At 43.8% G+C, this 57,671-nt stretch carries 39 protein-coding genes and 1 other RNA gene (1 of these 40 running past the window's edge); 34 read left to right on the top strand and 6 right to left on the bottom strand.

What is annotated here, in order from left to right:
- The 10 genes from ACJV45_RS06320 to ACJV45_RS06275 form a co-directional block, all read left to right on the top strand.
- A protein-coding gene (locus ACJV45_RS06320; RefSeq protein WP_419397907.1) for a peptidase crosses the window boundary here: on the top strand, window positions 1-3,584 show its 3' end. The gene continues 3,832 nt to the left of window position 1, outside the view; the window shows 3,584 of its 7,416 coding nt (coding positions 3,833-7,416); its start codon lies beyond the left edge, outside the window; the stop codon is at window positions 3,582-3,584.
- Window positions 3,585-4,023: 439 nt separating this feature from the next.
- Complete coding sequence (gene thiO, locus ACJV45_RS06315; protein ID WP_004118154.1) at window positions 4,024-5,094, top strand: glycine oxidase ThiO; 1,071 nt, start codon at window positions 4,024-4,026, stop codon at window positions 5,092-5,094.
- 54 nt (window positions 5,095-5,148) lie between these two features.
- The gene (gene thiS / locus ACJV45_RS06310; protein WP_004118156.1) at window positions 5,149-5,355 is read left to right on the top strand and encodes a sulfur carrier protein ThiS; all 207 of its coding nucleotides are present in this window, start codon (window positions 5,149-5,151) and stop codon (window positions 5,353-5,355) included.
- A 68-nt stretch (window positions 5,356-5,423) separates the two neighbouring features.
- Window positions 5,424-6,242 (top strand): thiazole synthase, encoded by an 819-nt coding sequence (locus ACJV45_RS06305; RefSeq protein ID WP_174143113.1) that lies wholly within the window; start codon window positions 5,424-5,426, stop codon window positions 6,240-6,242.
- A gap of 33 nt (window positions 6,243-6,275) precedes the next feature.
- A complete protein-coding gene (locus ACJV45_RS06300) occupies window positions 6,276-7,004 on the top strand; it encodes a HesA/MoeB/ThiF family protein (RefSeq protein ID WP_020760070.1) in 729 nt (242 codons plus the stop codon).
- A 200-nt stretch (window positions 7,005-7,204) separates the two neighbouring features.
- Window positions 7,205-9,106, top strand: a complete 1,902-nt coding sequence (dnaK, locus tag ACJV45_RS06295; protein WP_419397906.1) for a molecular chaperone DnaK — start codon at window positions 7,205-7,207, stop codon at window positions 9,104-9,106.
- On the top strand, window positions 9,106-9,876 hold the full coding sequence (gene grpE, locus ACJV45_RS06290) for a nucleotide exchange factor GrpE (RefSeq protein ID WP_419397905.1): 771 nt from the start codon (window positions 9,106-9,108) through the stop codon (window positions 9,874-9,876). Before dnaK ends, grpE begins: the two co-directional genes overlap by 1 nt.
- Window positions 9,877-10,087: 211 nt before the next feature.
- Window positions 10,088-11,131 carry a DnaJ C-terminal domain-containing protein gene (locus ACJV45_RS06285; protein WP_419397904.1) on the top strand — a complete coding sequence of 348 codons (1,044 nt, stop codon included), beginning with the start codon at window positions 10,088-10,090 and terminating at the stop codon, window positions 11,129-11,131.
- Window positions 11,132-11,171: 40 nt separating this feature from the next.
- Window positions 11,172-11,786, top strand: a complete 615-nt coding sequence (locus ACJV45_RS06280) for a heat shock protein transcriptional repressor HspR (RefSeq protein WP_016827605.1) — start codon at window positions 11,172-11,174, stop codon at window positions 11,784-11,786.
- A 120-nt stretch (window positions 11,787-11,906) separates the two neighbouring features.
- Window positions 11,907-12,659, top strand: coding sequence for an HAD family hydrolase (locus ACJV45_RS06275; RefSeq protein WP_419397903.1), 753 nt, complete (start codon window positions 11,907-11,909; stop codon window positions 12,657-12,659).
- 173 nt (window positions 12,660-12,832) lie between these two features.
- Here ACJV45_RS06275 and ACJV45_RS06270 read toward each other — a convergent pair whose 3' ends face one another.
- Window positions 12,833-15,184, bottom strand: coding sequence for a transglycosylase domain-containing protein (locus ACJV45_RS06270; protein WP_419397902.1), 2,352 nt, complete (start codon window positions 15,182-15,184; stop codon window positions 12,833-12,835).
- A gap of 134 nt (window positions 15,185-15,318) precedes the next feature.
- Between ACJV45_RS06270 and ACJV45_RS06265 the strand changes: the two genes are divergently transcribed.
- From ACJV45_RS06265 to ACJV45_RS06220, 10 genes are all read left to right on the top strand, one after another.
- A complete protein-coding gene (locus ACJV45_RS06265; protein WP_419397901.1) occupies window positions 15,319-16,461 on the top strand; it encodes an inositol-3-phosphate synthase in 1,143 nt (380 codons plus the stop codon).
- A 67-nt stretch (window positions 16,462-16,528) separates the two neighbouring features.
- An RNA gene (gene ffs, locus ACJV45_RS06260) (signal recognition particle sRNA small type) lies at window positions 16,529-16,625 on the top strand.
- A gap of 261 nt (window positions 16,626-16,886) precedes the next feature.
- Entirely contained in the window at window positions 16,887-18,008 is a 1,122-nt protein-coding gene (locus tag ACJV45_RS06255; RefSeq protein ID WP_419397908.1) for a phosphatase PAP2 family protein, read from the top strand.
- Window positions 18,009-18,178: 170 nt separating this feature from the next.
- Window positions 18,179-21,031 (top strand): type I DNA topoisomerase, encoded by a 2,853-nt coding sequence (gene topA / locus ACJV45_RS06250; protein WP_419397900.1) that lies wholly within the window; start codon window positions 18,179-18,181, stop codon window positions 21,029-21,031.
- A 21-nt stretch (window positions 21,032-21,052) separates the two neighbouring features.
- On the top strand, window positions 21,053-21,754 hold the full coding sequence (tmk, locus tag ACJV45_RS06245; protein ID WP_410312742.1) for a dTMP kinase: 702 nt from the start codon (window positions 21,053-21,055) through the stop codon (window positions 21,752-21,754).
- Window positions 21,755-21,780: 26 nt separating this feature from the next.
- Window positions 21,781-22,968 (top strand): DNA polymerase III subunit delta', encoded by a 1,188-nt coding sequence (locus ACJV45_RS06240; RefSeq protein ID WP_410310864.1) that lies wholly within the window; start codon window positions 21,781-21,783, stop codon window positions 22,966-22,968.
- A 501-nt stretch (window positions 22,969-23,469) separates the two neighbouring features.
- Window positions 23,470-24,021, top strand: a complete 552-nt coding sequence (locus ACJV45_RS06235; protein WP_004113843.1) for a YbhB/YbcL family Raf kinase inhibitor-like protein — start codon at window positions 23,470-23,472, stop codon at window positions 24,019-24,021.
- 183 nt (window positions 24,022-24,204) lie between these two features.
- Entirely contained in the window at window positions 24,205-25,812 is a 1,608-nt protein-coding gene (locus ACJV45_RS06230; protein ID WP_419397899.1) for a C69 family dipeptidase, read from the top strand.
- Between the two features lie 212 nt (window positions 25,813-26,024).
- Window positions 26,025-27,542 carry a formate--tetrahydrofolate ligase gene (locus ACJV45_RS06225; RefSeq protein ID WP_419397898.1) on the top strand — a complete coding sequence of 506 codons (1,518 nt, stop codon included), beginning with the start codon at window positions 26,025-26,027 and terminating at the stop codon, window positions 27,540-27,542.
- A 497-nt stretch (window positions 27,543-28,039) separates the two neighbouring features.
- Window positions 28,040-31,021 carry an SdrD B-like domain-containing protein gene (locus ACJV45_RS06220; protein ID WP_419397897.1) on the top strand — a complete coding sequence of 994 codons (2,982 nt, stop codon included), beginning with the start codon at window positions 28,040-28,042 and terminating at the stop codon, window positions 31,019-31,021.
- A gap of 134 nt (window positions 31,022-31,155) precedes the next feature.
- Here the strand turns inward: ACJV45_RS06220 and ACJV45_RS06215 are convergent, their stop codons facing one another.
- Window positions 31,156-31,998: an alpha/beta hydrolase gene (locus ACJV45_RS06215; RefSeq protein ID WP_353582416.1), complete on the bottom strand. Its 843-nt coding sequence runs from the start codon at window positions 31,996-31,998 to the stop codon at window positions 31,156-31,158.
- Between the two features lie 141 nt (window positions 31,999-32,139).
- Here ACJV45_RS06215 and rsmI point away from each other — a divergent pair, with 141 nt between their 5' ends.
- Entirely contained in the window at window positions 32,140-33,033 is an 894-nt protein-coding gene (gene rsmI, locus ACJV45_RS06210) for a 16S rRNA (cytidine(1402)-2'-O)-methyltransferase (protein ID WP_353582415.1), read from the top strand.
- Here the strand turns inward: rsmI and ACJV45_RS06205 are convergent.
- Together ACJV45_RS06205 and ACJV45_RS06200 are read right to left on the bottom strand one after the other, a co-directional pair.
- Window positions 33,028-33,339: a variant leucine-rich repeat-containing protein gene (locus ACJV45_RS06205; RefSeq protein ID WP_075038713.1), complete on the bottom strand. Its 312-nt coding sequence runs from the start codon at window positions 33,337-33,339 to the stop codon at window positions 33,028-33,030. The genes rsmI and ACJV45_RS06205 overlap by 6 nt on opposite strands.
- Window positions 33,329-34,207, bottom strand: a complete 879-nt coding sequence (locus ACJV45_RS06200; protein ID WP_353582414.1) for a hypothetical protein — start codon at window positions 34,205-34,207, stop codon at window positions 33,329-33,331. Before ACJV45_RS06200 ends, ACJV45_RS06205 begins: the two co-directional genes overlap by 11 nt.
- A 212-nt stretch (window positions 34,208-34,419) precedes the next feature.
- On the opposite strand from ACJV45_RS06200, the gene metG reads away from it, so the two are divergent.
- Complete coding sequence (gene metG, locus ACJV45_RS06195) at window positions 34,420-36,285, top strand: methionine--tRNA ligase (RefSeq protein WP_032838846.1); 1,866 nt, start codon at window positions 34,420-34,422, stop codon at window positions 36,283-36,285.
- A 666-nt stretch (window positions 36,286-36,951) separates the two neighbouring features.
- Here metG and ACJV45_RS06190 read toward each other — a convergent pair.
- Window positions 36,952-38,391, bottom strand: a complete 1,440-nt coding sequence (locus tag ACJV45_RS06190) for a C1 family peptidase (RefSeq protein ID WP_419397896.1) — start codon at window positions 38,389-38,391, stop codon at window positions 36,952-36,954.
- Window positions 38,392-38,877: 486 nt separating this feature from the next.
- Between ACJV45_RS06190 and ACJV45_RS06185 the strand changes: the two genes are divergently transcribed.
- The 9 genes from ACJV45_RS06185 to ACJV45_RS06145 all read left to right on the top strand — a co-directional run bounded on the left by ACJV45_RS06185 (window position 38,878) and on the right by ACJV45_RS06145 (window position 53,445).
- Window positions 38,878-39,861 carry an ABC transporter permease gene (locus ACJV45_RS06185; protein ID WP_004138444.1) on the top strand — a complete coding sequence of 328 codons (984 nt, stop codon included), beginning with the start codon at window positions 38,878-38,880 and terminating at the stop codon, window positions 39,859-39,861.
- 27 nt (window positions 39,862-39,888) lie between these two features.
- A complete protein-coding gene (locus ACJV45_RS06180; RefSeq protein ID WP_004113854.1) occupies window positions 39,889-40,836 on the top strand; it encodes an ABC transporter permease in 948 nt (315 codons plus the stop codon).
- 20 nt (window positions 40,837-40,856) lie between these two features.
- Complete coding sequence (locus ACJV45_RS06175) at window positions 40,857-42,752, top strand: ABC transporter ATP-binding protein (RefSeq protein ID WP_020760736.1); 1,896 nt, start codon at window positions 40,857-40,859, stop codon at window positions 42,750-42,752.
- Between the two features lie 325 nt (window positions 42,753-43,077).
- Window positions 43,078-44,826 (top strand): ABC transporter family substrate-binding protein, encoded by a 1,749-nt coding sequence (locus ACJV45_RS06170; RefSeq protein ID WP_004123171.1) that lies wholly within the window; start codon window positions 43,078-43,080, stop codon window positions 44,824-44,826.
- A gap of 330 nt (window positions 44,827-45,156) precedes the next feature.
- A complete protein-coding gene (locus ACJV45_RS06165; RefSeq protein WP_004123173.1) occupies window positions 45,157-46,983 on the top strand; it encodes an ABC transporter ATP-binding protein in 1,827 nt (608 codons plus the stop codon).
- A 1-nt stretch (window position 46,984) separates the two neighbouring features.
- Entirely contained in the window at window positions 46,985-48,781 is a 1,797-nt protein-coding gene (locus ACJV45_RS06160) for an ABC transporter ATP-binding protein (RefSeq protein WP_019261662.1), read from the top strand.
- 65 nt (window positions 48,782-48,846) lie between these two features.
- Complete coding sequence (locus ACJV45_RS06155) at window positions 48,847-49,827, top strand: TatD family hydrolase (protein WP_116692483.1); 981 nt, start codon at window positions 48,847-48,849, stop codon at window positions 49,825-49,827.
- A 200-nt stretch (window positions 49,828-50,027) separates the two neighbouring features.
- On the top strand, window positions 50,028-52,529 hold the full coding sequence (locus tag ACJV45_RS06150) for a KUP/HAK/KT family potassium transporter (RefSeq protein ID WP_016823665.1): 2,502 nt from the start codon (window positions 50,028-50,030) through the stop codon (window positions 52,527-52,529).
- An 82-nt stretch (window positions 52,530-52,611) separates the two neighbouring features.
- Window positions 52,612-53,445: an HD domain-containing protein gene (locus ACJV45_RS06145; RefSeq protein ID WP_419397895.1), complete on the top strand. Its 834-nt coding sequence runs from the start codon at window positions 52,612-52,614 to the stop codon at window positions 53,443-53,445.
- A gap of 46 nt (window positions 53,446-53,491) precedes the next feature.
- Here the strand turns inward: ACJV45_RS06145 and ACJV45_RS06140 are convergent, their stop codons facing one another.
- Window positions 53,492-54,232: a FadR/GntR family transcriptional regulator gene (locus tag ACJV45_RS06140; RefSeq protein ID WP_419397894.1), complete on the bottom strand. Its 741-nt coding sequence runs from the start codon at window positions 54,230-54,232 to the stop codon at window positions 53,492-53,494.
- A gap of 161 nt (window positions 54,233-54,393) precedes the next feature.
- On the opposite strand from ACJV45_RS06140, the gene ACJV45_RS06135 reads away from it, so the two are divergent.
- From ACJV45_RS06135 to gnd, 3 genes are all read left to right on the top strand, one after another.
- Window positions 54,394-54,921 (top strand): gluconokinase, encoded by a 528-nt coding sequence (locus ACJV45_RS06135; RefSeq protein WP_016823661.1) that lies wholly within the window; start codon window positions 54,394-54,396, stop codon window positions 54,919-54,921.
- A 180-nt stretch (window positions 54,922-55,101) separates the two neighbouring features.
- Window positions 55,102-56,442, top strand: coding sequence for a GntP family permease (locus ACJV45_RS06130; RefSeq protein WP_004124023.1), 1,341 nt, complete (start codon window positions 55,102-55,104; stop codon window positions 56,440-56,442).
- 97 nt (window positions 56,443-56,539) lie between these two features.
- Window positions 56,540-57,415: a phosphogluconate dehydrogenase (NAD(+)-dependent, decarboxylating) gene (gene gnd, locus ACJV45_RS06125; RefSeq protein WP_419397893.1), complete on the top strand. Its 876-nt coding sequence runs from the start codon at window positions 56,540-56,542 to the stop codon at window positions 57,413-57,415.
- The last annotated feature ends 256 nt before the right edge of the window (window positions 57,416-57,671 follow it).

Below are 57,671 nucleotides of genomic sequence, written 5' to 3'. Positions count from 1 at the left end.
AAAATCTAGAAGATGCTAAGACTGCTGGAACTGCTCCAGACCAAAAATTGATTGATGCAGCTAAGACAGCTCTTGAGGAAGCACGTAAAGCCATCGACAAGTATGCAACTAATACCAGCAGGCTTTCGGCAGCTGTGTTTAATGACCTTGCAATACAAAACAGCCCAGCATATAAGAATGTATCCGCAGATGATGCAAGTGCAGATGCAAAGGCTGCTAAGACTAAGTATGACGATGCCGTAAAGAAGCTACAACAGGCGCTTAATAAACAGATGCCTAAGGATAAGCAAGGTAATACAGAAATCCCAACTTCTAATCCTCCTGAAAAGGATATTGATGTTACTAAGGCAGATGCATTGAAGAATATTCAGGCACATGCACAAGGTGAGCCTCTGGATAGGGATATTGATGCAATCCTTAAGGAAATGAACGCCGCGGCTGATGAGTTGAACAAGTTTGCAACCAAGACTGACGAGCTTCTTAAGTCTGTTAACGAGGACGCGGCCACGCATCCAAGTCCTGCGTTTAAGAACGCCTCGCTGCCAAACTACCAAAAAGCTGATGGCTCGGGACCGGATGACACCAAGAATGATGCCGCTAAAAAGGCTGTAGATGAGTATGGTAAAGCTCTTAATGAAGCTAAAGACTTGCTCAAGAATCCTTCTGCAACTCAGAAGCAAGTAAATGACGCTAAGGATAAGCTTGACAAAGCTCGCAAAGAGCTTGAAAAGTACAACACCGACACCACCAAGCTCGATGAAAGCGTGAAGAAGCATGGCGATACAGAGGGTACTGCGCCTACAGAAGGCACGCAAACTTCTGATGCGTACCGCAATGCGTCTGATCCTCACTTCATGAAGGAAGAGGGCGGTAAGCTTGTTCCTGATACGGATAAGAACACTAAGGCTGCGGCAGCTAAGAAGGCGTATGATGAAGCTTTGACAAAAGCTCAGGAGCTTTTGAAGAAGCATGGTGATGCAAATACGCCGCAAGACGCAAAGCCAACTCAAACAGACATCAACAAGGCGCTTGATGATCTTGATAAAGCACGTACTGAGGTTGAGAAGTATAAGACTGACACTTCTAAGCTTGAGGCAGAAACTAGGAAGTCTACTGCGGAGGGTGCTCCTGCTGTTACTGAAGACGACTTTGAGAATACGCCAGAGTTCAAGAACGCTAAAGCTAAGACAAGTAACGGTGCGGAAAACGCAGATGTTACTGCTTACAAGAATGCTCTCAAGAAAGCGCGTGATCTTGCAAAGGCTGCAGCAGATCAAGACAAGAAGAACAGCGAACATCCAACGCAAAAGCAGATTAACGAGGCGCTTGATGCTCTGAAAGCGGCTAAGAAGCAGATTGAAGACAACTACAAGACCAATCTTGAGCCGTTGACTTCTGCTAAAGACTTTGCAGATGGCGACTTCAAGAAGACTCCTGAGTATCAAAATGCTGTTGCTAAGAAGACTGCTGGCGACCAAGGTGCTACAAATGACTTAGGCGAAGCTGGCAAAGAAACTGGTTTCGATAATGTTCTCGATAAAATCAAGCAGAAGCTTAACGATGAAAACTGGAAGAAGACAGCAACCCAGAAGTCTGTAAACAACTTGCTAAAGAAGTTGCAAGAAGCTCAAGACAAGATTGCGAAGACTTATAAGACTGATGCAACTCCGCTTTCTAACGAAGTCGGTGACAAGGATGCACAGGGTAAGGATGTAATACCTCCGTTTGAGGCGTCTGTTCCATACAAGAACGCGCTTGAAAAAGCGAAGACAGAATCTGAAGAGGATGCCAAGAAAGATGATTCCGCAACCAAGAAGCTGGAAGCTTACAACGAGAAGCTCAAAGCTGCGCAGGATCTTATAAACAAGGTGAATCACCCTGATCCAAACGCGAAGCCAGAAGATCGTCCAACTCAAGCGCAGGTAGATCAGGCTCTGACTGATTTGCAAAATGCTAAAAAGGCAATTGACGAAAAGTTCAAGACCAACGTTGATAAGCTCCAAAATGAAGTTGACGACAAAAACGAGGATGGCTCTGCGAAGCAAGACACCGAGAAGTTCGAAAACTCTACTGAGTATAAAAACCTTAAAGGCAAGATTAAAGGTGATAAGAAGCCTGATGACCTTGTAGCGTATGAGCAAGCTTTGGCTAAGGCTAAGGAACTCATCGACAAGAACGATGGTAAGGTCACGAAGGATGGCCAGGAAGTTGACGTTCCAAAGGACCAGCTGCCAACTCAGCAAGAAGTTGACGAGGCTAAGAAGGCTCTTAAGGAAATCAAAGACAAGATTCTTGCTAACTACAAGACCAATCCGACCGAGTTGCAAATGGAAGTCGACAAGTCTAAGGACGGCGACGACGACCAGCGCGATACCACGTTTGAGAACACTCCTGAGTTCAAGAACGCCGATGCTAAGAAGGGTGAAGACGGCAAGGATAATACCGACATGGCGGCCTACAAGAAGGCTCTTGAGAACGCTAAGAAGCTCCTTGATAAGTTTGACCGTACTACTGGCAAGCCAAAGGCTCTCAAAGCAGGCGAAAAGGCTCCAACTCAAAAAGAGCTTGACGACGCTCTCGATGCATTGCAAGCCGCTAAGAAGAAGATCACTGACGGCTACAAGACTGATCCTTCTAAGTTGAAGTCTGAAGCGGATGCTAATGACACCTTTACCAAGACTCCTGAGTATCAGAATGCTCAGGCTAAGGGTGATGATGCGTCTAAGAATGCTCTTGACGCCTACAAGAAGGCTTTGGAAGACGCGAATAAGGTTCTTGGCGATAAGAATGCTACTCAGAAGCAGGTTGATGATGCTTTGAAGAAGCTCCAGGATGCTAAGTCTAAGCTTTCGGATGGTTATAAGACTGATAAGACTGATCTGACTGCTGAATCTGGTAAGGATCCTGATTTCCGTAAGTCTATTCCGTTTATTATTGGTAAGGCTTCTGATTTGGCAGAGTATCAGCAGGCGTTGAATGATGCGGATAGGGTGCTTGAGGATCCTAATGCTACACAAGCTCAGGTTGATCAGGCTCTTCGTAGGCTTCGTGATGCTAAGCAAAAGTTGATTGATTCTTATAACAGGCTTATTAATAGTGGTAGTGGTGTTGGTAGTGGTTCTGACCATGATTTTGGAACCGATACCGATGTTAATACTGGTGTTGGTGTTAACGATGTGAATAATACTAGTGTTAATAATATTGCTGATAAGGGTGCTTTGCAGGCTGAGGTTGATGCGGCTCTTGGTGATGTTTCGGCTAATGCTAATGGCGTAGTGGCTGATTCTAGCTTGGTGAGTGAGTTTAATGCGGCTTTGAATTATGCTCGTTCAGTGTTGGCGGACGCGAACGCTACTCAGGGGCAGGTTGATTCGGCTTTGGCTCGTTTGCGTGCTGCGCGTGCAGCTTTGCGTGCTGGAATGCTCGCAGCGCGTAATTCTGCTGGAATGAATCTCAAGCGTGGTGACGTGAGTGGTGTTAATACTGGCGCTAGCTCTTCGGTGTTTGCTGCTTTCGCTGCGGTGTTTGCTGGGCTCGGAGTGGCTGGTGCTGCGTCTAAGCGTAGGAAGCATTCGGCTCGTTAGTTTAATCTGTAGCAGTGTGTGATGCTGCTACGATTGGAGTAATGTGAATTAATGGCTTGGAGATAATCTCTTCAAGCCATTAATTGTTTTCTTCTTTTCCACATTTTGTTTGGTGTTGTAAAGAAGAAAACGACAAGTAACATCTTGAAGAACATTCCGAAGAACATACCAGTGAATTTAGTAATTTTTCACAAAAGTGTTAAAATTCCTAACTGTGACTTATGCAAAGCAAAATTGCACTATCGCGAATAATCGCCAGTAGTTGTGATTGCAAAAGTCAAAAAGAGAAAATAGTCTAAAAAATAATCTAAAAAACAGTCTAAAAGGTCTAAAATTAACCAAAATAGACGAAACACGGGAGCTTGTTCTATACAGGCTGAGAGGGCGAAAGCCGACCGTAAACCTGATGCGGGTAATGCCGCCGTAGGGAAGGAGTATTATGCGAAATATTCGTATTATTGGTGCAGGTATCATTGGTCTAGCAACAGCTTGGAGACTTACAGAAGCTGGCGTAAAAGTTAGCATAATTGATCCAGATCCAGTCTCTGGCGCTTCTCATCATGCTGCCGGCATGTTAGCTCCTACCGCAGAAATGCAATATCAGCAGGATGCCTTGTATCCACTCATGTTTGAGTCTGCAACTATGTATAAGGAATTGGTTGATTCGGTTGCAAAATACACCGATAAGCCAACTGGCTACTTAGAGTGCGGATCTTACGTAATTGGCGGTGACGCTGCAGATAACGAGCACGTAAACGAGTTGCTAAACTTGCAGCACCGTTACGGACGTAGAGCTGAGCATATTTCTGTGAGTAAGCTTCGCGAAATTGAACCTGCGCTTTCACCGACGATTGCAGGCGCTGTAAGCGTTCCGGATGATCATCAGATTAATCCTCGTCAGTTTACTGCAGCAATGATTGATGCACTTGAAAAGCGTGGTGTTGTTATTGAGCGTCGCGCAAGCACTCCAGACGATTTGGGTCCAGACACGGTTTTGGCATCTGGTTTGGGTGCTAAGGAAATGCTTCCTCAGCTCAAGCTTCGCGCTGTGTGGGGCGACATGATTCGTATGACTATTCCAGAGCCTTTGCGTCCAATTTTGAGCTCTGTAGTTCGTGGATTTGTGCATGACCGCCCAGTGTATTTGGTGCCTCGCGCTAAGGAAACAGGCGAGCTTGTGCTCGGCGCTACTTCTCGCGAAGACGACCGCGATATTCCAAAGGTTGGCGGTGTGCTCGACTTGCTTCGTGATGCTGCAAGCGTACTTCCTGGCATTCAGGAATGCTCGATTACTGAGGTTACCGCTGGTGGTCGCCCTGGAACTCCAGACGATTTACCATTCATTGGCATTGATCCTAAGACGCATACAACGATTTCCACCGGTTACTTCCGCCACGGCATTTTGCTCACAGCTTTGGGTTCGTCTTTGACTACAAAGCTTGTGCTTGAGCAAGAGTTGACTGAGAAGGAAAAGGGCTTCTTGGAGAGCTGCAATCCTGCTCGCTTCTAGTGACGCAAGTTTCTAGAAACGCAAGTTTTAATAGACGTTAATAAAGGTTGAATTATGCAAATCGTCGTCAATGGTGAAACCACTCAAGTGAAAGATAACTTGACTATTGCCCAACTTGTTGCACAACTCTACGGATCTGACTCAGGTTTTGGCATTGCGGTCGCCATTGGCGACGATGTGCTTAAGCGCGCACAATGGGAATCAACCATCATCTGCGATGGGGATAAAATCGAAATTCTCAGCGCGGTTCAGGGCGGCTGATCCACAATAGGCGGATGACGCTAAATAATTTGAGTATAGTTTCAAAAAATTTATATAAAAGGCTTAAAATGACGGAAAATATAGAAAATAATGAAGAAAATGTCGATACTTGGCAGCTTTGCGGTAAGACCTTACACTCAAGGCTTTTGCTTGGCACTGGCGGCATGACAAGCATTGACATTATGGAAAAGTCACTTGTTGCTTCAGGCGCGGAAGTAGCAACTGTTGCTTTGCGCCGTCACGCAAAAACTGGCGTGGATATTTACGGTATGTTGCAACGCCATAACATTAACGTTTTGCCAAATACTGCTGGTTGCAAAACTGCGCATGATGCTGTTCTTACAGCAAAAATGGCTCGTGAATCACTTGGAACTGATTGGATTAAGCTCGAAGTGATTGCAGACGACGATACTTTGCTCCCAGATACTCGCGAAGTTTTACTTGCTGCAGAAAAGCTAGTTGAAGAAGGATTTAGCGTTCTTTGCTACACGAATGACGACCCGATTGTGGCTCGTCGCCTTGTGTCACTTGGCGTGAAAGCTGTTATGCCAGGGGGTGCTCCAATTGGAACTGGACTTGGTATTTTGAATCCTCGAAATATTGAGCTGATTGTTCAAGAAAGCAAGGAAGCTGGCGTTCCTGTGATTTTGGATGCTGGCGTTGGCACTGCTTCCGATGTTGTTAAAGCTTTTGAAATTGGTTGCTCGGGCGTGCTTCTTGCAAGCGCTGTAACTCGCTGCCCAGATCCTGTAAAGATGGGTCGCGCAATGGCTGCTGCTGTTACTGCTGGAAAGCTTGCTCACGATGCTGGTCGTATTCCTAAGCGTGAGCATGCGCTCGCGTCTTCGCCTGTTGAAGGTCGCGCTTGGGCTGACGCAGTACTGTAAATTTTGTACTGTAATTGATTCAGCATATTCAGCATGACGATTAATAAGATTTATGACAACCTGCAGGAGCTTGAGGCGGAACGCACTTGCCGCCACTTGCTCCTGCCAGGCTTTACGCATGAACATCAGCAGTTACTTCGCGATGCGAAAATCTGCATGGTTGGGGCAGGTGGACTTGGTTCGCCGTGCTTGCTTTCGCTTGCTGCTGCAGGAGTTGGTGAAATCACGATTTGTGACGACGATGTTGTAGAGCTTTCTAATTTGCAAAGGCAGACTTTATACACTGTGGACCAGTGTGGCAAGTCGAAAGCGCAGCTTGCAGCTAAGCGCTTGCAGGCATTATCTCCAGGTTTAAAAATCAACCTTGTAAATAGATTTAATGAAGACAACGCAAAACAACTTGTAGAAAATCACGACTTAATAATTGATGGTTGTGATAATTTTGCTACGCGCTTTTTGATTGCGGATGCTGCTTGGAATGCTGGCACGCCAGAAATTTATGGCTCAGTTCTTTATTATGAAGGTCAAGTAAGCGTTTTTGTGCCAGGAAAAGGACCTACTTTGCGTGACTTGTATGCTTGCCCTCCGCCTAAAGAAAAAGTGCCAAAATCGGCTGTATTAGGCGCAACTGCAGCTATTGTTGGCGCAATGATGGCAACGGAAGCAATCAAGATTATAACTGGTATAGGAAAGCCGCTTATTGGGGTTTTGGCGCGATATAACGCCATTGATAACTCGCTTCGACATTTTAGATTTGCGTGAACTTTGCGAAAAGTCACAAAAGTTGAGTGGAGTAGTATTAAGTTTTTGCGAAACGCGCACCAAAATATTTGACTTTAATAACTTGAGTGTGTTAGACTCAAGTTTTGTAAAAAGAAAAAGTGGCTAGTCGCAAGGCTGGCTGCCAAGAATTTGAGTACATAGATTAAAAGGTACATAGATAAAGATAGCTAGGAGATATTATGGGACGCGCAGTAGGTATTGATTTAGGAACAACGAACTCCTGCATTGCAACACTAGAAGGCGGAAGCCCAACAGTTATTGTTAACGCTGAAGGTGCACGTACAACGCCATCCGTGGTGGCATTCAGCAAGTCGGGCGAAATCTTGGTTGGCGAAGTTGCTAAGCGTCAGGCAGTTACAAACGTTGATCGCACGATTAGCTCTGTAAAGCGCCACATGGGCACTGATTGGTCTGTTGAAATCGACGGCAAGAAGTGGACTCCACAAGAGATTTCCGCACAGGTTTTAATGAAGTTGAAGCGCGATGCTGAAGCCTACCTTGGTGAGCCAGTAACCGATGCTGTTATTACATGCCCAGCTTACTTCAACGATGCACAGCGTCAGGCAACTAAGGATGCAGGTAAGATTGCAGGCTTGAACGTGCTGCGTATTATTAACGAACCAACTGCTGCAGCTTTGGCTTACGGTCTTGAAAAGGGCAAGGAAGACGAGCGCATTTTGGTATTCGATTTGGGCGGCGGTACTTTCGATGTGTCCTTGCTTGAGATTGGTAAGGATGATGACGGCTTCTCCACAATTCAGGTGCAGGCGACTAACGGCGATAACCACTTGGGTGGCGATGATTGGGATCAGAAGATTATCGACTGGCTTGTTGGCGAAGTTAAGAACAAGTATGGCGTTGATTTGAGCAAGGATAAGATTGCTTTGCAGCGCTTGAAGGAAGCTGCTGAGCAAGCAAAGAAGGAGCTTAGCTCTTCTACTTCTACCTCAATTTCTATGCAGTACTTGGCAATGACTCAAGACGGAACTCCAGTGCATTTGGATGAGACTTTGACTCGTGCTCACTTTGAGGAAATGACATCCGACTTGCTCGGTCGCTGCCGTACGCCATTTAACAACGTGCTTTCCGACGCTGGCATCTCCGTAAGCCAGATTGATCACGTAGTGCTTGTTGGTGGTTCAACTCGTATGCCAGCCGTCAAGGAGCTTGTAAAGGAGCTTACGGGCGGTAAGGAAGCTAACCAGTCTGTGAACCCAGATGAGGTTGTGGCTGTTGGTGCAGCCGTACAGTCGGGCGTTATTAAGGGAGACCGCAAAGACGTTCTGCTTATTGATGTAACTCCACTTTCCTTGGGTATTGAAACCAAGGGTGGAATTATGACAAAGCTTATTGAGCGTAATACTGCAATCCCAACTAAGCGATCCGAAGTGTTCTCTACTGCAGAAGACAATCAGCCATCCGTGTTGATTCAGGTTTACCAGGGTGAACGTGAGTTTGCTCGCGACAACAAGCCTCTCGGTACTTTTGAGTTGACTGGTATTGCTCCAGCCCCTCGTGGTGTTCCTCAGATTGAAGTTACTTTCGATATTGATGCTAATGGCATTGTGCACGTTTCCGCTAAGGATAAGGGCACTGGTAAGGAACAGTCCATGACGATTACTGGCGGTTCTGGTTTGCCAAAGGACGAGATTGACCGCATGGTTAAGGAAGCTGAAGCTCACGAAGCTGAAGATAAGAAGCGTAAGGAAGAAGCGGATACTCGCAACCAGGCAGAATCCTTCGCTTACCAGACTGAAAAGCTTGTTAACGACAATAAGGATAAGCTTTCCGACGAAATCTCCAAGGAAGTTACCGAAAAGGTGAATGCTTTGAAGGAAGCTTTGAAGGGCGATGATATTGAGAAGATTAAGTCTGCTCAGAGCGAGCTTATGACTTCTGCTCAAAAGATCGGTCAGCAGCTTTACGCTCAGCAGGGTGCTGCTGGCGCACAGGCTGGCGCCGCTGGAACTGCTGGTTCTGCATCTGACGCAAATGCTGGCGCTGGATCTTCTGCAAAAGATGACGACGTGGTTGACGCCGAAGTGGTGGACGACGACAAGGACGATAAGGACAACAAGTAATGTCCGAGTTTAACGCCAACGACTACTTGAGCGGATTGGAAGATGTGCCTTCGGATGCTGGCGATTTGGAAGAATCGTCAAATCCAGCTGATTCTGCTAGTGCAGCCTCGTCTAATGAGCATGTGGATGCATCACAAAACGAAGCACAAGACGCAGCTGCTCATGAGGCAAAGCATGCGGCGACGCAAGATACGTCAACACAAGATGTAGGCGCTAATGCAAGTGCCGATGCGGAAAAGTCGCCAGCAACCGATGATGAAGCCAACGCTAGTAAGTCTCAAGAAAATAATGATTCTTCAGACACGCAAAGCAACGAAGAAGAAGATTCTTTAACGCCTCTTGGCAAAGCCAAAAAAGAGGCGGCGGAGTATTTGGAAGCGTTGCAACGCGAGCGAGCAGAGTTCATAAACTTCCGCAACCGTGCTTCTAAAGAGCAAGATCGATTCCGTCAACATGGAATTATCGATGTTTTAACGGCTTTGCTACCTGCTTTAGATGATATTGATCGTATTCGTGAACATAGCGATATGGACGATTCATTTAAAGCCGTTGCTGCAAAGTTAGACAAAGCATTTGAGAAATTCGGCGTTGAAAAGTTCGGCGAAAAGGGCGAAGAATTTGACCCGACTAAGCACGATGCGATTCTGCATAAGCCAGATCCAGATGCTACAAAAGACACAGTAGATGTTGTTGTAGAAGCAGGATACAGGATTGGAGATCGAGTGATTCGCGCAGCTAGAGTGGTTGTTGCATCGCCAGCAAGCTCGTGAAACACGCTGTGAAACATTCGTATGGTTTGTATGTAACGCAATAAAACGCAGTTACCGACTTGCGAAGAATCCCATAAAAACTTACTCGTGCTGGTTTAAAACGTTTAAAACACTGTTTAAAAACGCAAAACCAACACGAGTAGGTTTGTATTTAAGGTTTATATATATAAATGTTATGCCAATGTGCTCGAAACATAAGAAGGAGGCACAAATGGCTGAAAATGAATGGTTAGCCAAAGATTTCTACAAAGTGCTCGGTGTCTCCAAAGATGCCGACGAAGACACAATCACAAAAGCATACAGAAAACTAGCTAGAAAATATCATCCTGATTTAAACAAAACAAAAGAAGCGGAAGAAAAATTCAAAGACGTGTCCGAAGCGTATGACGTGTTGAAAGATAAGCAAACACGTCAGCGTTACGATGCGATACGCCAATTTGGAGCGGGCGGAGCAAGATTCGCTGGAGGCTCTGGAGCAGGCGGATTCGACGCAAGTGGATTCAGTGATATATTCTCATCGATGTTCGGAGGCGCAAATGGGTCTCGCGTGCGATTCTCCACAAGCGGAGCTGGGCCAGACATGGGAAACATATTCTCCATGTTCACGGGAGGCGCAGGAGCGCAATCTTCACAAGGATTTGGAGGAAGTGGCTTTAATAGTGGTGCAGAATATGGTCAATATGGTCAGTATGGTCAATCTGCTCCACAAAATTCGCCTGAACGCGGTGAAGACATTACAACTTCAATCAAACTAACATTTAAACAAGCATTCAAAGGTGCTACGGTTTCGCTTCGATCGGGCGGAGAGTCGTTCAAAACTCATATTCCAGCAGGAGTAAAAGATGGGCAAAAAATCCGCTTAAAGTCCAAGGGCAAGCCAGGGAAGTTTGGTGGAGAAGCTGGAGATATGTACTTACAAGTGCAGGTAGAAAAAACCGATAATTTTTCTATACGCGGCTGTGATCTAGTGGCAAATCTTCCGCTTACACTAGATGAGGCTGTTCGCGGAGCAAAAGTCACGCTTAAAAACCTAGATGGTAAACCAGTAGTGTTTAAAGTGCCAGCTGGAACATCTAGCGGTAGCGAAGTACGTGTAGAAGGCGAAGGTGTGCCAGGTAAAAATGGAGCCTTTGTAGGAATCGTACAAATACAAATACCAAAGCGATCGGGCATGATGATAAAGCGTGCTGCAAAAGAATTCAACAAGGCATGCGGAGAATCATATGAGCAAGAAGTGCACGATTTGCGCGCATAGCAACAAATCGCTTAGCGCATGCGTGTAGAAAGGAAAAGTCATGGTTAGGTTGGAGCGCCAAACTAAAGCATTGTACGAAATGTGTGCAGTGGCGTTAGTGCGTGGAAGCGCAACTCTTGATGGCGCAGATGAAGTCGGCTTTAAAATCGACATGCCGATTTTTACAGTAAGTCACGTAGCCAACCTAACCGACACTCATCCACAAACACTAAGACAGTACGACAGGCTGCGCTTGATTATGCCACAGCGTACAGAAGGTGGAGCTAGAAGATACTCTCTTAGAGACATAGATAGACTTGTGCAAACGCAAAAACTAAGCCAAGAAGATGGAGTGAATCTTGCTGGAATAATGCGTATTTTGGCTTTGCAAGAAGAAAATCGCCAGCTTAAAAGACAAGTAAGACACTTGATTGAAGAAGCCAATTGCGCTGAACGAAATATTTTTACTGCGACTGTAGATGGGAATATTGTAGAAGTTCAAAGGTCACAAAGCGCAAAGGATTGGCGACGCGATATCCGTGTTCAACAGCGCGCATTGCCATCATCGTATAATAAACATTCTCACTCGCAAGATGATACTCAATACAACAATTGTGATTATGATGATTTAAACGACGATAAGTCTGTTGTTTTGTGGCGAGCATTCAGAATATAGCAATGTAGCAGTCTAACATTAGTTTAGATATTATTAAATACTAATCAAATGTTTAAATATAAAATGTAAATATAAAATATAAATATTGCATATGTAAAGCGACAAAACAAAAGGGTATTGATGGCAATAAACACAACAGCAGCGCAAAACACCACAAATCACAAGCTTTCCGCAGTCTTTTGGGATATGGACGGCACGTTAATTGATTCGGAACCGTATTGGCATGATGCTGAAATCCAAATCGCAAAAGAACATGGTGGCGAATGGAGCGAAGAATTAGCTTGGCAGTATTCTGGTGGATCTTTAAAAGACGTTGCTGAAGCCATGATTGCTCGCGGAACAAAAATGGGCGTTGAAGAAATCGGCAACGCGATGGTGGATTATGTGGCGCAAAAAGAGCAGATAGAGGTTCCATGGGTGCCAGACGTTCTGAATCTCTTACAAAAATTAGCGGATGCAGGAATCCCTTCGATTCTAGTGAGCAATTCGCCAAGGCGCCTTGTTGAAAACATTGTGAACCATGCGCCAAAAGGTGCGTTTGCAGGATATATTTGCGGAGACGATGGATATGCTACAAAGCCAAGCCCCGAGCCATATTTAGCAGCAGGGAAACTGCTTGGTATTAGCGCGCAAAACATGAAGTATTGCATCGCCATTGAGGATTCGTTTGCAGGGTTAAAGTCGGCTGCGGCTTCGGGGGCGACGACTCTTGCACAAACAGCGTACTCGAATCTAGACGTAAGCAACGGACCGCAATTCGCTGATATACATGGATATGAAGACGTTACGCCTCAAACGTTTGAGCGCTACATTATTGCGCGAATCGACGACTTCGAGCTGCATAATGCGCGAGAAGTCACCTCGATTCGCTGAGCCGCTTAAATGTAAAGTCCAGTGGACTTTACATGCGGCGAAGGAGTGAGCGCGGCTAATCCGCGCGAGCGTAGAAACACCCAGCCCTCGCGCAACAGTAAACAGTAAATATGAAATGTCGTTCGCGCGGTCTAAGCGCGCGAACGCACTACGATATTACAGAATCACGTAGATTAATCGCCGCCAGCAGCGCCTTCTTGAGTCTCTGATCCAGTGTATCCATATTGCGACCCTGCCGAGCCAGATACTCCAGACGAATCGCGCTCAGACTGACCAGACTCTCCCGAACCAAGCCCAGATCCATAAGATCCTTCGGACGCGCGTGAAGAGTCGCCAGCAGCCGCGCCTGCAGAATCTGAAGGCTTATTTTCTGTCCTATCTACTTTATCCTTATTTTCCTTATAAGGCTCTTTATCGTCAGAAGCTCTATCCGAGTAGTCGTATTCCGAAGTATGCCTATTGCCGCCAAGTCCCCACTTGCCATCTTCGCCACCAATTTTGCCGTTATCCTTAGCTTCTGGGAACTTCTCGGTAGGCATTCCAGTAAGCGCGTGACGCATATACTTTGTAAACAAGTGCGCAGAATACCCAACACCGCCTGGATAACCGCGGAAAGACGGAACAGGCTGAGGATTTCCCTGCGCATTCGGATACCATATAGCAAACACGGTTACAACACTAGGAGTAAAACCAACAAAGCTGCATGCAGTCTCATCGTTTGCGGTACCAGACTTTCCAGCTATAGGTTTGCCAACACCCCTAGCTTCCGTAGAAGTACCATATTGCACAACGCCTTGCAGAGCTTTAGTGGTAAGAGCCATGTCTGTTGGAGAAAACACTTGTCGTCCAGATGTTGGAGCTCTATAAAATTCTTTACCATCTGGATTCTTAACGCTAGCAACAATATGAATATCTGGTCTACGTCCCTGATTTGCTATCGTAGAATAGGCTCGCGCAATTTCGCTAACATGCACAGGGTCGTTGCCCAACACTGTGAACGGATTTTCGCCATTAATCCTCTTAGGATCCAAGCCAGCCGTAACAGCAGTATGAGCCACAGCCCTACGCCCAAGCTTTTGCTGCAAAGACATAAACGGCGTGTTCACAGAGTTTGCTGTTGCTTTATAAAGGTTGATTGTTCCCCAATTAGTGTTTGCATAGTTGTTAACAGGCTTATCTATGCCTTCAAACTTTAGGTTAGAATTTCCATTAAACAGTGTATTAAGACTTGTTCCAGCCTGAATAGCTCCAATTAAAGCGAATGGCTTCATGGTACTTCCAGGCTCATAAAGGGCTTGAGTAGCATTATTAAGCGGTTTAGAAAGATAGTCATCGCCAGCATAAACGGATATGATTGACCCGTCTTTAGGATTTACACTCATTCCACCTACTTGCAACCCAGCTGGAGCGATTCCGCGACCACCCATAGCAGGGCTTGCCACACTAAACATTAAATCCTGCTTAGCTTTGTCGATTGTTGTAACAATACGATATCCGCCAGTATCAAGGTCTTCCTTTGTAAAAGCTCCGCTTTGAGTAAGCTCGCTGCGAACCATGTTAAGCAAATAACCTTGAGGTCCTGAATAAACGTTTTGCTTAGTCTGATTAATGGTTTGTGGCATTTTAGCGCTTTTATATTCTGCGTCAGTAATGTACTTGTCTTCACGCATAATCCTAAGAACGCGCTTGAATCGCATATTCGCTTCTTTAGGCATGATTGCAGGATCCCAGCTGCTTGGTGCAGGGATTATTCCAGCCAGCATTGCTGCTTGAGATAGTGTAAGATCCTTTGCTTCTACACCAAAGTACGCTTTTGCTGCCGCCTGAATTCCATACGCTCCGCGACCAAGATAAATAGTGTTCATATAGTTACATAGCACAGTGTTTTTATCTTGTGTTTGCGCGATTTTTAGAGCTAGAATCGCCTCATGAAGCTTGCCTAAATACGTTTTTGTTTCACCAAGATAGTAGCGTTCTGCATACTGTTGTGTGATTGTGGACCCGCCCCAGCGTCCTTTAGAAGTTACGTTGTGAATTATTGCGCGTCCAATTCCTTTAAAATCAATTCCACCGTCTTTGTAGAACGATCTGTTTTCGCTTGCGACTATCGCGTTGCCAACATATGGTTTTAGCGCAGAGCAACTTATGATTTCTCGATTTTGTTCCGCAAAACTACCGATTTCTGTTTTTCCGTCTGCGTAGTACACCTTGGTTTTGTCTGCCATTGCAATCTTATCTGGCTGCGGAATGTCGGTGTTCACATACATAACCGCAAATACGAGTGTGCCAAGGATTATTGGCGTAAAAATTATGATTAATGCCCAAAATAGGATTGGATGTTTTGTTCGCCACGTGTCGCGGATTCTTTTGTGTCTTCTTCCTTGACGCCTCTGCCTTGTTGCGCTTGGTCTGGCTGTTCCAGTTCTGGCGTTTGCGCGTCGTCTTTCCTCTGCAGAAGTCGCGCTTCTTACAGTGCGTCCTGTATTAGAAGAGTGCGAATTTTGTCCATTACTATTTGCAACCATATAATCCAAGTTAGCGCTTGGCGAGGAATTTTAATCATATGTAATATCATGTGTAATATTTGTAAAAGCTAGTATTATAAAAGTGTGTTAGTGCAGCATGATTATATGCTGCTGTTTTTGGGCAAGGAGTTTATATGAGTATCCGCGTTGCCATTGCCGGTGTTGGCAATTGTGCTTCGTCGTTGGTTCAAGGCGTTGAATACTACAAAAATGCCAATGATGGCGATAAAATTCCAGGATTAATGCATGCTGTTTTTGGGCAATATCGCGTGCGAGATATTGAGTTTGTAGCAGCTTTTGATGTTGACGCTTTAAAAGTGGGCCATGACTTAAGCGAGGCGATTTATGCTTCGCAAAACAACACGATTCGCTTTGCAGACGTGCCTAATCTTGGTGTTAAAGTGCAGCGTGGCCCTACTTACGATGGTTTGGGCGACTATTATAAGCAGATGATTGACGAATCCGAAGAAGAACCTGTGGATGTTGCCGCGGTTTTGCGCGATTTGCATGTAGACGTGCTTGTGTCTTACTTGCCAGTAGGCTCCGAGCAGGCAGACAAGGCTTATGCTACGGCGGCTATGGAAGCTGGATGCGCGTTTGTGAATTGCCTTCCTGTTTTTATTGCTTCCGACCCAGTTTGGGCGCAAAAGTTCCGCGATGCAGGCGTTCCGATTATTGGCGACGATATTAAAAGCCAGGTTGGAGCTACGATTACGCACCGCGTTATGGCGCGACTTTTTGAAGATAGAGGAGTGCGTTTGGATCGCACTTACCAGTTGAACGTTGGCGGAAACATGGACTTTATGAACATGTTGCAGCGCTCTAGGCTTGAGTCGAAGAAGATTTCTAAGACGCGCGCGGTTACTTCGATTGTTCCGCACGATATGGATGATCACAACGTGCACATTGGTCCTTCGGATTATGTTGCTTGGCTTGACGATCGCAAGTTTGCGTTTGTGCGCTTAGAGGGCACAACTTTTGGCGATGTTCCGCTTAGCTTAGAGTACAAGCTCGAAGTGTGGGATTCGCCTAATTCTGCAGGCATTGTTATAGACGCTGTGCGCGCGGCGAAGATTGCGTTGGATCGCAAGCTTTCGGGCCCGATTTTGGCTCCTAGCTCCTACTTTATGAAGTCGCCAGCTGTTCAGCATGAAGATAGCGAGGCGCGCGAACTCGTTGAGTGCTATATTGCTGGAGATGTTGAGGCAGATGAGTCGCAGCTTAATGCAGATGTTGAGGCTGCAAAAGAACATGGTAAAAGCGTGTGGCGCGCCTAGCAATGCGCCTAATGGTGCGGAAGCTTGCGACTTGCGCTCGACTTGTAGCCAAAATCGTGTAATATAGGTAGAGCCTCCGCGTGGCACTACGTCACCCAATCCCCCCAGGGCAGGAATGCAGCAAGGGTAAGTGGCCTCTGGTGGGTGCGCGGGGGTTTTCTTATATAAAGTTTGTTAGATTTGTCTCGCTCATGAGACATTTGTAACGTTTTTTGACTGATTTTCGTTAGATTTGTCTCGCTCGTGATGCAAATATAACGCAAGCGATATTACCCATTTGTTGTTGCGCGAGGGCTGGGTGTTTCTACGCTCGCGCGCTGTAACGCGCGAGCGATACGCTTCATCCGCTGCGAAAAATCTCGAATCTCCACCACATTTGGCGTAATCTACATAACCCTGTAGCGAGTGGAGTGTTGTTTGATAAAATGCTTGGTATGAGTCTATTTGAAGGCAGCAAGATTAGCGATGGCAGCGACGACAGTGATAATAGCCAAATTAGCGGCATTGGTGAAAATATCAAAAATAGTAAAAATTCTCAAAGCAGCGAGGCTAATCAAGATATTTCTAAGCTCGATCCGCTGATGAATCGTCCTAGAATATCAACAATAGCTTTGTGTGCGCTGTGTGCTGTTCTTTTTGTATCTTTTGCATCAATCATGTGGATTCTAGCCGTTAGAACCGCAATAGGTCAGTCGTATGAAGAAATGGTGATTAGTACTTTTGGATATAGTGCCATTCCGTCGTGGCTGTCTGTTGTACTAACTCCGCTTAGAAGTTCCATACTCGTTATAGTCTTATCTGCCTTGATTTGCGCTGCGGCAGCAATAATATCAATCATAAGAAAACGCTGGTGGCTGATTGCGCAATGCGCTGTAATACTAGTTTTATCTCTAGCTGCAGAGCCTCTAAAACGTGTGCTTCCTCGTCCGATCCTAGTAAATGTAGCAACGCTTGCAAAAAATTCCGCTCCGTCTGGTCACATGCTGCTAATGGCGGCTGCGTGCGCGTTGCTTGTTTGCGCTGTAAGTCGCGCTTTTAGAGCATGGGTTGCACTTGGCTCAGCAATAATCACATTTCTGCTTGCCATAGCTCTTTTGGGAGGCAGATGGCACAGACCGGCAGACGTTATGATATCCGTACTCATAGTTGGTGCTGTAACGTCAACAGTGTTGATTTTTACAAGATCATCTGGAATGGACGTGCCAGGTTCAAGAAGATCATCTATAAGCGTGCAAATCGTTGGAAGCGCAATGATCACAATGGGAATAATCTGCCTAACTTACTGTTCGTACATGATTTACCAGATTATGCCAGGAATAGATTTAGGCGCAAAATGGGCTATAGGAGTAGCGCACTCTTCCTCATATTGGGCTGTAGCAGGAGTGTGTAGCTTGACTTTCGGCGTTTTGATGGTTCTTAGACAATCCAGTGCAGCTCCTTTAAGTAGGCTCGGATTAGTTGGTGCTCCGCCTACTCCTCCTTCAAAAAGCGAAGTTCCAAAACGTCAAGATGAGGACGATTTATTGTTAAGATTATCGTCTAATTGAATAAAAAATAAGTAAAGTGGTATATATAGGAGTATATGCTGATATTTCGCAAAGTTTGATTTTGTTGATTTTGTTGAATATGAAACGCGTATTGCGTTAGAGTTTGCGTGGATTGAGTAGTAAAAGCGCGGAATATGCATACAAAATGCATCTGTACGAAAGGAGAGCGTATGACAGAGCAGAACAAGCTTGTCATTGTGGAGTCTCCCACTAAAGCGCGTAAAATAGGCGGATATCTTGGAAGCGGATACACTGTTATGGCATCCGTTGGCCACATTCGTGATTTAGCACAGCCAAGTCAGGTGCCAGCTGCTAAAAAGGCAGAATTTGGCAAGTTTGGCGTAGATGTAAACAATGGTTTTGAGCCATACTATGTTGTTGGCGCAGATAAAAAGAAAACAGTTTCGGATTTAAAGGCTGCGCTCGCAAAGTCGGGCGAATTGTTCCTCGCAACTGATGAGGACCGCGAAGGAGAAGCGATTGCGTGGCATCTTGTGCAAGCACTTAAGCCAAAAGTGCCAGTAAAGCGCATGGTGTTTCACGAGATTACAAAAGATGCGATTCAAGCTTCGCTTGCTAACACGCGAAACGTTGACGACCATATGGTTGATGCTCAAGAAACACGCCGCGTGTTGGATAGATTGTACGGCTACGAGCTTTCGCCAGTTTTGTGGCGTAAAGTTGGGCCGGGTCTTTCTGCTGGGCGAGTGCAATCTGTTGCAACGCGTTTGATTGTTGAGCGCGAGCGCGAGCGAATGGCGTTTAGGAAGGCGAGCTATTGGGATGTTTGCGCAGATCTGAGCGCCAATGGCGTTGATTTCCAAGCGCGAATGACGGCTCTAAATGGCAATCGTTTGGCTGCTTCTAAAGATTTTAATTCGCTTGGAGAGCTTCAAAAAACTAAGGGTGAATCTGCTTTAGCGCACTATTTGAACGAGGCGGATGCTTGTGCGATTGCACAAAGCCTTGGCACGGCTGATTTTGTTGTGAGCTCAATGGACACTAAGCCGTATCGCCGCCGCCCATTGCCTCCGTTTACAACTTCTACTCTTCAGCAGACTGCTGGAAACCGCTTGTCGATGAGTTCTCGCCAAACTATGCGTGCGGCTCAATCTTTGTACGAAAACGGTTACATAACCTACATGCGTACTGATTCTGTAACGCTTTCTAAAGAGGCGATTTTTGCGGCTCGAGATTGCGTTAAGTCTAGTTTTGGAGACGAGTATTTAGCGGATTCTCCAAAACAGTATGCTACGACTTCTGCAGGCGCTCAGGAAGCGCACGAGTGTATTCGTCCTGCTGGATCTACGTTTAGAAATCCTGCGGATTTGGCTGGTGTTCTCCCTGCCGATCAGCTTAAACTTTACACGCTTATTTGGCAGCGCACTCTTGCTTCTCAAATGGCGGATGCTACTGGTTTTACAGCTACAGTTAAGCTAGATGCTTCGGCTGGCAGCTTTGGAACGGCTAATTTCCAAGCTTCTGGAACCGTGATTGAGTTTGCTGGATTTATGAAGGTGTTTGGCGGATTTAGCGAAGACGAGCAGTCTAAGGCTTTGCCTCCTATGGCTAATGGCGATGTTCTTAAAGCTTTGCAAGTTAGCGCGGATGGTCATGAAACTCAGCCGCCAGCTCGCTACACGGAAGCGTCTTTAGTTAAAACGCTGGAAGCTAAGGAGATTGGTAGGCCGTCTACTTACGCTAGCATTATTTCCACGATTATTGACCGCGGATACGTGTATGAGCGTGGGCGTGCGTTGATTCCAAGCTGGCTTGCTTTTGCTGTTATTAAGCTTTTGGAAACTAATTTCCCAACTTACGTTGACTATGCGTTTACGGCGGACATGGAAAATGGTTTGGACCGCATCGCACATGGCGAGGAAGCTGGTAAAGATTGGCTTTACAAGTTTTACTTTGGAGATAACGGTGCGGTTGCTGGCGACTTTGCAATGCATGAAGGTTTGCAAAAACAAGTTGATCAGCTTGGCGAGATTGACGCTAGAGAAATCAACACGATTGATATTGGCGGCGGATTGCACGTGCGCGTAGGAAGATACGGCCCGTATTTGGAAGATACGAAGAATCTAGACGAAGAGGGCAATGCGCGCAGAGCTTCGATTCCAAGCACTTTGGCTCCAGACGAGTTGACTGAGCAAGTTGCACGAGATTTGATTGAGAACAACTCTGACGGTCCGCGCGTTTTGGGTACGGATCCGCAAACTGGAGGCAGTGTAGAAGTTAGGAACGGGCGTTTTGGAGCGTACGTTGCTCTTGTTGAAGCCTCGGATGAGGATGGGTCGCAAGCAGCCGACGATTCTGCTAAAACTGGCGCAAAGTCTTCTGCAAAATCTAAAAAGTCTGCTAAAGCTAAGCCAAAAATGGCGTCTTTGTTTAAAACAATGGACCCTGCGACAATAACTTTGCAAGATGCTTTGCGACTTTTGAATTTGCCTCGATTGGTTGGCGTTGTGGAAGAAGTTGATGAGCAAGGCGAAGTAAAGCGCGCGAAGATTGAGGCGAATAATGGTCGATATGGACCTTATTTGACTAAGACTTACGAGCGCGCGGATGCTGGCGATTCGGCTGTGGATGCCAAGCCAGACAATCGTTCGCTTGCAAGCGAAGACGCGATTTTTAGTGTGACTTTAGACGAAGCCAAGGAGCTTTTTGCTCAACCGAAGTATGCAAAGCGCACTCGCGGAGCCGCAAAACCGCCGCTTAGGGAGCTTGGAGAAGATCCAGAAAGCGGCAAAGCAGTGGTAATTAAAGACGGCTTCTACGGAGCTTATATTACAGACGGCGTTACGAATCGCACGCTTCCAAAGCAGTACACGCCTGAGTCGATTGAGCCGCAGGTGGCGTTTGAGCTTTTGGCGCAAAAACGCGCGGCTGGACCTGTAAAGCGCAAGAGAACTGCTGCAAAGAAGACGGCAACAAAGAAGACGGCCGCTAAGAAAACGGCCGCTAAAAAGCCTGCTGCAAAAAAGAGCACAGCAAAAAAGTCCACGTCTAAAGGCAAGTAAACCTGGTAGAGGTATGTAAAAATGGCTATAGGTCTTAAAAACAGCGGGCTTAGCGGTTTAAACAAAGGTCTTTTTATATCTTTTGAAGGTATAGACGGCGTTGGGAAAACCACGCAAGTTGAGGCTTTGCGTGATTTTTTGCAAGCACGCGGACTTGAGGTTGTTGTAACGAGAGAGCCTGGCGGAACACCGTTGGGCGAACAGTTGCGCAACATTCTTCTACACGGCGGAGCGATTTCTGCGCGCACCGAGGCGCTTCTGTTTGCTGCGGATCGCGCTCAACATGCTGCGCAAATCATCATCCCAGCCTTGCGGCGCGGTGCGGTGGTTATAACGGACCGTTACATTGACTCATCGCTAGCGTATCAGTCTGGGGGGCGCGAGCTCACCATGCAAGATGTGCGTGATTTAAGCGAGTGGGCATCTAATTGCCTTTGGCCAAATCGCACGTATTTGCTAGATATGAGCGAGAAAGATGCTGCTGTGCGATTGCATGGGCAAGCGGATCGCATGGAAAGCGCGGGGCTTGATTTTGCGCGCCGCACGCGTGAAGCGTTCTTAGATCTTGCTAAACAAAATGCGCAAAGATTTTGCGTTTTAGACGCCACTTTGCCAGCTTGCGACTTATCGAAGTTGATTGCTAAAGACATGTGCAAGTTGATGGATAATGCTGGCGCGCGTGACGAAAAATCGCCAGAAGCCCCAGAAAATCAAGGATTTTAGGATTTTAGGACTATAGGATTTTAGCAATGGACGTTTGGGAATCGGTAGTTGGTCAAGCGCAAGTTGTTGAACGCCTTAAAAAAGTAGCGCAAGGCGATTCAAGCAAAATTGCGCAATCATGGCTTATTTGCGGATCTACTGGATTCGGGTGTGCAAAAGTGGCAAGAGCGTTTGCAGCGGCATTGCAATCGAGCGGAAAAATCGCCAGCAACCGCGCCGCCGAAAACTCCGCCACTCAAATAAACACTCAAATAAACACAGATAAAATCGCAAGTGAAGTATTAGCTGGAACAAGCCCAGACGTAAACATTTTAAGCACGGACAAAGTTACAGTAAGCATTGACGAAGTGCGCGAACTCGTATCAATATCCGAGCAAATGCCAAGTGTTGCACCGTGGCGAATCATAATAATCGAAGACGTTGGGCGCATGCTTGAGCGCACAACAAACGTTTTGCTAAAAGAAATCGAAGAGCCAGCACCTCGCACAATATGGATTCTTTGCGCGGCAAGCGCGGCAGATGTTTTGCCAACAATTCGTTCTAGGTCTCAAATAGTGAATTTGGCTCAACCAAGCGACCAAGATGTGCAAGAATACGTGCAACAAAGCGCACACATTGATGCAAAAACGGCGGCAAGCGTGGCTCGCATAGCTCAAGGAAACGTTGATTTAGCAATGCTCTACGCTACAAGCGAGAGTGCTAGAAGCAGAAGAGAAGAGCTTGTTGCAGGCGTTTTGCGTCTTAGCAGCGCAATAGATGCTATTATGCTTGCACAAACGCTAATCGAAGACGCTAAAAGCCAGGCAGAAGACGAAGTGCAAAAGTCTGTTGAAGCTGAGCAAAGCGAGTTTTTGCGCATAAATGGCATTAAGCCAACAGATAAAATCCCACCTAAAATTCGTAGCGCATACAATGCGATTGGCAAAAAAGACGATGTTAAGCGCAAAGTCACTCGCGTAAGCAGAGACGTTTTAAACCGCGCAATAGATGCGATTTGCAGCGTGTACAGAGATGTGCTTGTTGTGCTAAACAATGCGCAATCGCAAACGCCACTTGTGAATCAAGAATTTAAAGCAGAGATTATGCAGCTTTCTAAAAAAAATACAGCAGAGCGCGCGCTTAAATGCCTGGACGCGCTTGCTGTGGCAAAAAAGCGGCTTGCTGGCAATGGAAACGCAACGCTTGTTTTTGAAGCACTTTTCTGCGCGCTTTGACTGAGCGCTTAGAGTGTTCTCACGTCTTTTCTTGGTGTTGTGCGAGGGCTGGGTGTTTCTTGTCTCACAACGCTCCGCCTATTATGTGTAGTCTGTTGTTGCGGTTGTTCCGTTTTGGCTTTGATTTTGTTTTTTGGGTTGAGGTTTGTTTGTAGGGTGAGTCATTGGATTATTTGGTATCGGCTGCCGCTCTTATATTGTTCGACCAAGAATCACCCAGCCCTCTTACGTGATTGAACAATTGCGTGGCTTTCACCGCCGAGATTCTCGATTTTTCTTGCTACTTCAGCGAATCACCATTTCATGCTGAGGTTCGCTTCATCCGCTGCGAAAAATCTCGAATCTCTACTGCACTTAGTGTAAAAACTTCCGCACTTTGTACCTGTTTTAGGTCAAATTTGGTACAAAATGCGGAAGTTTTTCTGCGAGCTTTTTAATTTTGTGTATTTGTGTAAAAATGAATTATTTTGTATAGTCACAGCGGTAGTAGATACTTAAATTATGAATATTTCTACAGATTTCACCACTATTCCAGACAACTTTGCAAAAGCTGCGCCGGAAGAAAACAAGATTAACGGCGTTCCAGTCGTGTCTTTTCCATTTTATGTAGACAAGTTGCCGGATTTTGTGCACTACTTGCATTGGCGATTTGTAGACGACGACGCTATACCAGTGTGCGGATTCCAGTGGATTCATTGGGTTGTGGCAAATGTTCCAGTGGAAGCGCTTATGTTTGACTTTAATGACTCGCGCGCTTTGCAAATTCCGCAAGACTTTTCGCGCACAATGCCAACCATGATTCCAGAAGTTGTACAAGGGCGAAACTCGCAAGCTAGCCGATTTGTGGGTTGCACAGACCCTGCAATTACAATGCGCTACAATGGCCCGCAGCCGCCAGACAAGGATCACGACTACATGCTAGAAGTGTTCGGCACGCAAAAGCCTCTTCCAAATCTTAAAGAAGGCTTCTATCTTAACGAAATGATGAATGAAATCAGGCATTACGATTCGTATGTAGACGTTAACGGATTATATTTGCGAGGAAAAGCTTAGAGTTTAGGCTTTAGAATTTAGGCTTTAGGCTTTATACGACTTCGTGCTGATTAGTCGCAAGCAGCTTATGACTATATATGCGTGCGTAAAATAGTCAAAAATAAGCAAAACTAATCTAAACAAACAAAATAATCAAAAAATAATCAAAAAATAATCAAAAATTAGAAAAATGAGGATGCAAATATGGCATGCACAACAATTTTAGTAGGACGCAAAGCGAGCTACGACGGATCCACGCTTATTGCGCGTAACGAAGACTCCGCAAATGGAGAGTTTAACCCAAAGCGTTTAGTAGTGGTAAAGCCGCAAGATCAGCCTCGCGTTTATAAGTCCGTGCTTAGCCACGTAACAGTAGAGCTTCCAGATAATCCAATGCAATACACAAGCGTGCCAAACGCAGACTTGCGCGAAGGAATTTGGGGAGAAGCTGGCGTTAACGAAGCAAACGTGGCAATGAGCGCAACTGAAACACTTACATCCAACGAGCGCGTGCTGGGCGCAGATCCAATGGTGGAGCTTAAAAAAGCGCGCGGTAAGGAAGGCGATGCTGATTATAAGCCAGAAGTGCCAGGCGGAATCGGCGAAGAAGACTTCTTAACGCTTGTTTTGCCTTATATTCGTAGCGCTCGCGAAGGCGTGGAGCGTTTGGGCGCGTTGCTAGAAAAATACGGCACATACGAGATGAACGGCGTTGCGTTCTCGGATGTAAACGAGATTTGGTGGATGGAAACTGTTGGCGGACACCACTGGATTGCTAAGCGCGTGCCAGACGAGGCGTATGTTGTTATGCCAAACCAGCTTGGAATTGACGAGTTCGATTTGGAAGACGCTTTGGGAGACCAAGAAGAGCATATGTGCTCGGCTGATTTGCTTGAGTTTATTGAAGAAAATCACTTGGATTTGTCGGTGGAAAACGCTTCGCCGTTTAACCCTCGCGATGCTTTCGGTTCTCATTCGGATGCCGATCACGTGTACAACACTCCTCGCGCATGGTTTATGGAGCGTTTCTTGAATCCGTATGACGAAGTGTGGGATGGTAAGGACGCCGACCATAAGCCAGATAGCAACGATATTCCTTGGGCTCGCCAGCCTGAACGCAAAGTCACAGTTGAGGATATTAAGTACGTTTTAAGCTCGCACTATCAGGGCACTGAGTATGATCCTTACGGCAAGCTTGGCGACGAGCATACTCGTCATCTTTTCCGCCCAATCGGCATTAATCGTCAAAGCGAGCTTGCTGTAATGCAAATCCGCCCTTACGTGCCAGAACCAATGCGCGCAATTCAGTGGATTACTTACGGTTCCAATCCTTTCAACTCTTTGATTCCGTTCTATCCGAACGTAAATCGCACTCCAAAGTATTTGGAAGATACGACTACTCGCGTAACAAGCGAAAACTTCTATTGGGAGAATCGCATTATTGCAGCTCTTGCGGATGCTGCTTTTAACGACACTGCAAACGCGATCGAGCGCTATCAGGAAGTTGTCGGCTCCCTTGGTCACGCAATGGTCAAGTCTACGGATGCTACCGTGGCAGATATTCTTGGCGTTGATTTGGCTGATTACGAGCCAGAGCGTGAAGGTGATGAAGGCGAAGATTACGATGATTTAGTTCGCGATCCTGAAGCTATTATTTCAGAGCTTCGTAACGACAAAGTGCGTGAAGCTTTGGCTGAAGCAAACGACGATATGGCTGCGAAGTTGAAGAAAGAAACCGATTCTTTGCTTGACACAGTGCTGTACATAACTAGCATGCGTATGAAGAATGGTTTTAATCGCTCCGATCACTGATCGCAAGTCGTTATAGACATTAGTGATAACGCGCATAGTTTTAATGTAATATTGCTATACCACGCCCATGCAATCGTATAGTATAAAAATTGTTCATTTACATTAGCTATGCGCGTTTATTATTGAGCGTTTATTGGGCATCTGTTATTGAACGTTTGTTATTGAACACTATTGGGCATCTACTAGGCTTTTTGCTTATGAAAGTGGGGAATATGAGCATTCTTGATTCGTTTACTACACAATTTGGATTAGTTAAAAAAATAGACGCCTTCGGATTCTTGGATTATTTAAAGAAGAATCCAAGCGAGCAAAAAAAGCACGGTAAAGTGCTACTCGTTACAGCTGATACTCCTCTTAAGGCTTCTAGAGGAGAAGGTAAAACAACTACCACTATTGCGCTGGTAGACGCTCTTAGAGAACGCGGAGTAGATGCGGCGGCTGTTTTGCGACAGCCAAGCATGGGCATTACTGCAGCTGGTTCAAAAGGTGGAGCTAGCGGCGGCGGAAAGTCATCGCTTTCGCACCCTGAGCTAATCGATTGGGGATTGTGCGGAGAAATGGCCGCCATTGAATGCGCACAGAATTTGCTTGTTTCTTTTGCAGAAAAGGCGATTGACGAGGGTATTTTAGACACGATTTTAGTGCCGCGAGTAAGCGAAGTGCCTTCAAGATCTTTGCGTAGCATTGCTGTTGATTTTGGCAAGGGCACGGTTGCTGAGCGCGTTGTGTTAACGCCAACTTGTGAGCTTATGCAAATCGTAGTGCTTTCGCGAAGCATGGAAGAAATCGCAAATCGCGTTGCTGCAATGATTGCTGGTACAAAAGACGGAAATCCTGTTAAATTTGGCGATTTTGTTGACTTGTGGCGAATCACGAATATTCTTGCCGACGCTGTAAAGCCTGCAAAAACTGAGACGATTAATGGATCTCCAATCTATGTTCATTGTGGTCCATTTGCCAACGTTTCGCTTGGTATTCCAAGCCTTGTGAGTGTTGAAATGGCTTGCGCGCTACACGATGTTGTTGTTGTGGAAGCAGGGTATGGCACGGATGCTGGCGCTCAAAAGTGGCTAGATATTGCGGTGCGTGAGTTTGGAGCAGCAATGCCATCGGCGGCGGTTGTTGTCACTCGAGCAACTACTTGGCGAGATGATGAAACTCTTGCATGGCGCTACCCGTTCCACGTTTCGCGCCTTGAGTCGCTTAATATTCCTACGTTCCCTCTTATCAATTTGTGGGAAGGTGAAGATAGCCAAGTTCCAGATTTGCTTGAGCAGGCTAAGACTTTAGGATTCCGTAAGCCGATTGTTGGCAATTTGTTCCGAGACGGCGGCGATGGCTTGGCAGATCAGCTAGATGATTTTGTGTCTGTAATCACTGCTGATACTGAAACGAAAGTTCCGCAAAGCCGCCGAGGAAAGTCGCTTCGCGAGCGCATTAATTTGCTTTGCGCCGAGGCGTATGGAGTTCCTGAAAGTCGAGTGATTGAAAAGGATGGTTTTGCTGTTTCTTTGACTGCAGCGCAGGATTTGTGCAATAAGGCTGGTGTTGATTTTGATAGCTTGGCTCTTGTTGCTGTAAAGTCGCCAGCAACCATGACAGATGATGATCATGCGCCTGAAGATTCTCGCACTGTAACTTTAAAGAAAGTAGAAGTTCATGCTGGAGCTGGGGTTGTGCAAGTCAACCTTACGTCTTCGCTTACAACTCCTATGCCAAAAATAGTGTGATTGCTTTTTAAATATTAATCATTAATAGCAAATAACAAAACGTCGTCAACACATCAATCATGGTGTGTGGGCGACGTTTTTGTTTTATGAATGTCGTTTATGAATGTTGTTTATAAACTTCTTTTATCTTACATAGGATCCATGTTGTATCTATCGTAAAGATATTTGTGTATTGAATTTGTGTCATATTGTGTAATGTGAAAAACCTCACATGTATTATTTAATTATCATATTGTTATAACAACAGAAAATATTACGATTTAGTTTTATTACAAGAGAGTTAACATGCATATTTTTCGTATTTTATCTTAATTAATTTAAATTTTTCTTCAGACTCTCCGAAGGTGTTTTTCTTATTCGGCGATTCTATAAATATAAAAAGGGTTTTGGTCGTCGGAAAATTTACGACAATTTTCGGTTTGAAAAATAAATTTTTTAGTGTTTTACTCGTGGCTTGGCTCATAACTATTTTTATGAGCGAAGGGAGAAAATACTTAATGAAAATGAAAATAGTGACAGCTAGCTTATTAACGGCAACGTTATTAACAGCAAGTTTATCTTCTTCGGCGTTAGCTCAGTCGAGCAATGATAATGCTTTCACTAATCGTGAGAACATTCCAACGAATAAATCCAGTATTAACAACATTGATTTAATTCCTGCTCCTACCCAGCACTTCGGCAAGCCAGATGGGAAACTTCCAGAAGTAAGAACTTCAATCAGCTATGTTGATGGAGATTCTATTGACAATCATGCGGATACGAATAAAACTAATAAAATTCTGCGTCCAGGTAGCAAGCTTACGCTCCGGGCTACAGCAAAATTTATTGTTCCTGAAGATGGCGATGTTTTTAGACCATATCTTCGACTAGCCATTCCGAAAATTCTTACGGTAAATGCAAATGATTTTGTTGTTGATGCTGGCAATGTTGCAAATAAAGTAGTACAAATTTCAGATTCTAAGTCGTTTGGTAATCACAATCTCGGTAACTACAATCTTTTCGACGTTTACTTTAACTACAACGAGTGGTCTTCTGATTTTGCGACAGAAATGCCGCATCTTGCTTCCATAAAAGGCGTGAACCACTCTGGCAATGTATTATCCAATGGTGATGTAATAAAAAATAATCAAACAGTTTCCATTGAAATCCATACAGTAGTCAACAGTAATGCAAAAACTTCTGATCTAGTTGATTTGAAAAATTACAAAAAAGGTGTGAAACCATTAATCCAAGGCAGAGTGTCTTATATGCCTTTCCCAACACCTATGGAATATACTTCTACAATCGGCGGATTAAGAGATTTTCCAAACGATAGGATACTGCAAAAGAACCCATGCTTAGTGCGTTCGGATCTGGTAACTGGATGGGACGGCAGAGATAATTATGGATTCTGGTTCACTGGTCTATCTATGGAAACGAGCGGCGTTGATTATGACGGTAGAAGCACTATGGTTGAGTCGCAGAATGGTGTTTGGTCACCGCAATTAATACCTGCAAATATTGAGCATAACCAATTCGTAACTATTTATCGCAATGGGAACGATAATAATCCGATTAAGTTGAGATTTAAAATTCCATTTGGTTCTAAGAACTATGCTTTAAATGGAACTAAGCAAGTTTTTAAAAATCATCATTTAACAGTTTTCCGTTCGCCTAACAACAACGATGAAGCTCGTAAAATTATGGCTAATATTGGAATAGAAAAAGTTGCTTATGGGGATACTGAAGTTTTCGGCGATATTTTGGATTCTAAATATTTCGATGGTTGGGGAACTGTTCCAGAACAAAGCAGACCTTCTGAGTTGCTAATATCTGGAGAATTTAACCCAGATTCAACTGTGTTTGGTCCTGATAATATTAGCAACGGTATTTGGATGAGTGGAAAAGCAAGCGCATACATAAAATCGTATTATCGTGCGTTAGATTGTAATGATAATTATCCAGATAATACTTTGAAATATCCGCCAATTATTAACAAAATTCAGGAGACTGTTGCAACGTATGCGCGCAGTAATCGCAGCAAAGTGAGCACAGTTCCTGTTGAAATCGTCATTCCCGCATCTTTGAGTGGACGCGTGTGGTTTGATGCTAACCATAATGGTATTCAAGATAAGGGAGAGTCGAGCATAATTGGTGCAAAAGTACAGCTTGTTAAACAGTATGGGGATAGCACAGTAATCGACATAAATGGCAATAAGGTTAATCCTATTACCACTACTTCGCCTGATGGATCTTACGAATTTACTAATTTGCTGCCAGGAAACTATGTTGTTAAATTTACACTTCCAGAAGGTAGTGAATATTTTGGTTTTACATACACGCGTAAAGGGTCAGATTCCTCTGTAGATTCTGACGCGATTCCTGGAGAGCCTGTAACTGATAGATCTGTTACAGAAAAAGGATCTGCAGCAACCGATAATTCGTCTTCAAAAGACTCATATGTTGGCAATATAAATCTTTCTGCTGGCGAAGATAAGAAGCATATTGATGCTGGAGCTTTTAAGAAGGATGAGCCTAAGAAGGATGATCCGAAGGATCCTGATCATAAGCCGAAGCCTAAGAATCCTCAGCCTGATCCTAAGAATCCCAAGGAGCCTAAGCCTAAGGACCCTGAGCCGAAAGATCCGCAGCCTAAGCCAAAGACTGATCCTAAGAATCCGAAGAAGGATAAGCCAAAGGATCCTGATAATAAGCCAAAGCCAAATCCTGAGCCGAAACAGGATGATCCGAAGGACCCTAAGCCTAAGCCAAAGACTGATCCTAAGAATGACAATCCTGTAAAGCCTGATACTCCTAAGTCTCCTGATCCTAAGAAGGATGATCCGAAGAAGGATGAGCCAAATCCTAAGGATAAGCCTAATAATCCAAATTATCAGGATAGGGATGTACCTGATCCTAAACCTGAGGATCCTAAGAAGCCTGATAATCCTACGAAACCTAAGGATGATAAGCCTGATACTCCGAAGAAGGATGAGCCTAAGCAAAATCCTAAGCCAAATCCTGATCCTAAGAAGGATGAGCCTGAAGATACTAAGAGTGATGAGCCAAAGGATACTGATCCTAAGTCGGATGATCCGAAGGACAATGAGAAGCCTAAGGATCCTGAGTCTAAGCCTGATGAGTCTAAGCCTGATGACCCTAAGGATCCTGATACTGATGACACAGAATCTAATGATCCCCCTCAGTATGAGGATCCCCAGCCTAAGGAGGATCCTTCAGAACCTAATCACTCTGAGATTCGTGAATTAGATAATCCGATACCAAGCATTAATAATGATTTAGATAGCAATAATAGTCAGTCGAATGAAAGTTCGTTTGACAATAATAATTCTGATTCTAAGCAAGAGCGTGTAAGGGATAAGCTTGTAAACACTGGCGTAAGCACAGTTTTCACAGCTGTTGCGTCTGTTGCTATGCTCGCTTTGGGTGCTACGAATAAAATAAAGCGTTATTTCTGCAAGGGTAAGCACAGGCAATAATTGTAGAAAATTCAGGTGAATAATATAAAACGTCGTCAACACATCAATCATGGTGTGTGGGCGACGTTTTTGTTCTTGCTTTTGTTTACCATTTGACCCAAAAAGGGAACAAACGCGGGAGCGTTGAAGTTAAATTACGCAAATGTGCGATTCAGCCAATCGCAAGCAAGGTCAATCCACTGCTGAACTTCTGGCTGCACAAATTCAGGAATTACTGCACCGTTCTCATCGCGCTTAGCTGTTTCTTTAACCGCCAAAGCCAATCCGTGCGGACCCTTAGGGAACAAGTGTGCTTCCACGCTTACGCCAGCTTTAACACAAGCATTAATAAACATAATCGAGTTTTGAACTGGAACTGTCTGGTCTGTAATTGTTTGCCAAACGAACACAGGTGGAGTCTTAGAATCCACGTGGTTTTCCAACGAAAGCTGTTCAACGAGTTGCGCGCGAGTACTAGAATCTACATCTCCAAAAAGACGATCGAAAGTTGGCTTATGTGCGTATTCGCCAGCGGAAATCACTGGGTAAGCAAGCATAAGAGCGTTTGGTCGAACGCCGTTTGCGTTGTATCCATTTGCTTCTTCAACATCGTCGCTAACGCTAGTCGCAAGATTTGCGGCTACATGACCTCCTGCAGAGAATCCAATAATCGCCACTTTTTGCGCATCTACATGCCATTCTTTTGCATTATCGCGAATCAATTGCATAGCTTGTGCGGCTTCCAAAAGCTGAGTCGGGTGTGCGCTAGGCACAAGCGAGTAGCGTAAAACAAATGCGTGGAATCCAGCAGCAGCAAACTTCATAGCAATAGGTTCTGCTTCGCGATTAGAAACTCGCAAGAATCCGCCGCCTGGTAAAATCAGCACTGCTGGGCGTGTTTGATCTCCTTCGCTATCTAAGTTGTCGTCTAAAACATATCCAGTAAGAAGTGCGTTACTACCGTCAACGCCTTTAATTTTACGTTCTATAATCTTCATGGTATCTCTTTTCGTTTTGCGCGAGTGCAATTTATGCTAAGCATAAACTTAAGCATAATTCTAATCAAATACCTTGTTTTTTAAGTGCGTTATTTTATAAATTCGTGTAGAGTCTTAAGAGGTTTTATAAGGAGATTTAAGATGCGTAATGAAGAAGATAATTTAGGAAAAGTTGTTCTTGCAGCCACTCCGATTGGCAATATGGGAGATGCTTCATCGCGCTTGATTAATCTTCTAGAAACCGCGGATATTGTTGCAGCAGAAGACACGCGCAGACTTTATGATCTTGCAAATCGCCTTGGCGTGCATGTTTCTGGGCAAGTTATTGCATATCACGATCACAATGAGCACAACAAGGCAGATGGATTGCTAGACAAGGTTGAGCAAGGCAATACCGTTCTTGTTGTTTCTGATGCTGGTATGCCTACTATTAACGACCCAGGTCTTGCAATTGTTCGACGTGCAATAGAGCGCGATTTGTCCGTTACTTGCGCGCCTGGGCCGAGTGCTGTGCTAGATGCTCTAGCGCTTTCTGGCTTGCCTACAGACCGCTTCTGTTATGAGGGTTTCTTACCGCGTAAATCGGGCGACAGACAGCAGCATTTGCGCTCGCTTCTTTCAGAGCGGCGAACAATCGTTTTTTATGAGGCTCCACATCGCATTTCGGATGCAATGGAAGATATTTTTGCAGTTTTTGGCGCAGATCGCAAAATGGCGTTATGTCGCGAGCTTACAAAGGATTTTGAGGAAATAAGACGAGGTAGCGTAAGTCAGATTAAGGAAGGAGTTGCGATTGACCCTCCGCGTGGAGAAATTGTTCTTGTGATTGCTGGAGCTAGCGATGAAGAAATCAAGCAGCAAAACATTGATTTGAGCGTTGAACAGCTTGCGCAAATGTCTTACGATCTTTCGCAAAATGAAGGTTTGCGTATTAAAGATGCTATAACGCGTATTGTTTCGCAAAATCCTCTTTCAGACGGTTCTTTTGCGAATCGTAAAGAAGTTTATGCTGCTTGTTTAAATATCAAGTCATGAAATCTGTTTCGCGTAATCGTAGCTTTCTAAAAGTACGTCTAAGCTATGCTTAACATCTGGACCCCCTTTTTGTGAAATATACTCCAGTATTTTTGCGTCAGCTGCTGGGTTTGCTATAACCCATTTTCGTAAGTGCGGAATGTTTCTCGCTATGTGCCAAAGTATTTCTTTGTTCGTATTTTCGCAGCATGCTACTTGTTCTGTGAGAATAATTGGCGGTTTTGGTGGTGGATCTTTTGTTCGTGTTTTATGGAAATCTTCTGTATTTTCTTGTACTTGATTTAAGTGTTCAATATTAATATTCATAAAAAATATCTTCCTGTTCTATAACGTTTCTTAACCAATCTTTTGCTTTTTGTGCTCCTGGAAAATGTGGGTTGCTATTTATGATTTTTTCGCATTCTTTAAAACTTGTTTCATATTCTTGAATCAGATTGAAAATTGTGTCTTTTTTGCGTATCTCGTCGTAAATATTTTTCGATGGTGTTAATGCTATGTCGCAGATTGTTCGAGCAGGAGATGTTATGCGCAAATCTTTAATCACCTTTTGTTCTCTCTTCAACAATTTTCGTCTGAATACTCGTAATGGATGGTCATGTGGTACTACGCGATAATGACTGCCGGATATAACGTCTAATATGTTTGGAATTGTTCCTCCAAGCCAAATCCAGGATGCTGTAAACATGCAGGCTGCAGAGTCTCGTGGTATCAGCTTTTTGAGTATTTTGCAACGCCCTTCAATTGTCTTTGCAGTGGAATGTGCAAATCCGCTTCTTATTGACAATCGTTCAAAAGCTCCGAATTTAGATAATTTCTTCATACACAATGGTCCTGGCAGATGCGTTGTGTCTAGTAGGGTCGGAAGATTTTTACTAATGTCAATGTGTTGATTTTTATTGTCGTAATTTTCAAGAATTATTTTTGTTTCTTGAGCTATATCTTTAGTTGTACTGTATTTACTCGCATCATAGTTTCTGCTTTTTGAAGTGCTTTTTGAAATGTTTTTTGAATTGTGTCTTGAAGTCTTTTTTAAATTTTTAGCGATTGTCTTGATCGTGGATTTATCTGTTCTTTTATTTGTTCGCTTATCGGTTGTTTTGCGTGTGTATTTACTTGTATCATTAGCCGAATTGTTAATAGTTTTGTTTGCAATAATTTCTACTTCGTTGTTCATAATCCCTCCTTTCTTGTTTCAGACATAATGATTGGGAATAATTTTTTTATGCATATGGTTTTAGACAGAATAGATACGTTTATTTATGTTGTCCATAAGATTTTTGCGAAATGTGTAAAAGTGGATTTTTAAGCCTTTTTACATTAAAAAATGTGCATATGTGGATATGTTTTTTATTAAGGTGTCCTCGCTGAACAAGATAATATTTGGCTATGAGTCATATTTTGGTGAATGTTGCATGGCCTTACGCAAATGGCCCTCGTCATATTGGTCACGTTGCAGGATTTGGTGTTCCTTCAGACGTGTATGCGCGTTATGAGCGCATGAAGGGCAATGACGTGCTTATGGTTTCTGGTACAGACGAACATGGCACGCCGATTTTGGTTGAAGCAGATAAAGAAGGCGTTAGTGCTCAGGAGCTTGCTAACCGTTATAATCGCGTTATTACTAAAGATTTGTGCGATTTGGGCTTAAGCTACGATTTGTTTACGCGCACGACTACAGCAAATCATGAGCACGTTGTTCAAGAGATGTTCCGTCAGTGCTTAAAGAACGGATACATCTACAAGGGTACTCAGAAGGTTGCGATTTCGCCTTCTACAGGTCGTACTCTTCCAGATCGCTATATTGAGGGCACTTGCCCACTTTGCGGCGCGGATGGCGCTCGAGGCGACCAGTGCGATGCTTGCGGAAACGAGTTGGATCCAGATGAGCTTATTAATCCTGTTTCTAAGATTAACGGCGAAACTCCGCGATTTGAAGAAACAGAGCATTATTTCCTCGATTTGCCTGCATTAGCGGACGCTAATTTGAATTGGTTAAATTCTCGAGATGGTTGGCGCACAAATGTTATCAACTTCTCGATTGGATTATTTAAGGAAGTCAAGTCTCGAGCTATTACGCGAGATATTGACTGGGGTATTCCTGTTCCTGTAGAAGGATGGGTTGATAACCCGAATAAGCGCTTGTACGTGTGGTTTGACGCTGTTATTGGCTACTTGTCTGCATCTATTGAATGGGCACGTCGTCAGGGTAAGCCAGATGCTTGGCGTGATTGGTGGTGTGACCCTAAGTCTCCTGGTTACTACTTTATGGGCAAAGATAACATCACCTTCCATTCTCAGATTTGGCCTTCAGAAATGCTTGCGTATAATGGCGCTGGTTCTAGAGGCGGCGAGGCTGGAGTTTATGGTCCATTGAATATGCCTGAGCAAGTTGTTGCGTCTGAGTTTATGACTATGGAAGGCAAGAAGTTCAGTTCTTCGCGTGGAATTGTGATTTACGTGAAGGATATTTTGGCGCGTTATCCTGTGGATGCTGTGCGATACTACATTTCTATTGCTGGTCCTGAAAATTCTGATGCCGACTTTACTTGGGCAGAATTTGTTCGTCATAATAACGAAGAGCTTGCTGCCAGCTGGGGTAATTTGGTAAATCGTGTCGCTAATTTGATTCATAAGAATTTCGGAGAGATTCCTGCTCTGGATGAAGATTCAATGACAGATATGGATCGCGCTTTGCTCGATCAAACCTCTAACGCTTTTGAGATTGTTGGTGGCTTGATTGAACGTCATCATCAGAAGAATGCGCTTAACGAGGCGATGCGTGTTGTGTCGGATATAAACAAGTATATTTCTGCAACTGAGCCTTGGAAGATTAAAGATGATGAAGCACGTCTTGGTACTGTTTTGCACGTTGCTGCTCAAGCTGTTTCTGATGCTAATCATTTACTTGCTCCATTCTTGCCACATTCTGCGCAAAAAGTGTGGGAAGCTCTTGGTGGTACGGGTGTGTTCTCGCCTCTGCCAAGAATTGAAGAGGTGACTGACTTAGATAATCCAGATTTTAAGTATCCGATTATTACTGGCGACTATCGTCTTGGAGAAACTGTTCACCCGTGGGAGAGTGAGGAATTAGTGACTGGTACACCTGTCGCTAAGCCAACTCCAATTTTTGCCAAAATTCCTAAAGAGGCTATTGATGAGGAGCTTGAGCGTTTTGAATCTGCGCTTGCCGCTCGTCGTAAAGCTGACGAAGAAAGATTGGCTGCGGCTAAAAAATCACTAGAATCTAAATGATTAAACGAAAAATTTTAAGTTATAGTGATGCATGTAACAAAAAATAGGTTGACTATCAGGATTTAAAAAATTTTTTAAGGAAATTTTTAGGTTATATGCGTGTTTTGCGAGAAAAGTGTGGTTATAATGAGTATTGCTGATGGTTATCCATCAGTGAGGTTCGTTCGCGAACCCCATAACTGAAACCTTCTTCTCTCTTTCTCTCTGCCCCGGTGGGTCTTCTCTTTCCCACCGGGCTTCTTTTTATCTTTTTTAACTGTTCGCCGCCTACTCTGCCATTTGTTACTTTATTTCTGCTAAGTGAGGTAGAGATTCGAGATTTTTCGCAGCAAAAGAGGCGAGCCTCAGCGCCGAAGGTGGTGACTCGCCGAGAGAGCAAGAAAAATCGAGAATCTCAGCGATGAAAGATACGCAAAAGTTTTAGATATTCAGAAGGTTTGATGTATTTCTCTACGAGCAATAAATAGCGCCAACCTGAAGCCTTAGAATATTAACGTTCATAAGCTATCCGTAAAGGTGCGCGTCACTTGCGAGGAGAGAAATACATCAAACCTCGCACAACAGTAAGTAAGGAGCGCGCAACCCCAAATAGGAAAGCGCAATAAAATAAAAAACGCAGACTGCGTGGCAATCTGCGTTTGTAAATCAGCTTGTGCTAAATCAAGTTTAGCGGCAGCGCTTTGTAAGTGGAATCCACGGATCAAGCATTACAGGCTCCTGATCCAATATTGCTCGCGTTGCTTCATCAAGATACTTCTTGTTAATAATGATTTCTGTAACGTAGCGGTCAAACCACTGTGCGGATCCAACGTAGTATCCGTCTTCGCCGTTATCCTTGCCCCAGCTGTTTTCAATCTTCCAGCGGTCTGGCTCGCCATCTTTGTTAAGGTTTACGCCAGTAAAGGTCATTGCGTGGTTGCCTGGGCAATCCATATATTCCAAACCTTTAGCTTTGTCGAATGTAAACTCTACGTCGAATAGTTCGTCTACGCGCACAACTGCAGGATCAAAGAATCCATCTTGTCTGAGTGAGAACTGAGTGCAATCGCAAGCGAACCAGATTGGGTGTCCGTCTTTTAGCTGATCGACAGCGGCTTTGCGGAATACTTCTAGCGCAACGTTTGCAAACTCCATTTCCTTCGTCTCAGCAACGTTTGTGGTGTATTTAAGCTGGTAGAGCTTGTTGAATGGAGTGTGTTCCATTGGGGAGTTGCACAAGCTCACAAAGTCGTTTACGTCAATTGGAACGTATTTCTTTGCGAATTCTAGTGGTGTTATTCCATATTCGCGAATCATTGGACGATCGTCTTTGCCAGTCTTTGGCTTATCGTCCTTCTTATCGTCTTCTTTGGCTTCGTTCTTTTTGTCGTCCTTTTCGTCTTTCTTATCATCGTCATCTTTAGTACGTGCAATGAAGTCGAAACGCTCTGGTGGCTCGCCAAGTGCGATAGCTGTCATACGGTATACGGTTTCAAGGTCGCGGATTTTCATTTCGCGCAACTCTTCTATGGAAGTACCGTTCTTGTGTGCTTCGCGCAATTCAGCCGCGAATTCACGCAACTTGGTGTTTATGTATTGCACGAATGCATCTGAGTCAATAGCATTCTGTGAATCTGGGTATGCGCTTTTTGGTACGAGTCCGTACTTGTTTACCAAGTTAACGAACATTTGCCACCATCCGCCGTCGTCGATTGGACCGTAGTTAATGTTTTCAAAGATTCGACTATCTAGGGTTTCGTCTAATGTTGCCAACACGTTTTCCAAGTACGCATTTGCCTTTTCAATCTTGTCCCAGAAGAACAGGTAGCTTTCGGAAAACTCGAAGTCGTCTAAATTCCACTTGTGCATTAATTCGTAACGCAAAGTGTTAAGGGAAGCGAACATCCAGCAACGTCCAGAGTGCTGTTGGTTTGTTATTGATCCTTGTTTTAATTCTATGGAGAAGTTGCGTGGTAAAGCGCGTTGTCCTTGATAGCTTGTTGCAGCTTTAAGAACGCCGCTTGCTACAGAAGCGTTTGCGGCTACTCGATTTGCTCGCTGTTCGTTAAAATGCTTGGAATATTCGCGCACGTTGTCTATGGTAACGGCTTTTACGTTTTCAGACATATATCTCCTTTTGTTGTTAGGTTGAAAATAGGCGAATAAGCGTTATTGTAGCGTGTTCAATGCACGAGTAGCGTTTTGCGTGGTCTGTGCTTTTTTAATAGGATACTAGTAAAACTAATTGCAATGTGTTTTGTTAGTACGAAATGTTATTGTATTTACACTTTTATTACGATTTACGAAACTAATTTTCGTAAAATTTAAATAATTCCGTTAAATATTCTGATGTTTTGTTGATTTTGTGTATTAATTTTTGTGATAATTGATATTTATTCCGTATTATTGCATGTTTATTTTAAGCAATGTACATAGGTTAGCTAAAAATATACTAATTACATGTCCCATTTATGAGGGCTTACTTAAGTGTGCCTTGAGTATGCTTTTGATTTGCTTTTGCAACTGGGTATAGCAAACGATAGCAGTGTGCAGGCTTGAGGCTTGCAGTTACCAAATGGAGGTAACAATGTTTAGACGTAGAAAAGAGTCACAATGATACGATACATCGTTAAACGATGCCTGAATTATGTTGTGATGCTGTTTGTCTCCGTATCCATGACGTATTTCTTGGCAAGTGCTTTTATGGATCCGCGATCGAATTATATGTCTAGGCATCCGCATCCACCAATTCCTTCGATTAACCGTTCTTTGGATTTGGCGAACATTAACGACCAAACTCCAGTTATTACGAGATATTTGCGTTGGATTACTGGCGTTCTTACTCGTTGGGATTGGGGATTAAGCCCAGAGCAGGCTCCTGTTGGTCCTGCGATTGCGGCTCGTATTGGTGCGTCTGTCCAATTAGTTACTTGCGCAACTGTTCTTGGTATTGTTTTCGGTGTTAGTGTTGGCGTTTATACTGCTATTCGTCAATATAAGTGGCAAGACAGGGTTCTTAACTCTATTGCTACGTTCTTGCTTGTTGTTCCAGCTGCTGTGTTTGGATTGCTTATTGTGTTAGCTGCAATTAGCGTTAACAATGCTGCTGGCTCTCGTTTATTCTTTGTTACGGGATTGCATTCTTATCAAGGTTCTAACCCTATTGCTTTTGTTCTTGACTTCTTACAGCATTTGATTTTGCCGACAATTGTTATGACTGTTCCTGGCATGGTTGGATACCATCTTACGCAGCGCACTTATTTGCTTGACACTATGAATGCTGATTATGTTCGCACTGCTCGTGCTAAGGGATTGCCTTTGAACATTGCTATTCGCCGCCACGCTTTGCGTACTTCTTTGATTCCTACAGCTGTGGACGTCGCCTTCTCTATTGCAGGTGTGTTCACGGGTGCTGTGATTACTGAGACCGTGTTCGCAATTAACGGTTTGGGTAGCTATTTTGTGCAAACAATTTCTAATAATGACATTAATGGTTCTGTTGCTATTGCTGCATTCGGAGCTGTGTGTACTTTGGCTGGAGCTTTGCTGGCAGATATCTTCTCTGCTTGGCTTGATCCACGTATTCGCTTGAACTAATTGCAGAACAGTGTAGGTGTTATTGATATGAGTAAAAAAGATGTATCTTCAAACCTTCAAGAGTCTGCTGCAGACAAGAAGGCGACTGCTAATTCTTGGGGTAATTTTAAGCGCACTGGCAAGATTACGCTTTATACGCGTCGTTTCTTTAGGCGACCATCTGCCGTCGTTGGCTTGGTTTTGCTTGTGTTCTTGATTCTTCTTGCGTTGTTTGGATCTAAGATTAGTAAGTGGGGTTACGATGAGCCTGATTTTACTGCTCTTGCAACTCCTCCTAGCGCAGAGCATTGGCTTGGCACAACGCCTGGCGGTTCTGACATGTATGCAATGGTTGTTCGCGGACTTGGTCGCTCGCTTTCTATTGGTATTGTAAGCTCCATTTCTATTACAATTATTGCTGCTTTGGTTGGTACTGCTATTTCTTACTTTGAGGGTTGGTTTGAGCAAGTTGGCATGTGGGTTTTGGACATGCTTTTGATTGTTCCATCCTTCTTGCTTATTGCTTTGATTGTTAGCTCCGCGACTGGTGGCAATGATTGGCTTTGGCTTGCATTTGGTATGACTTCCTTTGGTTGGATTGGTTATGCTCGTACGCTTAGAACTTTGACTTTGAGTTTGCGCGAGCGTGAATATGTGCGCGCAGCCAAGTTTGAAGGTGTTTCTTCGTTCCGCATTATTGTTCGCCACCTTGTTCCAAATCTTGGTTCTGTATTGATTATTAATACGGTTCTCGGTGTTATTGGTGCAATCAACGGCGAAACCGCATTGAGCTTCTTGGGTCTTGGTATCAAGGCTCCAGATACTTCTTTGGGTACTCTTCTTAATGTTGGTCAAAGTAGCGTTATGACCTCTCCTTGGGTTCTTTTGGTTCCTTCTGCGGTTTTGGTTATTTTGACTTTCTCCGTTCAGCTTATTGGCGATGGTCTTCGCGATGCGATTGATCCATATTCTAGGTCTGTTGGTAAGGCCGAGTAAGGCTTGTTGGAGGTTTAAACATGACTGATATGGTGAATGACGCAATTAAGGAAGATTCTGTGATGGAAAATCAGAACAACGAACCACTTCTTTCTGTACGCAATTTGCAAGTTAGCTTTGCTTCGGAAGCTGGTACGGTTCATGCAGTACGCAATATGAATTTTGATTTGTACCGCGGAAAAACCATTGGTATTGTAGGTGAATCTGGATCTGGTAAGTCGGTTACTTCCCTTGCTGTTATGGGCTTGCTGGATAAGAACGCGTCTGTTAAGGGTTCTGTTGTTTATAAGGGCGAAGAGCTGTTAACGAAGTCTGATGCAGAGATGAGTAAGATTCGTGGCAAGAATATTGCTATGGTATTCCAGGATCCTCTTTCTGCTTTAACTCCAGTGTTTTCTATTGGAGATCAGCTTAAGGAAGCTTTGGTTATTCATAATCCAGATATGACCGAAGAACAGATTCGTGAGCGCTCTATTGAATTGCTTAACTTGGTTGGTATCACTAAGCCAGCTGAGCGCTTAAAGTCTTTCCCTCATGAGTTTTCTGGCGGTATGCGTCAGCGCGTTATGATTGCTATGGCAATCGCGAATAACCCAGATATTATTATTGCTGATGAGCCTACTACCGCTTTGGATGTTACGATTCAGGCTCAAGTTTTGGATGTTTTGAAGAAAGCGCAGAAAGAAACTGGCGCCGCAATGATCTTCATTACTCACGATTTGGGTGTTATTGCTGGCGTTGCAGACGAAGTTATTGTTATGTATGCGGGTCATTTGGTTGAGCATAATAGCGTTGAGGAGATTTTTGCTCATCCAACTCAGCCATACACAATTGGCTTGCTTGGTGCTGTTCCTCGTGTTGATCAAAAGCGTACTCGCCGCTTAACTCCAATTTCTAAGCCAACAATGGATATGTTGATGGCAGAAGAAAAGAGTGGAGATACTAGCGACATGATGGGTCTGGAAGCAGAAAGCGAAACTGTTCGCGCGCTGCTTCATGCGGAAACCGAAAAAACGATTAAGCCAATGTTTGAGGGCATTCCTCGCGAGGATCGCAAGGTTGTTTTGGATGTTAAGGGATTGGTTAAAACGTTCCCAATTACAGGTGGCGGTTTCTTGCGACGCAAGGTTGGCGAGGTTCGTGCTGTTGATGGTATTGACCTTGAGATTCGCGAAGGCGAAACTGTGGCCCTTGTTGGCGAATCTGGTTCTGGTAAGTCAACTACTTTGATGGAAATCATGAGTTTAAAGAAGCCAGAAGCTGGCTCTATTACAGTTTTTGGCACCGAGCTTAACGATAAGTTGACTAAAGAGCAGCGTCGCGAGCTTCGTTCTAAGATTCAATACGTGTTCCAGGATCCTATGAGCTCTCTTGATCCTCGTATGCTTGTTTACGATATTTTGGCAGAGCCTCTTCATGTTCAAAAGAAGTCTAAGGAAGAGATTCGTCAGCGTATTGCTGAGCTTATGCAGCTTGTTGAGCTGAATCCAGATCAGGTTGATCGCTTCCCAACGCAGTTCTCTGGTGGCCAGCGTCAGCGTATTGCTATTGCTCGCGCTTTGGCTGTAAACCCTAAGCTGCTTCTTCTTGATGAGCCTGTTTCGGCTTTGGATGTTTCTATTCAGGCTGGCATTATTAACTTGCTTGAAGATTTGCAGGATAAGTTGGGTGTTGCTTACTTGTTTGTGGCTCACAACATGGCTGTTGTTCGTCATATTTCTAGCAGAATTGCTGTTATGTACCACGGACGCATTGTTGAATCTGGCGAAACGGATGAGGTATTTGATAATCCTAAGCATCCGTACACTAAGGCTTTGATTAGTGCTGTGCCAATTCCAGATCCTGCGATTGAGAAGAATCGTAAGCGTATTATTCTCAATGAAGAAGATTCGTTTGATGACGTTGCAAGCGTCTGATTCTAATCTTTTGTGAATACGCCTAAACTTTTGTTTAGGGCAATTTTGATCGCGTGTGTTATGCAAGACACACGCGATTTTTTGTTACAGGCACATAAATTCTAAAAAAAGTAATATATTTTGTTTTTTAATTAAAATAAACTAAAAAATTTTCTGTTTGACTGTTTTATGTATTTAATTTTCTTTTTTATGGATTAAATCTTAAGTAACAAAAGCTTAAATTCAGTATTTGTTAAAAAAGTCGTAACACAAAATGTCAAAAGATTAGATATACTCTACACACATACCAGAAAGCGGACATCATTTCTGGGGAATGAGAGGAATCATGAAAAAAACTAATGCAGGCAAATTAACTGTATTCGCCGCAGCTGCACTTTCTGTTGCAATGCTACTCGGCGCTTGCGGTGGCACAACTGCTACTACAGCAGATAAGGCCAAGGGCGGTATGACCGAAGAGCCAGCCGCAGGTGTGGATACTTCCTACACTGGCGCTCTTCCAATGCCTAAGGTTGACAAGCGCTATGACAATCCACAGCCTCGTGACAATGTTAAGGATGGCGGTACTTACACGTTCTCGCTTTCCGACATGGGTCCAAACTGGAACTACGCTTCTAACGACGGTAATACCGCTTATATGAGCACTTTGTGGGGCTTCTACCAGCCATCGCTTCCTTATTACGACACTGTTAAGGGCGAGAAGGTTAAGTACAACCCTGATTACATTACTTCTGTTAAGAAGGTTAGCGACAAGCCACTCGTAGTTCAGTACGATTTGAACCCAAAGGCTAAGTGGAACGATGGTACAGACATCGACTACACTGCTTTCAAGGCTACTTGGGAAGTTATGAATGGCAAGAACGAAGCCTACTCTGTACCATCTCACGAGGGCTATGATTGCATTGAGTCCGTTGAGCAGGGCGCAAATCCTAAGCAAGTAATCGTTAAGTACAATAAGCCATGCGCAACTTGGGAATTGCTTTTCGCTCCATTGGTTCATCCAAAGGCAACCGATCCGACTGTGTTCAACCAGGGTTGGGTAAATAATCCTCACAACGAGTGGGGTGCAGGTCCATTCGAGATTCAGTCCGCAACTGAAGATCAGGTTGTTTTCGTGCGCAATCCAAAGTGGTGGGGCAAGAAGGCAAAGCTTGACAAGGTCGTTGTAAAGCGTATGGAAGATACCGCTGCAATGAACGCTTTCCAGAACGGCGAAATCGATTCCGTGGATTCCATCTCCACCAAGGATAAGATCAAGGCTGCTCGTAGCGTTAAGGGCGCTCAGCTCCGTTACGGCTACAGCACCAAGATTCGTGTTATTAACTTAAACGCAAAGGCTGGCGCATTCAAGGATAAGGCCGTGCGTAAGGCTGTTGTTCAGGCATTCGACGTTGCTACATACAACAAGATTCAGTTCCAGGGAATGAGCTGGAAGAGCGAGCAGCCAGGTTCGGAGCTTCTCTCCATGTTCCAGGCTGGCTACAAGAACAACCTCCCAGCTGATGGTAAGTTCAACGTAGAAAACGCTAAGAAGACTCTTGAGGCCGCTGGCTACAAGATGGGCAAAGACGGCTACTACGCTAAGAATGGTAAGACCGTTCAGTTTACATTTACCTTCTTCGGCGATGACTCCACTCAGGCAGCTCTTGCTAACGCATTCCAGGCAATGATGAAGAAGGCTGGAATGAAGTGCAAGACTGTAAACAAGCCTGCATCTAAGTTCTCTAAGACTGTAAGCTCCTTCGACTTCCAGGTGCTTCCAATGGCTTGGGTTTCCCAATCTCCATTGAGCTTCTTGGCATCCGCTTCCCAGGTATACGGTTCTAAGAGCGATTCCAACTTTACTGGCACTGGCAGCAAGAAGATTGATGCCGTTCTAGCCAAGATTGGCAAGACCTACGATTACAAGGAACAGACTGCATTGGCCAACAAGGGTGAGTCCATGGCTTTCGCCGAGTATGGTACACTCCCAGTTTCTGCTCCTCCAACCTATCAGGCATACAAGAAGGGCTTCGCTAACGGCGGTCCTGCTGGATATGCTAACGTTTTTGTTGAAAACATTGGTTGGCAGAAGTGAGTAAATTTGTAGCGATAACTCGCGCAAGTTTACTAAGCTGATTGCTTAACTTATAGCATGTGGCGTGTGGTCTTTGGCTGCACGCCACATGCTTTCGTGCGCTTTGACTGAGCTTGAAATCAACAGGATTTCAAGCTCCTTCAAAGCGTGATTTGGCTCAATTGTGAAGCACGGTGTGCTTCACATGCCAAATCAGCCGAACGGCTATGCCGTGAGGAATAAGCGCTCGCTACGAAACTCGCTCAACACCAAACAAGAGCTGTCGATTAAACTATAAATTTAAGATTAAGTCTCAAAAAACAAAGTCAAAAATAAGGGAGAATCTAGCGCATGTATGTAAATCCAAATAAACGCAAAGACGCGAGTAACGTGCGCTGGGTTTTGCAATATTGTAAGCCAGATATGTGGAGAGTAGGCGTATCGCTAGTTCTTTTTACTATAAACGACACAATGGCAATGACAATGCCTCTGCTTTCGGGCTTTATTGTAGACAAAATAATTATTGGCAAACAGCATGATTTACTTCTTGGCGTATGCGTGCTAATGGTTGCAATGATGATTGTTCGCGTTGGATCAAGGTATATCTACCAGCTTCTAATGGAAAAGTTTGGCCAAAATGCCGTGTATCGCCTTGTAAGCGACGAGTACGAAAAGCTACATTCGCTTGATTTTACGTACTTTAATCACACGCGCACAGGCGACATTATGAGCCGCATGACTTCGGATACGGACGCGATTCGCCACATTTTAAGCTGGGTATCTTATATGGCGCTGGATTGCTTAGTGATGTTTGTGTTTGCGCTAGTTATAATGTTTTCAATCCAATGGCAGCTAGCGCTAGCACTTATGGCAATTACGCCATTTTTGTTCTTGCTTGCAAGACTTATGGGCAAGAATGCTAGGCCAAAGTTTCTTGCGATTCGCGAATCGTTTGCGCGAATGAACTCAATGGTAGAAGAAAATATTGAAGGCAATCGTGTTGTAAAGGCTTTTGTGCGCGAGCCTTTTGAAACACAGAAATTCGATAAATGCAACGAAGACTACTTTAACCGCAATATTACGCTTGCAAAAAACACGCAAAAATACATGCCATGGCTTGACGGCATGGGCTTTGCGCTAGAGCTTGTAACAGTAGGATTTGGCGGATGGCTTGTGCTTAACGGAAGCATGACTTTGGGCGCGTTTGTAACGTTTAACAGCTTCCTTTGGATGCTCCACATGCCAGTAAGAATGGTTGGGTGGCTTATTAACGATTGGCAGCGATTCAACGCAGGATGTGTAAATATTCGTAAGCTTCTTACGCAAGAATCGCATATTGATTTGCCATCTGCCTCCGAGAAAAACGTTAAGGTAAAGGGCCATGTAACTTTTGAACACGTTGATTTTGCGTTCCCAGATGATCTTGATTCCCCAGTTTTAAGCGATATTGATTTAGATGTTCCAGCAGGCACAAAGCTTGGAATCTTAGGCGAAACAGGAGCTGGAAAGTCAACGCTTGTAAGTCTTATAGCAAGATTCTATGATCCTACGCGTGGTCGTGTTTTAATTGATGGAAAAGACGTGCGCGAATTGCCTCTAGAAACTGTTAGAAATCAAGTTAGCATAGTTGCGCAAGAAACATTCCTGTTTTCCGATACGATTGCAGGAAATATTGGCTTTGGGTTGCCTCAAAACGAGGAAAATTGCAAAGAATTAGATAACACGATTAGGCGCATGGCAAGAATCGCAGATGCAGACGATTTTATTATGAATATGCCAGAAGGCTACGAAACTATAGTAGGCGAGCGAGGAGTTGGTCTTTCGGGCGGTCAAAAGCAGCGCTTAAGTCTTGCTCGCGCGCTAGCTAATAATCCTGCAATCTTGATTATGGACGATACAACTTCTGCAGTAGACATGGAAACTGAGGAGCATATCCAAAAAGAGCTAAAAAAGTTAGATGGTTCTCGCACAGTAATCACAATTGCGCACAGAATCTCGTCTGTTAAAGATGCAGACATGATTATTGTGCTAGATCACGGCAAAATCGTAGAACGCGGAACGCATGAGCATCTTGTGGCGTCGCATGGAAGATATTGGGAAATCTACAAAAAGCAGCTTGGTATGCAAATGGGCAAAGCTTTGGGATTTGAAGATTTAGACAAGGCTAAAGGTGAGTAGAATGGCGCAACGCAACACTTATAAAGAAGATGAAAGCCAAGAAGAGCACGTAAATTTACACGAGTTGATGCGCGTTCGCAAATACATAAAGCCGTACGCATGGCAGCTAGTCAAAATAGTTTTAGTTGTTATTAGCGGAAGTTGCATTATGACAATAACGCCAATGATTACAAAAACACTTATAGACGTAGTTTTGCCTAATAAAAACGTTTCGTATTTGTATGCGCTTATTGCATTGTTTGGCGTGCTTATTGTGTTGTATGAGCTTGGTTTGGCATACAGAACGCTTGCTATTACGCGACTTGGTCAAATGATAATTAAAGATATGCGCCGCGATATTTTTACGCACGTGCAATCGTTGTCGTTTGATTACTTCGATTCGCGCCCACACGGCAAAATTTTGATTCGCATAGTAAACTACATTAATACGCTTTCCGACACGCTTTCGTCTGGTTTAATCAACGTATTTTCCGATGTTTTTGTGCTAATCATTACGCTGATCGCAATGTTTTCTATAGATTGGCGAATGGCATTGTGGAGCCTTGTATTATTCCCAGTTTTTATAATCTGGACTCGCACTTTGCAAATTTTGCAACGAAAAGCGTCTAAAAAACTGTCAAATAAGCAAAGCAATCTTAACGCATATTTGCACGAATCAATCGCAGGAGTAAAAACCACTCAAACTTTTGCGCGTGAATCAGAACAATACGCTACATTCCAAGAGCAGCAGTCGGGAGTCAGAAAAGCGTGGATGCGAAACGTTAGAGTGCAAATGCTACTTTGGCCAGGAGCTTCGATTATTGAAAGCGCAGCAATTTCGCTGCTCTACTACGTTGGCATAACAAACGCGAGCAGTATGAACATAAGCACGGGTACGCTTATAGCATTTGTGTGGTATTCGAGTACTTTTTGGGAGCCAGTTGTAAACATTGGTAACTTCTACACGCAACTTGTAACATGCTCAGTGTATTTGGAGCGTATTTTTGAAACGCTAAGCATTAAGCCAAATATTGTAGATAAGCCAGATGCAAAAGAATTGCCGCAAATTAAAGGCAGGGTTTACGTAAACGACGTTGTGTTCCGCTACGAAGAGAACGGAAAGCCGATTTTGAATTTAGTTGACTTGCACATTGAGCCTGGAACAACGGTTGCGCTTGTAGGTCCTACTGGAGCGGGTAAAACAACGCTTGTAAGCCTGCTTTCTAGATTCTACGACGTTTCCGAAGGCTCAATCACAATTGACGGCTACGATGTGCGCTCAATAACGTTAGCATCTTTGCGCAAACAAATGGGCGTTATGCTTCAAGACAGCTTTATATTTAGCGGAACTGTTAAAGAAAACATTCGTTACGGTAAGCTTGATGCAACAGACGAGGAGATTGAGTCGGCGGCTCGCATAGTTCACGCGCACGAGTTTATTGAAGAATTGCCTAATGGCTACGATACGGAAATTGAGGAGCGAGGAGCCACTCTTTCTGCAGGACAAAGGCAGCTTATATCGTTTGCCAGAGTATTACTTGCGAATCCGCGAATTCTAATTCTAGACGAAGCAACAAGCAATATAGATACGCGTACAGAAGAGGCGTTGCAAGCTGGATTGGCTCAATTGCTTAAAAATCGTACTTCTTTTGTGATTGCACACAGGCTTTCTACAATCGAGAATGCGGATTTGATTTGTGTGATTGACCATGGGCAAATCGTGGAGCGCGGAAGCCACGAGCAACTTATGGAGCAAAAAGGTGCATACTACAGGCTTGTGGAATCGCAATACGCTGCGATTAGTGCTGCGATCCAGTAAGCGCAAAAGTTGCGTTTTAAGTCACGTTTTAAGTCACGTTAAATATGCGACTACACTTGTAAATCATGAGTAAGCATCATCGCGAGCACAATTGGGCGCCTTCTTTAACAGAGCAGTCTGAAATATGGCAGAATCTAATTAAAGAAGGCATAACAATTGCAGACGACCACACACACATGTTAAGCGTAGTGGATTTTGCAAAAAATCTTAATCAAGAATTATCGCAAAAAGGGCGAGAACCAATTGCGGAACCAAGTGCAGATGACTTAGTAAATAGCGCAAAAGCATCAGGCGTTTCTAAAATGATTGAAGTTGGATGCGAATACCCAGATTGGCAGCCAACAATAGATTTTGCGGCAGCTCACGCGGATTGCGTGCGTGCTGCAATAGCGATTCACCCCAATGAAGCGCCTCTACACGGTCATAGGGGAGCAGAAGGGCCAGACGGCTTACCGGTGGTTTATAAGCCGTACCACGATATTCCATTTGACGAAGCAATGCAACACTTGCGCTCGCTAGTCGTAGATAACGCAGAAGAAGTAGTGGCAATAGGTGAAACGGGATTAGACTATTTTCGCACAGGCGAGTCTGCAAGGATTTACCAACGCGAATCATTCCGCGCGCATATAGCACTTGCAAAAGAGCTTAATTTGCCGCTTCAAATTCACGATAGAGATGCTCATAGTGATGTTGTAGAAATTTTGCTAAAAGACGGAGCGCCAGAGCGCACAGTGTTTCACAGCTATTCTGGCGGGAAAGACTTAGCTCAAGTGCTAAAAGAAAACGGATGGTACGCAAGTTTTTCTGGAACGATTAGCTATAAAGGTAACGAAGATTTACAAGAATCTGCGCGAATCATTGGCAAAGATCACATAACTGTTGAAACAGATGCGCCGTACCTTACACCAATGCCGTATAGGGGTCGTCCGAACGCGCCTTATATGGTTCCTTATACACTTGAATCGTTAGCAACCGCGCTTGACTGTTCTTTGCTAGAAGTAGCAAAGTCAACTTTAAAAACAACGAAAGAAATCTACGGTTTTTAGATGATCTAGTCTTATATTCTTGCTTTGATTAAGCCTTATTTTTCAAGGATTCTGTGGCAATTTTGCGCTATATATCTGTTATTGTATACAATATTTAGGTACAAATAAATAAAACTGTAAGCAGTAAGACCATATGCGACTTCTTATTATGGCAGATTATTGCAAAGAAGAGGTCTTACTTTTTGGAGGAAAAATCAAGCATGACTAAGTCACGCGTTTCAGCGCTATCTAACGATGACGCTAAGGATCTTCGCAACGGGGCGAAGGAGTCTGAGAAGGCTGCTAAGGGAGTAACGAACCCTAAAGAGGCGATTCTAAAAGCCGCTTCTTTTACAAAAGCGCCAAAAGTTTCTCAGAAAACCACCACTCGCGAAGAACGAGAGGCGTTGGCGTATCAGCAGGCTAAAGAAGTTAAAGAGGCTGAAAAGCTTGCGGATAGTGCGGTTAGAGGTCCACTTGGCAGATGGTGGGCGAAGATCCAAACCAGCTCAGATAAATTTACTTTAGGTATGTCGATAGTGGCATTGGGCGTTGTTTATGGAGATATTGGAACTTCTCCTTTGTACACTGCTCAAACATTCTTAGCTGGTCAAGGCGGATTGCAAAACATTAGTCGCGAAGCCGTTTACGGAATGTTATCCCTAGTGTTTTGGTCAATCACGCTGATCACAACCGTAAAATACGTGTTTGTAGCTATGCGCACAGACAACAAAGGCGAAGGTGGAATTTTTGCACTCTACTCGCTTATTAGACGAAAAGGCGCGTGGCTTGCGATTCCAGCAATGATTGGCGGTGCTGCGTTCCTTGCTGATTCTGTTTTAACTCCAGCAGTTTCAATATCTTCCGCAGTAGAAGGTCTGCGAACTATATCTGCGTTTAGGCCTATTTTCTTAGAAAACGACAATCTATCTTTAATGATCACCGTGGTTATTATTGTGATTCTGTTTTCGGTTCAACAGCGAGGAACTGAAAGAATAGGCAAAGTTTTCGGCATAGTAGTTATGATATGGTTCGGATTCCTAGCGCTTGTTGGAATCATGAATATTGGAGAAGATTGGGCAATTTTTGAAGCTTTGAACCCAATTTACGGCTTGAAGTTTTTGTTTAGTTCGCACAATGTGCAAGGAATGGCGTTAATGGGCATCATATTCCTTTCCACAACAGGTGCGGAAGCCTTGTATTCTGATATGGGCCATGTTGGGCGTGGAAACGTTTACGTTACGTGGCCATTTATTAAAGTTGCTCTTGTTCTAAACTACTTTGGTCAAGGCAGCTGGATGCTACAACATCAAAACAATAAAGCATTATGGTCTATAGAAGGCTTAAATCCTTTCTTCCAGATGCTCAGCCCGAATTTACGTTATGTAGCCGTTGTGCTTTCTGTAACAGCAGGCATTATTGCATCACAGGCTTTGATTACTGGTGCATTCACTATGGTTTCAGAAGCTACAAGCCTTAATTGGATGCCTCATCTCCAGGTGCGTTACCCTGCGCGTACTCGTGGTCAGCTTTATATTCCAGTTGTTAATTTTGTGCTTTGTCTTGCAACTCTTACGGTTTTAGCTGTGTTTAAAGATTCAGAGCATATATCTGGAGCATACGGTCTTGCGCTTACGCTTACCATGATTGCTACAACAACACTTCTTACTGTTCACATGTGGTATCAAAAGAAGAAGATTGCTGCTTTAATTTTTGCCACTGTGTTCTTGATTATCGAGATTTTGTTCTTTATAGCATCTATGGCAAAATTCATGCATGGTGGTTGGTTTACCATGATTCTTGGGGCTACGATTCTTATCGTTATGCTCACTTGGAAGGATGGCACTAAGATTGAGCGTTCTCAACGCTTGCACATGAAGCCTAAGGATTTTCTGCCTGTGCTAGATAAGCTTCATCGTGATTTCCGTATTCCTTATTTTGCAGATAACATTGTTTATTTGACTTCAGATAAGGAAATGAAGCGTTTGGATACTGGAATCTTCTTCTCTATTTTTGCGGATCATCCTAAGCGTGCGCGCGCGTGGTGGGCTGTGTCAGTGGAAACGGATGATGCTCCGTTTACTCGCGAATATTGCGTGGAGAATTTTGGTACGGACTATTTGTTCCGCGTTAAGATCAAACTTGGGTTTAAGGTTTCTCCTTCGATTCCTGCGTATTTGCATCAGATTATGCACGATTTGTCGCATACTGGCGAGCTTCCGCAACAGCAATCTGTGTACCCTAAGGTTGATGCGGATCCAGATATTGGTCCAATTCGTTACGTGCTTTTGCATAAGGCTTTGATGCCTGAGTCGAATATTTCTTTGCGTGGTGCGTTATCGCTAAAAATGAAGTATGCGATTCGTCATATTGCTGGAACGCCTGTTAAGTGGTTTGGATTAGCTCCGTATAATCCTGTTGTAGAAGTTCAGCCGTTGTTTGTTTCCACTCGTAGACCTCCTCGTTTAAAGAGAGAAGAAGTTGCTTCTTCTAGAGCAGTTCAGTCTTTGCAAGGTTCAGGAGTTGTGTCTGATGTTGCGTCGGATGCTGAACAAACAACTATTATGAACGCTAGAGATATTGTTAATGCAAATGTTTCTAGCGATGGCAAGTCTGAGAAGTCTGAAAAGTCTGCAAATAAGGATCCTAAGGAATCTAAAATATCTAACACTGGCAAAATCGCTAGAATAGATACTGGTCAGATTAAAGCAGTTAAAAAGTGAAGTGATTTAAGCAACTAAGCAACAAGTGCTTTGTTTGTGTTGCTTTATTGTGTTGCTTTGTTTTAAGGAGCGCGGTGTAATTATGCTTGCAGATTTGCCTGATTTTAATAGGATCGAAAAGTTGCATCGCGCTGCTGCGCCAAGTGAAGCTGCGTACAATTTGATTCACTGCCATTGTGTTGTTATTGCTACGATTTCTTGGATGCTCGCAAGACACCAAAATCAGTTGTTGGCTTTTAAGCAGCTTGGTAGTATTGAGGATTTTGCGGATAAGTCGCCAGCATCCGTCGAACGGATTATGCTATGTCAAATATCTAAAATCAATAAAGACTTAAAAAGTAGATGTGATTTAGCAAAGTCGTGTCTTGAAAAATTAATAAATTTAGATCCATTATCTCTTCCTCAAATCGATGGGGGTGCGGCTCCAAGTGATTATGTAGACGAATATGCTGCATTTGCTGGAGGATTGTTGCACGATATCGGAACTTATTTTGTTTTAGATAAAGACGGTTCGCGCGAAGAGAACGGTAAGTTGGAGTTTGACGGTCCTCATTATATTTTGCACGGCTTGCGCGGCTACAACTATTTGATTGATAACGGTTTTAGCGAAGATACTGCGCAATTTGCGCGTAATCATACTGGTGTAGGGCTGACTCGCGAGCAAGTTGTTTCGCAGAATTTACCGCTTCCAGCTGGCGACTATATTCCGCAAACTATTGAACAAGAAATTGTGATGGTTGCAGATAAATACAACAGTAAGTCGATTCCGCCGCGATTTTTAACAGTTGATACATATAGACGTAAAGCTGAACGATTTGGCGAAGAAAATGCAAAGCGATGGATGTTCTTGGTTAATAAGTATGGCAGAGTGAGTGTTTGCAAGCTTGCAGATTTCTTTGGGCTTAAGGTTGATTAAGCAAAGTTGATTAATCTTTGCTTAATCTTAGATTTTGCTTTTATGACTATAAAGCCGCTAATCCAAGTGCAGTGTTTACTTCGGCTACAATATCGTGCATAGCAGCGCTTGCTGCAGCTGCGTCACCTTCCATAATTGCCTGCGTCACCTTTTTATGGTTTAATATCGCTTCTTTGTTTGGTTTTTGCGGATAAAGATTTAGCTCAACTCTGCCGCGTAATACGCTTTCAACTATTGAACTAAGTTTTGCAAAAATCGGGTTACCGCTATTTGCAAGCAAAAGAGTATGGAACTGGATATCTAATTCATGAAAATCTGCCAGTCTATTTTCTTCCACTGCTTTTAGCATATCGTGACCAATTACGCCCACTTTATAGCGTATTTCTACATTTCCGCGTAATGCGCATCCAGCTGCTGCAGCGGGTTCTACAACAAGACGAAGTTCTGTTAATGCTCGTAGTTCATTTTCTCTGTATGGTGAATGTAATTTCCATGTGATTACGCGTGCATTTAAATCGTCCCAATTTTCTGGGCTGCAAGCTATTACGCCTGTTCCGCGTTGAAATTGTACACACCCCAAAGATGCTAATAGTCTTGTTGCTTCTCGAGCTACTGTTCTAGATATTCCATATTGTTTTTGAATATCTTCTAGTTTTCGATTAGTTTTTGGCTCCCATTTGTTATTTACTATTTCGTCTGCGAGAGCATCCGCTATAGATAGATGTAAAGGAGCGTTTTCGGTCACTAAGTCACTAGAAATTTGACTTTGTGTGGTATTAGACACCATATTTGCCTCGCAGTTTTATGTATATTTATGGTTTCATCCTAGCAAATAGAAAATGAAAATATAGTTATGCTCAAAAAATAATACATTAAAGACTCTTAATTCTTTGACAAAGAGTCTTTGTGTGGTATTCTTATAGTGTTGTCAATAACAAAGGAGCTATTATGGCGATTCACATTGTAGTGATGGGCGTTGCTGGTTGCGGCAAGTCTACTGTTTCTGAGGCAATTCGTGATCAACTTGGTTACACTCTGGCAGAAGGTGATGATTTTCATCCAAAAGCTAATATAGATAAAATGTCCGCAGGAATTGCGCTAACAGATGAAGATCGTTGGCCTTGGTTGGATCTTATTAACAAATGGATGGTTGCGCGTGAAAGTCTTGGAGAAAACACAGTTGTTTCAAGCTCTGCATTAAAACGGTCATATCGCGAAGTTCTTTCTAAAAATCTAAACGTGTACTTCTTGCATTTAAACGGAAGCCATGAGTTAATAGCGCAGAGGCTAAAAGATCGTAAAGGACACTTTATGCCGCCATCTTTATTGCCAAGTCAGTTCGCAATTTTGGAGCCTCTAGGTAAAGAAGAAAACGGAACCGTTATATCGATTGAAGGTTCTGTTGAAGATATGGTTCATAGAGCTATCAAAGCAGTGAAAGCATATGAACAATCGCAGCTGCAAAAACAATCATAAATGCAAAACAATAGCAATTGTAAAGTGGCGCAATTGTAAAGCAGCACAAAAATATACATTCAAAAATTACTAACGCAAATAACAAAGTTGTTAGCGCATTGATCGTAAACAAAAGATCACAAGGAATTATAAATAAAGCATCACAATAATTAAAACAATTCACAAAATCATGGAGGATTTATGAGTGGGTTAATTCTTGCGGCAATATTAGGTATAGCGCTTATTGTCGTACTTATTGCAGTGGTAAAAGTACATCCCTTCCTATCGTTGATGATTGGTTCGATTGCAACTGCAATCATTGCAGGAGTTCCATATGATAAAAGTCTTACAAGCTTTACTAATGGAGTTGGTTCCACAGCATCAGGAGTTGGATTACTCATTGCTTTAGGCGGAATTATTGGAATTCTTCTTACGCGTTCTGGTGGAGCAGACGTGATTTGTGACACCATACTTAAGAAAGCTCCAGAACATAAGCTTCCATGGGCTATGGCGCTGAGCGCATTTATTGTTGGAATTCCACTGTTCTTTGAAGTTGGTGTAGTGATACTTATACCAATTATTCTTCTTGTTGCTCGTCGTACAAAAATGCCAGTAATTGCTTTAGGAATACCGGCGCTCGCAGGCTTATCGGCTTTGCATGCTTTTGTACCGCCACATCCTGGACCGCTCGTTGCTATTGATGCTTTGCATGCAAACCTTGGATTGACTTTGGCTTTTGGTTTGATTATCGCCATACCAACTGTAGCAATCGCAGGACCTCTAATGGTTCATTGGATGGTAAAAATGGTTCCTATTCAAGCTAAGAAAGAAGAAGACAATAAGAAGGAAGATAAGCCACAAAATCGCCCTACATTCGCGGAAGCATCTAGCGTAATTTTACTTCCAGTAATTCTTATGCTTGCAGCCAGTGTTGTTGATATTACGGGGCAATCAAAATCTACATTTGGTAGTGTAATTGCATGGATTGGAACACCACTTGAAGCTCTTACAATCACCACTATTTTTGCGATGATATTATTTGCTATTCGCGCAAAGTGGAGTAGGGATACATTAAATTCTCTGGTAGGCCTTTCGTTCTCCTCAATTGCAAGTATCTTGTTGATAGTTGCTGCTGGAGGTGGATTCAAGCAAACTCTTGTAGATTCTGGAATTGGTAAAGTTATTGCTACGGGCATTGTTCAGGCAAATCTTAATCCTCTTCTTGCTGGATGGATTGTTGCTGTACTAATTAGGCTGGCGACTGGATCTGCAACCGTTGCAACCGTAACGGCATCTGGAATTGTTGCGCCTTTGGCTGCAAATCTAAATCAAGTACAATTAGCGTTACTCGTACTAGCTATTGGTGCTGGATCAATCTTCTTATCTCATGTAAATGATGCTGGATTCTGGTTGGTTAAAGAATATTTCGGTATGAGCGTAGGACAAACATTTAAAACATGGTCATTAATGGAAACAGTATTGTCTGTTGTTGGACTTGCAATTATTATGCTAGTTTCTGCTGTTGTTCCTGTGTTCATATGAAATTAAAAAGATTATCTGAATAAGTTTCGTGACAGTTTTTCAAAAGTTATTAAAAGTTATTAAAAGTTATCAAAAAATTTGAAAGAAGGAATTTATTATGCAATTAGGTGTTATCGGTTTAGGGCGCATGGGCGGAAACATGGTTAAGCGCTTGCGCGAAGGAGGTCATGAAGTTGTTGGATACGACGTTAGTGCCGAATCAAATCGAGATGTTGATTCTTTAGAAAAATTGGTACAAAGACTTTCTAGTCCGCGTATTGTATGGGTTATGGTTCCAGCTGGTTCTCCTACAGACACAACTATCGAAAAATTAAGCAATCTTCTCGAAGATAATGACCTAGTAATTGATGGAGGCAATACTAGGTATATTGATGATCAACGTCATTCTGCTGAATTAAAAGCAAAGGGAATCCATTTTATGGATGTTGGAGTTTCAGGCGGAGTTTGGGGATCTACTCGTGGTTACGCATTGATGGCTGGCGGCTCCGATGAAGATTATCAGAGAATGTTACCAATTTTCGAGACTTTGAAGCCTGAAGGCTCTGACGGACTAGTTCATGCTGGTGCTGTTGGTGGTGGTCATTTTGCCAAGATGGTTCACAATGGAATTGAATATGGCATGATGCAGGCTTTTGGTGAAGGCTTTGCAACAATGATGCGTTCAGAATTAATAGATGATCCAGCTAAGGTTATGTCTTCATGGCGCCAAGGTTCTGTTGTTCAATCTTGGTTGCTTGACTTATTCGCGCGCGCTGCAAAAGACGATCCTACATTAGAATCTATGCCTCCTGTTGCTAATGAATCTGGTGAAGCAAAGTGGATGGTTGAAGCTGCACTTGAACTTGGTGTTCCAACCCCAGTTACCGCATGCTCATTGTGGGCTCGCCAAGTATCTCGCGGAGGTGGAGATGACACTTTGCGAGTAGTTTCATCGTTGCGTGCGCAGTTTGGTGGCCATGTGACTAAAAAATAATCAAAGCAAGTAGAAAATATCTAAGGTAAAAATAGGTAAAATAGATAAAAAATAGATAAAGATTGTATAGATGGGCAGTTATGTGTTAATTGCCCATCTATTTTTGTTTGCGACACTCCCGGGTTTTGGGTTTTTTATGGTTTTTTGTTTGTTTTTTGGGTTGTTTTTGGTTTTGTGTTGGTGGTTGTGGTGGTTTGTTGTGGTTTTTTGCGTGTTTTCGACACGCCGATGTTTTGGCTTGTTTTCAATGGTTTTG

Origin of the sequence: Gardnerella lacydonensis (assembly GCF_048545055.1) — a bacterium.
GTDB classification, from domain to species: Bacteria; Actinomycetota; Actinomycetes; order Actinomycetales; family Bifidobacteriaceae; genus Bifidobacterium; species Bifidobacterium vaginale_C.
This window is presented reverse-complemented; position numbering and strand designations above follow the sequence as displayed.

Bases quoted from the DNA above. Each gene is read 5' to 3' on its own strand.
- thiO (WP_004118154.1), top strand. From the start codon at position 4,024: ATGCGAAATATTCGTATTATTGGTGCAGGTATCATTGGTCTAGCAACA.
- thiS (WP_004118156.1), top strand. From the start codon at position 5,149: ATGCAAATCGTCGTCAATGGTGAAACCACTCAAGTGAAAGATAACTTG.
- ACJV45_RS06305 (WP_174143113.1), top strand. From the start codon at position 5,424: ATGACGGAAAATATAGAAAATAATGAAGAAAATGTCGATACTTGGCAG.
- ACJV45_RS06300 (WP_020760070.1), top strand. From the start codon at position 6,276: ATGACGATTAATAAGATTTATGACAACCTGCAGGAGCTTGAGGCGGAA.
- dnaK (WP_419397906.1), top strand. From the start codon at position 7,205: ATGGGACGCGCAGTAGGTATTGATTTAGGAACAACGAACTCCTGCATT.
- grpE (WP_419397905.1), top strand. From the start codon at position 9,106: ATGTCCGAGTTTAACGCCAACGACTACTTGAGCGGATTGGAAGATGTG.
- ACJV45_RS06285 (WP_419397904.1), top strand. From the start codon at position 10,088: ATGGCTGAAAATGAATGGTTAGCCAAAGATTTCTACAAAGTGCTCGGT.
- ACJV45_RS06280 (WP_016827605.1), top strand. From the start codon at position 11,172: ATGGTTAGGTTGGAGCGCCAAACTAAAGCATTGTACGAAATGTGTGCA.
- ACJV45_RS06275 (WP_419397903.1), top strand. From the start codon at position 11,907: ATGGCAATAAACACAACAGCAGCGCAAAACACCACAAATCACAAGCTT.
- ACJV45_RS06270 (WP_419397902.1), bottom strand. From the start codon at position 15,184: ATGGTTGCAAATAGTAATGGACAAAATTCGCACTCTTCTAATACAGGA.
- ACJV45_RS06265 (WP_419397901.1), top strand. From the start codon at position 15,319: ATGAGTATCCGCGTTGCCATTGCCGGTGTTGGCAATTGTGCTTCGTCG.
- ACJV45_RS06255 (WP_419397908.1), top strand. From the start codon at position 16,887: ATGCTTGGTATGAGTCTATTTGAAGGCAGCAAGATTAGCGATGGCAGC.
- topA (WP_419397900.1), top strand. From the start codon at position 18,179: ATGACAGAGCAGAACAAGCTTGTCATTGTGGAGTCTCCCACTAAAGCG.
- tmk (WP_410312742.1), top strand. From the start codon at position 21,053: ATGGCTATAGGTCTTAAAAACAGCGGGCTTAGCGGTTTAAACAAAGGT.
- ACJV45_RS06240 (WP_410310864.1), top strand. From the start codon at position 21,781: ATGGACGTTTGGGAATCGGTAGTTGGTCAAGCGCAAGTTGTTGAACGC.
- ACJV45_RS06235 (WP_004113843.1), top strand. From the start codon at position 23,470: ATGAATATTTCTACAGATTTCACCACTATTCCAGACAACTTTGCAAAA.
- ACJV45_RS06230 (WP_419397899.1), top strand. From the start codon at position 24,205: ATGGCATGCACAACAATTTTAGTAGGACGCAAAGCGAGCTACGACGGA.
- ACJV45_RS06225 (WP_419397898.1), top strand. From the start codon at position 26,025: ATGAGCATTCTTGATTCGTTTACTACACAATTTGGATTAGTTAAAAAA.
- ACJV45_RS06220 (WP_419397897.1), top strand. From the start codon at position 28,040: ATGAAAATGAAAATAGTGACAGCTAGCTTATTAACGGCAACGTTATTA.
- ACJV45_RS06215 (WP_353582416.1), bottom strand. From the start codon at position 31,998: ATGAAGATTATAGAACGTAAAATTAAAGGCGTTGACGGTAGTAACGCA.
- rsmI (WP_353582415.1), top strand. From the start codon at position 32,140: ATGCGTAATGAAGAAGATAATTTAGGAAAAGTTGTTCTTGCAGCCACT.
- ACJV45_RS06205 (WP_075038713.1), bottom strand. From the start codon at position 33,339: ATGAATATTAATATTGAACACTTAAATCAAGTACAAGAAAATACAGAA.
- ACJV45_RS06200 (WP_353582414.1), bottom strand. From the start codon at position 34,207: ATGAACAACGAAGTAGAAATTATTGCAAACAAAACTATTAACAATTCG.
- metG (WP_032838846.1), top strand. From the start codon at position 34,420: ATGAGTCATATTTTGGTGAATGTTGCATGGCCTTACGCAAATGGCCCT.
- ACJV45_RS06190 (WP_419397896.1), bottom strand. From the start codon at position 38,391: ATGTCTGAAAACGTAAAAGCCGTTACCATAGACAACGTGCGCGAATAT.
- ACJV45_RS06185 (WP_004138444.1), top strand. From the start codon at position 38,878: ATGATACGATACATCGTTAAACGATGCCTGAATTATGTTGTGATGCTG.
- ACJV45_RS06180 (WP_004113854.1), top strand. From the start codon at position 39,889: ATGAGTAAAAAAGATGTATCTTCAAACCTTCAAGAGTCTGCTGCAGAC.
- ACJV45_RS06175 (WP_020760736.1), top strand. From the start codon at position 40,857: ATGACTGATATGGTGAATGACGCAATTAAGGAAGATTCTGTGATGGAA.
- ACJV45_RS06170 (WP_004123171.1), top strand. From the start codon at position 43,078: ATGAAAAAAACTAATGCAGGCAAATTAACTGTATTCGCCGCAGCTGCA.
- ACJV45_RS06165 (WP_004123173.1), top strand. From the start codon at position 45,157: ATGTATGTAAATCCAAATAAACGCAAAGACGCGAGTAACGTGCGCTGG.
- ACJV45_RS06160 (WP_019261662.1), top strand. From the start codon at position 46,985: ATGGCGCAACGCAACACTTATAAAGAAGATGAAAGCCAAGAAGAGCAC.
- ACJV45_RS06155 (WP_116692483.1), top strand. From the start codon at position 48,847: ATGAGTAAGCATCATCGCGAGCACAATTGGGCGCCTTCTTTAACAGAG.
- ACJV45_RS06150 (WP_016823665.1), top strand. From the start codon at position 50,028: ATGACTAAGTCACGCGTTTCAGCGCTATCTAACGATGACGCTAAGGAT.
- ACJV45_RS06145 (WP_419397895.1), top strand. From the start codon at position 52,612: ATGCTTGCAGATTTGCCTGATTTTAATAGGATCGAAAAGTTGCATCGC.
- ACJV45_RS06140 (WP_419397894.1), bottom strand. From the start codon at position 54,232: ATGGTGTCTAATACCACACAAAGTCAAATTTCTAGTGACTTAGTGACC.
- ACJV45_RS06135 (WP_016823661.1), top strand. From the start codon at position 54,394: ATGGCGATTCACATTGTAGTGATGGGCGTTGCTGGTTGCGGCAAGTCT.
- ACJV45_RS06130 (WP_004124023.1), top strand. From the start codon at position 55,102: ATGAGTGGGTTAATTCTTGCGGCAATATTAGGTATAGCGCTTATTGTC.
- gnd (WP_419397893.1), top strand. From the start codon at position 56,540: ATGCAATTAGGTGTTATCGGTTTAGGGCGCATGGGCGGAAACATGGTT.